Origin of the sequence: Marinobacter sp. 2_MG-2023 (genome assembly GCF_030546935.1) — a bacterium.
Lineage (GTDB): Bacteria > Pseudomonadota > Gammaproteobacteria > Pseudomonadales > Oleiphilaceae > Marinobacter.
Map to the genome: position 1 here is coordinate 285,885 of NZ_JAUOPH010000005.1, position 56,827 is coordinate 342,711.

Consider the following 56,827-nt stretch of genomic DNA (forward strand, 5'->3'; position numbering starts at 1 on the left):
TGTAGCGCCGGCTTTCCGCATGCCAGATATGCATCCCGGCGAGCATCGCGCGCCCATCAATTAATCTGTGTACGCCGTCGCCGCTTCCCTGACACAGTAAAGCCAGCTCCGCGCCGCTCTCTTTAACGGCCCACTCCAGAAGGGGGTCCTGGCTGCCCGCCAGGATTGGAGGGATTGGAGAGCTTACCGCGTCATCACTTTCCAGGTGGTTCATTAGCCAAAGATCAATACGCTGACGCGGAAATAACAGTTTTCCTGTCACCCGTACGCAGGGAATAACGCCTTGGCTGACCAGGTCGTAGACTTTGCGCTCTTTCAGGCGCAGATACTCTGCAGCTTCAGCCGTAGTGAGGTAGGCGGGTAGGGGCATCTGTATCTCCTGCTGTTCGAGCGCACAATGCTGTTCTTGGCTGCATATTTTTCAGCAGATTGTGCAAAGCGTAGTTATAAACGCCACGATGCTGAATATCAAGGAGACGCAGCCGTGGAAAATAATGCGTTCTATGTAGCGCTATCGCTACTGTTAAATTTTGATGCCGCGCTTTTTCAGATCGTGGCGCTTTCGCTACAAATTTCGCTTCTCGCGGTACTGGTCGCAGCGGTGCTGGGATTTCCCCTTGGAGCGGCTGTAGCGCTATGGCGATTCCCCGGGCGCGGCGGATTAATTGTCGTGCTCAATGCCCTGATGGGGCTGCCTCCGGTTGTCGCCGGGCTTATCGTATATTTGTCGCTCTCGCGCGCCGGGCCGTTGGGTGAGTGGGGCTTATTGTTTACACCGGGGGCCATGGTCATTGCGCAGGTGCTTCTGGTGCTGCCCATTCTGGCCGCGCTCTCGCGCCAAAAAGTAGAAGAGCTTCTGGGAGAATACCGTGAGCAGTTCGTCTCGCTGGGCATGTCACGCTCGCGCATGGTGCCCACTCTTCTTTGGGATGCCCGCTTTGCGCTATTGACCATTCTGCTTGCCGGGTTCGGTCGCGCCAGTGCCGAGGTGGGCGCAGTGATGATGGTTGGCGGCAACATTGAGGGCGTCACGCGAGTAATGACAACCTCCATCGTGCTGGAAACCGGGAAAGGCAACCTCCCCTTGGCGCTGGGACTGGGGGTTGTGCTGCTGTCGCTGATCATGTTGGTTAACGCATGCGCTTATTGGGTGGGTGAGATGACCCGGAGGCGGACAGGATGACTGCGTTTAACGCTTCGCTCCTTGCTTCCTCCGCCCTTTGCCCTCCGCCAGCATTGAGCTTTGATGACGTCGTTTTTAGCCACGAAGATAAGGTTCTTCTGGGGCCTTGTTCATTCACTCTGAAGAGCGCCGGCCCCTCTATGGTGATGGGGCCTAACGGGGCAGGCAAAAGTCTTCTGCTGCGATTGGCGCACGGTTTGCTCACTCCTACTCAGGGGCAGGTCAGCTGGTCCGGCGAGGGGCGTCCCCGCCAGGCAATGGTGTTCCAGCAGCCGGTGCTTTTACGCCGCTCGGCCGTAGCCAATCTCATTCACGCGTTGGCGGTGAACAAGGTGCCGCGCAAGTCCCGAGCAAAGCTTGCTTTTGATGCGCTTGACCGTTTTGGCCTTAGTGCGTGTAGCCATACGCCAGCGCGGGTGCTCTCGGGTGGTGAGCAGCAGCGACTGGCTCTGGCGCGCGCCTGGGTGCTTTCTCCCAATGTGTTGTTTCTTGATGAGCCCACCTCTGCGCTTGACCCGGCGGCGATCAAAGCTGTCGAGGCCGCGGTGCGCGAATTTCATCAGCGGGGTACGCGCATTGTGATGACTACTCATGATTTACATCAGGCGAGGCGCCTTGCCGGGGATGTGATTTTCTTGTCGGGCGGAAAAATCCGTGAACACACGCCTTCTGATACTTTTTTTGACAAGCCTGTCTCTCGAGAGGCGCAGGCATTTATAGCGGGAGAACTGGTCGAATAGTTCGGCTTTCACATTAAGTAAAGGAGAAAACAAGATGAAAAAGACGCTTAATCTGTTGTTGGCAGGTGTAACCAGTATCGGCCTGGCATTCAGCGCCTACGCCGAAGACCACATTACCCTGGCCTCCACCACATCGACTGAGAATTCGGGGTTGTTCAGCTCCATCTTGCCAAAGTTTGAAGACGCTACCGGAATCGACGTTCGGGTGGTAGCCGTGGGCACAGGGCAGGCGTTTGAAATCGCGCGTCGCGGCGATGCCGACAGCCTGCTGGTGCACGACACGGCGGGGGAGCAGCGGTTTGTCGAAGACGGCTACGCCAGCGAGCGAGCTGATGTCATGTATAACGACTTCGTATTGATTGGGCCCGCAGGGGACCCGGCTAATATCAGCAAGGCGAAAACTGCTGAAGAAGCTTTTGCGGCTATTGCCAAGGCGGAGGCACCCTTTGCTTCGCGCGGTGATGACAGTGGCACCAACCGTGCGGAGTTGCGCCTTTGGGCAAACGCAGGTGTCGAGCCCGATGGAGACTGGTATAGGGAACTCGGCAGTGGAATGGGACCAACGCTCAATACTGCTGCGGCCATGGATGCTTATGTAATGTCAGATCGCGCTACCTGGGTGGCATTCGGAAACCGTCAGAACCTGACGCTACTTTTCGAAGGCGACAAGGTGCTGTTCAACCAGTATGGCAGTTTGCTGCTTTCCGAGGATAAACACCCACATCTCAAGCACGACCTGGCTCTGAAGTGGCACAATTGGCTGATTTCCGAAGAGGGCCAGCAAGCGATTGCCGACTTTAAGGTTGACGGACAACAGCTGTTTTTTCCGAATGCCAAATAGGCTAGTCTTTGCGGACGCTCATTGAGATTCAAGGCGGTGGAGTTCTTGAAAGTGCTACAGGAAACATGACGACTATAACTCTTTTGCCGAACCCTGAAGACCCTCGACTATCCCGCATGGTTGAGGGTGTTGATGAAAATGGTCAACCGAAGTCGATCAGTGTGATCGAAGAGCGTCCGCTGACCATCTATCTGAATAGCCAGGAGATCGTCACAGCGATGACCATCGGCGATCATCCTGAGTACCTGGCACTCGGTTTTCTCCTGAATCAGGGTATGCTCAAAGAGACTGATCAGGTCACGAAGATCGATTTTGACGAGGAGCTGGAAGTCGCTGTGGTTCGCACCGAAAATGTGACGGATGTGGAGCACAAGCTGGAAAAGAAGACCCGAACTTCCGGCTGCGCCGTGGGCACTGTTTTTGGTGACATGATGGCTGGGCTGGATGGATTGCTTCTGCCGGATACCCCCGTACATACCAGCACCTTTTACGATCTCTCCTACCAGATTAACCACACGCCCAGCCTGTATATGGAAACCGGCGCCATTCATGGCACTGCTTTGTGTCAGGGTCGCGAAATCCTTGCCTACATGGAGGATGTCGGGCGCCACAATGCGGTCGACAAGATCGCAGGCTGGATGTACCTGAATGGCATCCCGGCGGCAGACAAGGTTCTCTACACAACGGGTCGATTGACCTCTGAAATGGTAATCAAAACAGCCCTGATGGGCATACCGACCCTGATCAGCCGGTCGGGCTTCACGGCCTGGGGTGTCGATATTGCCCGACAGGTCGGGTTGACGCTGATCGGGCGGATGCGGGGCAAGAAATTCACCTGCCTCAGTGGCCAGCATCGCCTGGTGTTCGATCAGGACCTGTCCCAGGTTCCCGATGAAGACAGAAAACAACGTCGAAAAGGGGCAGGGCATGACTGAGTGCGCGGTTATTCTGGCCGGTGGCCAGGCCAACCGAATGGGTGGTGGTGACAAAGGACGACTGATGCTGGGTGACCAGTCATTAATCGAACGCGTCATCGAGCGTATTACTCCGCAGGTTGATGCCGTTGTGCTGAATGCCAATGGGGACCTGAGCCGGTATGACGACCTGAGTTTGCCGGTGGTGGCAGATTCGATTGGTGATTTTCCCGGGCCTCTGGCCGGTGTTCTGGCTGGTATGGATTGGGCGGCCGAGCAGGGCCATGAGTGGCTGATCAGCGTCGCTGCGGATACTCCATCCTTCCCCCGGAACCTGGTAGAGCGGCTGGCCGGATACGATACTCCTGTCGTGTTGGCAGCCACCCCGGATCCGGAGCGCGGTCGACTGCCCCAGCCGACCTTTGGCCGCTGGCAGGTCGCGTTACGTCATGATTTGCGAGCAGCCCTGAACGCTGGAGTTCGTAAGATCCGTCAGTGGACACAATCCCAGGGTGAAACCCTGGTGGTTTTCAACGAGGGTGATTTTTTCAACATTAATACACCAGAAGACCTTGCCTGGGCGGAGAAACACCTCAAGTGAATGTAATCGGTATCGTGGGGTGGAAGAACTCCGGGAAAACAACGCTGGCCAGTGCATTGATTCGTGAGCTCTCCGACAGGGGGCTCACGGTAAACTCGATCAAGCATGCCCACCACATGGTGGACGTGGACCAGCCTGGCACTGACAGCTACAAACACCGAGATGCTGGTGCCCAGGAGGTCATCCTGGCCGGTGGGCAGCGTTTCGCCATCATGCACGAACTACGAGGCGCCGAAGAGCTAACACTGGAACAATTGCTGGCTCGCCTGGGCCCCTGCGATTGGGTCGTGGTAGAGGGGTTCAAAACCCACTCGCACCGAAAGATCGAAGTGCATCGGCAGGAAAGTTCGCGAACACCCTTGTACCCGGAAGACTCCAACATTGTAGCTTTGGCGGCGGACTACGCTGCGGAGTTCCCGGGTCCCGTTTTTGATTTGAACGATGTACCCGGAATTGCTGATTTTGTCCTGAACTCTGAAAAGCAATAATCAGGAGAGCCATGAACCCGCTTCGCAATGACTGTTTTGCTTTGCCCCCCGGAGTCAACTGGACGCCAGTAGAAGAGGCGCTGGAGCGTTTGCGCTCACGCCTGCATCCTGTGGTGGGCATAGAGCCTGCCGTTCCTCTGTCACAGGTGAGTGGCCGGATATTGGCGAGCGATGTCTATGCGCCTCGCGCACATCCTCCCAGCAGCAACTCTGCAGTTGATGGCTATGCGTTCGCAGGACCTTTAACCGATGTGCCCTGCGCCATGCCTTTGGTTGAGGGCCGAAGTGCCGCCGGGGAACCTTATATGGGGCATGTACCCGCAGGGCATGCTATCCGTATTCTTACCGGCGCGGTGATACCTGCTGGTACTGATACGGTGGTTCTGGAAGAGGACTGCGAGGTCATCGAAAACCAGCTGCATTTGCAGGGTACGTTGAAAGCGGGCGCTAACTTACGTAAGGCCGGAGAGGATATTCAGGTACAGGACCGGGTTCTCACGGCGGGTACCCGTCTGACGCCTACCCAGATTTCAGTCCTTGCCAGTGTGGGCATCGAGTCGGTTGATGTCTTCCAGCGGCTCCGTGTTGGCGTCTTGTCCACGGGGGATGAAGTGAAACCTGTTGGTTCAGCGGTTACTGATTGGCAAATCTACGACGCCAATCTCCCGATGCTGAGTGCACTGGTGGTCCAGCTTGGTTATGAGCTGGTGGACCTCGGTCATGTACTCGACCGGGCCGAAGACGTAAAGGCCGCTTTGGAGAGTGGCGCCAAGCGCTGCGACCTGATCCTGACGAGTGGCGGAATCTCTGCGGGAGACGAGGACCATGTATCAAAAACATTGAAAGCACATGGCGACATCAGTAACTGGCGCATCGCGATAAAGCCGGGCCGGCCCCTGGCGCTAGCCATGTTCCAGGGCACACCGGTGGTAGGTTTGCCGGGCAACCCGGTGGCGGCCTGGGTCTGTGCACTGCGTTTTGGTGCGCCAGCGATGGCGCTTCTTGCTGGCAGTGAGTGGTTCGAACCCCAGGCTTATGCGATACCTGCCAACTTTCATAAGAACAAAAAGCCGGGGCGAAGCGAGATGCTGCGCGCCCGGATACGCAATGGCCAGGTTGAGGTGTTCGGCTCGGAAGGTTCGGGCCGGGTGACCGGGCTTGCCTGGTCTGAGGGTTTGGTGGAGCTGGACGAAAGCGCTCAGCAGATAGAACCGGGAACTCCTGTGCAGTTTATTCCCTACGGCAGCTTCGGGTTGTAATTACTCGACGCTGCCGTGCACGGCAAAGGCTTCCAGTGACGCATCTTGTGGAGCCCTGGAGCGGTAAGTTTCCTCAACGCCCAACTCGGTCAGCGTGCGACTGACCATTAACAGGGTGTTCTCCTCGAAATCCTCACACATATCACACATCTGATCGATTTCTTCGCAGGCGACCGGGTAGGCCGCATCTATGTCCGGCGCGCCGTAACTTTCTACAAAAGTTTGCGCGAGGGCTTTTCGCATCAGTTCCAATTCGGCGTCGGTGATCTTGCACACGCCAACAAAACTGGCGCGGCCACCCGACTCTATGCTGTACCAACCGTTGGTGAAGGCTTGGCGGGCCTTGCCTTTGAGCTCTGTTTCAGTCCAGTTGGAAAACTCGAACCCGCCTGAGATTGCCCATTCCCCGCTGGGAGCAGGCACTTCAAAGACGTTTTCGTCAGATATATCCAGTCGCAGGGTTCGGGCGAGTTTCATACGTGCTCCGCGAATTCAATCAAACTCAATGTTTCGGTCATAACGTCCTGACGCAATAACATGCGACCTTTTTCATCCAGCCCGACAAAGGTACCTGGCTTTGGGTAGTCGATCATTTTACCCAGGGTGTCACAGCGAGGCCGCCACTCGTTGTGTACGCGTTCAAACCCGCTATCCATGAAGTAAGTCAGCCACAACAACGTATGCTTGGACCAGCTTTCCAGCAGCGCCATGGGGGTAATATCAACACAGCCCTCCTCTTGCAGGCAGGTTTGATTGGGGTTGTTGCCCGGTTCGTCGGTCAACCGGCTGAAAGGCACATCAATGCCAACAACCAGCCACTGGGGATGCGACTTTGGGTCGGAGCCATCCGCGGCAAAGCGAACTCCACCACACAGCGCGCCGTTGACCTTGATGCGGTCTGGCCATTGGAAGTACACGGGGACTTCAGGTGGCGCTAATGCGCCCAGACTCTCCGCCAGGCCAATCTGGGCCACATACACGGCTTGAATAGCCTCTTCCAGAGGCATCTCTGGTGCCAGCACCAAAGCCGCCCGTAAGGTTTCGCCTGCCTCGGAGTATAAGATGGTGCCGGAATCAACGCCTGCAATGGCCCGGCTGACAGCCTTGTTAAAGGGGTCTGTATGTTTGGGAACCACCTCTCCCGTGAGTAAGGGTGGAAACCGGGGGCGCTCGATCATAGGATGGCCCTGGCGTATGCCTCGGAAGCGATAACCTCGTCGGCTATGCGTTGAAAGGCTTTTGCTTGCGGACTTTCCGGCTTTGATACCACGATAGGCACGCCTCCGTCCGAACCGAGACGGATGTCCAGATCGAGGGGGATCTCGCCAAGAAAGGGGGCTCCAAGCTTTGCTGCCTCTGCCCGGGCGCCGCCGGATCCAAAGGGGTGGTGTTCTTTACCGCACCCGTCACACACGAAAGAAGCCATGTTTTCGATCAAGCCGAGCAACGGCACGTCCATCCGATTGAACATATCAATGCCTTTGCGGGCATCCATCAGTGCAATGTCTTGTGGTGTCGAGACCACAACGGCGCCAGCAACGAAAAATTTTTGGCTCAGCGTCATCTGAACGTCGCCCGTGCCCGGGGGAAGATCGACCAGCAAAACGTCCAGTCTGCCCCAGTCCACCTGATTCATCATCTGTTCCAGGGCGCCCATGAGCATGGGTCCGCGCCAGACGATCGCTTCGTCATCAGCGGTCATAAGCCCCAGGGACATCAATGTCACGCCATGATTGCGCAGGGGCAGAATGGTATGCCCGTCGGGACTGGACGGGCGGCCGGAAACCCCCAACATGCGGGGCTGGCTTGGGCCGTAAACGTCGGCATCCAGGAGGCCAACTTTCAGGCCCTTGGAGGCCAGCGCGACAGCCAGGTTGGACGCAACCGTTGACTTGCCCACGCCGCCTTTGCCCGATGCAATGGCGATGATGCGACCAATCCCTTTAGGGTTTTTGTCCCGTGGTTTTGGCGCATCGGTGCCGATCAGGTTGGGCTTTCCCACTTCAGTGTATTCGACCATGTTGTGTCCTGTTTTTTAGCTGTCCAGGTAATCGTCTCTGGTGCGCACCCTGGGCCGCTCCCCCTTCGCCATGGGCGCCTGATCCCCGTGGAACTGGGATTTGACCCGGCAGTCATCGCACATCTTGATAAGCTGGACGTTGTCAGAGTTCTTGTACATCCAGTGCTGGTTTTCAAGCTTCTCAACAATGCGGTTGATGGTACTGGCGACGCCAAACGGAACGCCACATTTGATGCACTCGAAAGGCTCCTCGCCATGGAGTGGGCGGGCAACCAGTGCAGCCTTGGATACGTCCAGCTGGGGCCGCATGGTGATAGCTGTTTCCGGGCAGGTACTGTCGCAGACTCCGCATTGGACACAAGCGTTTTCTGTGAACTGAATTTCGGGGCGGTCCGGGTGGTCACCAAGCGCGCCTGTCGGACATAGCGATACGCAGGCCAGGCAGAGTGTGCATTTATCAGAATCAACGTCGATGGCACCGTACGGTGCGCCTGCAGGAAGGGGGATGGGTGCTCCGACCGTGTCAGACATGGCGGCAACAGTCACTCTTGTGATGTCCCGGCGCCCGCCAACCAGCAAAACAGGATCACTCACTCTCCCGGCGTTGTCGCCAGCATCGCAAAGCTCAATCGCGTTGATAACCCGAACCCGACCCGGTGAGTTACCGCTTCCTTTGAGCATGGCTTGGGCCAATTCAACTTCGGCAGCCAAAGCCCGACGATCCAGTTCGTTGTCGGCAAGAATCAGGACTTCGGCATAGCCTGCCCCGAATGCTGCCATTATTTCGGCGTGACCAACTCTGTCTGTGTGTTCCAGCCCCATCGGAATCAGATCGTCTGCGAGCCCATCGTCGTATCTGGCCAGATAGGCCATGGCCTCGGCGCCGGTGCCGAGGGTGTGAAAAACCAGGCGTGGGGATTCGTCGGTTTGCTCGCGATAGACCTTGGCCATAACATCCACAGCTTTGGTCAGTGCTTCGAACGGGGTTTCGTTCATGGTCACCGCTGACGTCGGGCAAACCGCCGCACAAGATCCGCAGCCGGCGCAGATATCTGAATCGATCTGGATATGATCACCGGCAGAAAAAATTGCCTCGGTGGGGCACACATCCAGGCAGCGGGTACACCCGGGCTGGTTGGCTCGGGAGTGTGCACACAGGGATTCTTCCAGCCTGAAATACACCGTTTTTTCGAACTCGCCAACACGCTCCCGGGCAGTCAGGGCGATACGCTCCAGCTCTCCGGTCTTTTTCGGGTCAGCCCAGAAATAGCCGTTGCGCTTCTGGTGACTGGGAAATGCAGGGGCACTGCCGCGCAGATCGATAAATATGTCGCACTCGCTTCGGGCCGTGGCCTTCGATTCCCCATAGCCCAGTTCACCACGCCCGGCGGGATTGAGGGTTTGCAGGTGGGCAAACTCCAGTTTGAAGTTACCCAGTGCGCCATAAGCCCCCGTTAGCTGTCCCTTCGCCACGTCGTATGCAGCAGAAGGCAGCTGAATAGGGCCAGCATCATTAACGATGCAAGTGACTCCGAGTTCGTCCTGAACCAGCTCTGCCATTGTAATAGCCAGTTCGGTGGGGCCGACAATACAACATACACCGCTGGACAGTATGGTTTTCGCTGGTGCCATTGGGGACGGCAGCTGGGCTGCTGCAATCAGGGCCGCCTGCTTGGCGTGTAAGCGCCTGGGGTTGGCGTTTGGAGCGCTCCAGCCGGCACGGTCACGGATATCAATGGTGTGGAGCGGCGCGGCGTACTGAATCTCAGCGTATACGTCCTCGGCAAGGCGTTCGAACAAGGCTGCCTGCTGGCCACAGGCGATAAGTACATCGTTGCGGGCTCCCAGATGTTCAGCGGCAGTTTTCATGTCTTTGCCGCACAGTTGATTCACCGCGACAACATGTTCAGCGTTTGCAGCCGCCCGCAGAGCATCAGGATCGAAGGACTGTGTCTTGTCGCAGGAACATAGCAGTAGGGTTTTATGTGCTGTCATCAGGAACCTGGCTCTTTTCGTTGTTGTTATCCATAAACGAATTGGTTTTACTGTCCGAGCATGCCACAGCCATTTACGTTTGGACAATTGGATAAGTGTCCGGTTCCTGCTAGTTTCAGGCTATAACAAAAGAGAAATGTTATGAGCAGTCGAACAGATCAGTGGAGACGCGAGGTACAAGTCGGGGTCGTCGTTCGCCGGTCGCCAGGCGTTACCCGCTGGGCGCGTGATATCTGGAAGCCAGTCGCCATTATACCGGGTGCACCGGAGGCTTTTTGGAAAGAACTGGTTCACGAGGGCGAGGTGGTCGATTTCCATGCAGGCACAGTGACCATGGAGTTGTTTCGCGCCGATGTGGAGGGGTATCTGGTGTCCCTCAATATGAGCGTTCCTTCAGTCTGGGTCGTCATGGATAAAGATGTAACGGGCCGGTCTCCATCGGGGTGGGTTGTCAGCACCGTAACTGCTAGCGCCCATGAGGCACTGGATTCTCTTGATAGCGGCGAGAGTATTGTTGAAGCGGTGCCTGTTCCAGAGTCCATGGCGGCCTGGATCAAAGAGTTTGTCGACATGCATTATATAGAAGAGCCGTTCAAGAAACGCCGTCGCGACGAGATCCGTGTTGATGGTATCGAGGACGCAAAAGGCGATCCGCGTATCCGTCAGGACAGCGATGTCTATCGCGCTCCCGCCAACATCAAAAAGCCGAGGCTGCAGTGATGGCCGAGTCACGTTTACAGCGCTGGTCGCGCAGAAAAGCAGAGGCGGACAGAAAGACTGATCCCGCTTCTGCTCCCTCTGCAGAGCCTGTTCCCTCTCCTGAAGAGCAGGAGAGGGCGCTGAATGAGGCTTTGTCTGAACAGGAAATACTCGATAAATACGGTTTGCCTGATCCGGACAATATTGAGTTGGGGACAGACGTTACCGGGTTTATGCGAAAAGAGATTCCTGATCTGCTGCGCCGCAAAGCGCTGCGATCACTCTGGAAATCCAACCCCGTTCTGGCGGTATTGGATGGCCTTAACGATTATGATGAGGATTTCACTGACGCTGGTATGACAGTTAAAGGTGCAAAGACCCTATACAAAGTGGGTCAAGGTTTGATTGATAAAACCAGGAAAATCGATGCGCAACTCGAAAATCCGGTCGACGCACCAGTGGAAACACCAGATCCGGTTGAGGCTGTAAGAACTGCAGAAAAACCGGAGCCCAGGGTTGCTGTTGATCCACTGCCCGATGAGCGTAGCGTCGAATCCTCAGTTGGCGAAGCTGATGTAGATGTCGTGCCGCACTACCGCCCCAGAATGCGTTTTGAGTAATCGTATTCAGGTGCGAAGTTGCGCCTGCGTTGGATCGGCGCTATAAAGATAAACAGTACAAAAATTAATCAAAAGCTAAGGATTGAGACTTGCTCAACACTGCTGAAGTTCAATGCCCTCGCTCGATCAGTGACGAGGATCGAGCGAGGGCTCAGATTTATCAATTACTGGGGGTCCTGCTGGGAAACCCTCCCTCGGCAGAGCTGCTTGAAGGCTTGGCGTCGTTAGAGGGTGATGACACGCCTCTTGGCTCGGTTTCTAAAAATCTGGCCGCTCTGGCGCAGCGCACCTCGTCGCCAGATGTTGAAAGCGAGTACAACAACCTGTTCGTTGGACTCGGTCGAGGAGAGCTTCTGCCATACGCCAGCTATTACCTCACAGGTTTTTTGAACGAGAAGCCCCTTGCGGAATTGCGTACAGATCTCTTGGCCCGGGGCATCAAAGCCCGTAGCGATGTTAAGGAACCGGAAGATCACATAGGAACGCTTTGTGAAATTATGGCGGGCATCATTTCCGGTGAATTCCCCTGTGATAGCAGCCTGGCCTCGCAAAAGGCCTTTTTCGACGCACATCTGGCGAAGTGGGCGGCATTATTTTTTACAGATTTGGAAGAAGCGCAAAGTGCCATCTTCTACACACCTGTGGGCTCGCTTGGGCGGGTCTTCATTACGATAGAGGCGGATGCCTTTGCAATTCAGTAACCGGGGCCTGAATGGTCCCTTAACCCAGGGGGAGGTGTCCTATGGACAACCCTAAGCGTGACAACAGCCGTCGCCGTTTCCTGCAAATGGCCGCAGCCGCAGCTCCCGCTGCCGTTGCAATGACGGTTGCACCGAACGCCGCAGCGGAGGTCGTCAGACAAGACGCGCCGAAGAGTCGCGGACTACGTGATACGGAACACACACGTAAATATTTCGAATCGGCTCGCTTTTGAGGAAGCGTGATCCATTCAAGATTGCGTGATGCTCTTGGATGATCACACCTCCAGAAAAAACGAGAATAATAATGAGAGAGGTATGAGACATGTTAAGGAAGAAGACCAACGGGGTAGCGAAAGGCCCCCGTGCAGGCTCTTTACTTTCATCTCTCGCTGCCAAGACTCTGGATCGTCGTCAGTTCTTAACGACCTCTGGTGTCGCAGTGGGTGGTTTGGCGGCATTGTCGCTGACGTCGGGACGGGTTGAAGCTGCGACCCCATCGACCAGTGGTGGCGAAGTCGTCCGTAAAAAATCGGTGTGTACGCACTGCTCGGTAGGCTGCACGGTAGAAGCCGAAGTCCAGAACGGCGTATGGACCGGCCAGGAGCCAGGTTGGGACAGCCCTTTTAATTTGGGGTCCCACTGCGCCAAAGGTGCTTCGGTGCGCGAGCATGCGCATGGCGAGCGTCGACTGAAGTCGCCCATGAAAATGGTCAACGGTCAGTGGCAGAAGATTTCCTGGGATACGGCCATCAATGAGATCGGCGACAAGATGCTGCAGATCCGCGACGAGAGCGGGCCTGACTCGGTCTACTGGCTGGGCAGTGCCAAGTTCAACAACGAGCAGGCTTACCTGTATCGTAAATTTGCTGCCTACTGGGGCACAAATAACGTTGATCACCAGGCGCGAATCTGTCACTCCACCACCGTAGCCGGCGTAGCCAACACCTGGGGCTACGGTGCGATGACCAACTCCTACAACGACATTCACAATTCCAAAGCGATCTTCATCATCGGGGGCAACCCCGCAGAGGCACACCCTGTATCGCTTCTGCATGTTCTGAAGGCCAAAGAAGAAAACAACGCGCCGCTGATTGTGTGTGACCCGAGATTCACACGCACCGCAGCTCATGCTGATGAGTTTGTCCGTTTCCGGCCCGGCTCAGACGTTGCCTTGGTCTGGGGTATTCTGTGGCATATTTTCGAGAATAAGTGGGAAGATAAAGAGTTCATCCGCACCCGGGTCTGGGGAATGGATGAGATTCGTGAAGAGGTGAAACGCTGGAATCCGGAAGAAGTCGAGCGTGTAACCGGGGCGCCGGGCGCTCAGCTTGAGCGTGTCGCCCGCACCCTGGCCAATAACCGCCCGGGCACGGTGATCTGGTGTATGGGTGGTACCCAGCACTCCAACGGCAACAACAACACGCGAGCATACTGCATCCTGCAGCTGGCTCTGGGTAATATGGGTACTCCCGGCGGCGGCACTAATATCTTCCGTGGTCACGACAATGTGCAGGGCGCCACGGACCTTGGCGTTCTGGCTGACACCCTGCCGGGTTACTACGGCCTGAGCGCGGGCGCCTGGGCCCACTGGGCGCGCGTATGGGAGGAAGACACGGATTGGCTGAAAGGTCGGTTTGCCGTGTGGGACAAAAACGGCAAGTCCAAAAACATGATGAATGAGAAGGGTATTCCCGTCTCTCGCTGGATCGATGGTGTTCTGGAAGCCAAGGAAAATCTTGAACAGCCTGACAACACCCGCGCCATGGTTCTGTGGGGGCATGCGCCCAACTCCCAGACCCGAATGCTTGAAATGAAGGAAGCCATGGAGAAACTGGATCTTCTGGTGGTGGTCGATCCTTTCCCGACCGTTTCGGCGGTGCTGCATGATCGCAAAGATGGCGCTTACCTGTTGCCAACGACCACCCAGTTCGAGACCCGTGGTTCCGTAACCGCATCGAACCGGTCGCTCCAGTGGCGTGAAACCGTTATCGAGCCACTGTTTGACTCGAAGGTTGATCACGAAATCATGAAGCTGTTTGCGGATAAATTCGGCTTCACCGATCGTATGTTCCGCAACATCGCTATTGAAGGCGATGAGCCTGTGATCGAGGACCTCACTCGCGAATTCAACCGCGGAATGTGGACAATCGGCTACACGGGCCAGTCGCCTGAGCGCCTCAAGAAACACATGCAGTATCAGCACCACTTCGACAGGACTACCCTTCGTGCAAGTGGTGGGCCATGCGATGGAGATATCTACGGTTTGCCCTGGCCCAGTTGGGGTACGCCAGAGATGAACCATCCGGGAACACCGAACCTGTACGATATGTCGTTGCCGGTGTCTGAGGGGGGGCTAACCTTCCGTGCCCGGTTCGGTGTCGAGCGCAATGGCGAAAACCTATTGGCAGAAGGGGTCTACTCGAAAAACTCCGATATCAAGGACGGATATCCCGAGTTCACCATGCAAATGTTGATGGATCTGGGGTGGGATGGAGATCTTACGGCTGAAGAGCGTGCCACCATAGACGCGATTGCCGGCCCCGAGACTAACTGGAAGACCGACCTGTCCGGCGGTATACAACGTGTTGCGATCAAACACGAGTGTGCACCTTTTGGTAACGCCAAGGCGCGGACTGTGGTGTGGAACTTCCCGGATCCTGTGCCGATTCACCGAGAGCCGCTCTACACGACACGCCGAGACTTGGTCAAAGATTATCCGACCTATGCAGACAAGACGTTCTGGCGTGTTCCTACCTTGTACGAGTCCATTCAGAAGAAAGACTTCAGCAAGGACTTCCCCATCATCCTGACCTCCGGTCGTCTGGTCGAATATGAGGGTGGCGGTGACGAGACGCGCTCCAACCCCTGGCTGGCAGAATTGCAGCAGGACATGTTTATTGAGGTGAATCCTCGAGACGCGAATAACCTGAACATCCGCGATGGCAATGATGTTTGGGTTGCCGGTCCGGAAGGCGGGCGCATTAAAGTCAAGGCAATGGTGACCGAACGTGTCGGTGAGGGCGTAGCCTTCATGCCGTTCCACTTCGGCGGGCACCTGGAAGGTAAGTCTCTGAGGGATAAGTATCCCAAAGGCTCTGATCCTTATGTTCTGGGTGAATCTACAAACGTTGTTCAAACATATGGGTATGACTCGGTCACGCAGATGCAAGAGACCAAATCCACTCTGTGTTCGATCATGCCGGCATAACAAGAGGTGTAGACCATGGCACTTGAAGGACAAGCACGCGCAAAATTCCTTTGCGACGCCGAACGCTGCATCGAATGTAATGCCTGCGTGACGGCCTGTAAGAATGAGCATGAAGTCCCCTGGGGTATCAACCGTCGACGCGTGGTGACCATCGAAGATGGTAAGCCTGGCGAGCGCTCGATCTCGGTAGCTTGCATGCACTGTTCAGATGCGCCTTGTATGGCGGTTTGTCCGGTGGATTGCTTCTACCAGACTGAAGACGGCATCGTGTTGCACTCCAAGGATCTGTGTATTGGTTGTGGGTATTGCTTCTACGCCTGCCCCTTCGGCGCACCCCAGTTTCCCCAGGCGGGTAACTTTGGTAGCCGTGGCAAAATGGACAAATGTACATTCTGCGCAGGCGGTCCCGAAGAAGACAACTCCGAGGCTGAGTTCTCCAAATACGGGCGCAACCGTATCGCAGAGGGCAAGCTACCACTCTGTGCAGAAATGTGTTCGACCAAAGCTTTGTTGGCCGGTGATGGCAACGAGGTGGCGGACATCTATCGTCAGCGTGTCGTGAGTCGTGGTTTCGGTTCGGGCGCCTGGGGTTGGGGCACAGCCTACGAGAAGAAAGGTGCATAAGTTCGCCTGAGTGTTCCGGGGCCTGTTGGCCCCGGGCATGGTGAGGCAACGAATTCTTCTTGTTTGATTCTGTTGGAGTGCGCTCATGAACTTAAAGTTATTTGGTGCCGCCGTCTTTGTGCTGGCGACACTGTTATTCAATTCTGCCTGGGCGCAAGAAGCCCCTTCGGTTGACCGGGCAGCGACCGGGGGTGCGCAAACCCTGGAAGACATCATGGCTCGTCAGGAGAAGTTGAAAGTTGACGAGGCTTTCCGGTCTGAAAATCTGGGTGATCCCGCCTCAGCCGCACCGGCAACCGAGCAATTGGGTACGCGGGGTGGAGTGTCTGTCTCGGACACTTACCGTTCCATTCGCTATAACCGCTTTGACGCCTACACACCGGCCAGGGGGCCGGCGGCTGACGTTCTGATCCAGGACGCCGGGATGACATGGTACAAACTGCGTGAGGGGCCGATCATCACTTATGGTGGCGGTGCGCTTCTGGGCTTCATCGCCCTTCTGGTCGTGTTTTACCTCATTCGCGGAAAAATCATGATCGATGGCGGCCCGGCAGGCACCACGATTCAGCGATTCAAAGCCATCGAGCGGTTTGGTCATTGGCTGTTGGCCGGCTCGTTTATTGCGCTGGGAATAACTGGCCTCATTACCCTGATGGGGCGAAGTTTTCTGATCCCTGTCATGGGGGCCGACGCCTTTGCGACTCTGGCTGCCGGCTCCAAGTGGGTTCATAACAATATTTCCTGGTCCTTTATGCTCGGATTGGTAATGACGTTTGTTATGTGGGTGGCGCACAACATCCCTGGCAAGCTCGATTGGCAGTGGCTCAAGGCGGGTGGCGGTATTTTTACCAAATCCCATCCTTCAGCGAGAAAATTCAACGCCGGTCAGAAGATCGTTTTCTGGACTGTTATGGTGTTGGGTTTCTCGCTCTCTCTGTCTGGCTTGTCTCTGTTGTTTCCATTTCAAATGCCTATGTTTGCCGAGACCTTCAGTGTCATAAACGGGGTTTTGGGAACAGACTTCGCGACGGCTCTGACACCCCATGAAGAGATGCAGTACGCCAACATATGGCACTCGATTATGGCGTTTGTCATGATGCTCGCCATTATTGCTCATATTTATATCGGCACCGTCGGCATGGAAGGTGCGTTCGATGCTATGGGTAACGGTCAGGTTGATGTGGAATGGGCGCGCCAACATCACGATTTGTGGGTGGCCGAGGTTGAGTCCAGACAAGGTAAGGGGGGATTGTCGTGAAGGTTATGATTTCTGCGTTTGTCGTGTCTTTGTTGATTGCCTCCCTCGCGCCAGTGGTTCTGAATCAATTCGGGTGGTCGTCCGCCGAGCAGGGAAGTAGTGAAACGAGCGTGCGTCTTGACTGATCAATCAGCAACACATCAAATCGATGCTGTCGGTTTGGTGTGCCCTCTCCCTGTTTTGCGTTTTAAAAAACGTATCCAGGGTTTGCCCAGCGGGACGCAAGTGGAATTCCTGGCCGACGACCCCACTGGTCGTCGGGACTTACAGGCACTGTGTGAAATAGCTGGTCACAGGATTGAATGGATCCGGGAAGAGGAGGCGGGCGTCATCCGTTATTGTATCTGCCTGGCGTGACCCATATTTTGGGGCTACTTATCCCAGGCCTTCCCCCGGGCCACATCCGAAGCCTTCTGCTCCACCCAGTGTTCCCCGCTCTCAGACAGCTCCTTTTTCCAGAAGGGCGCAGACGTCTTCAACGCATCCATTATGAACTCGCAAGCTGCAAATGCATCACCTCGGTGGCTGCTGCAAACACCCACAAAGACAATCTGGTCCTGCAGTAACAGCCTGCCAACCCGATGAATTACCCGAACCTTACGAACATCCCAACGTCGCGAAGCCTCCTCAATGAGCCCGCTGATCACCTGTTCTGTCATTCCGGGGTAGTGCTCCAGAAACAGCCCCGATACACCCTGCGTATCGCCACTATCGCGAACCAGTCCCGTAAACGTTGCAATAGCTCCTGTTCCGGCACCGCTGGCACGCAGAGCCTTATGCTCCTCGCCGGAATCGAAATCTGCAGTTTGTATGCTAATCATTTCAACCCCCGGTTACCGGTGGGAAAAAAGCCACTTCGTCACCAGCTCTCACCGGCGCGCCAGGCTTTGCCATGGCTTGGTTGATTGCAATCATCACTGGCTGACTGCCTTGCAGTTGTGCCCAGGAACCGCCGCGGCTCGCCAGTGTTGCAAGCAGGTCGCTGACGCTCTGATCCCCCTCTGCCGGCAGCGTGAGTTGCTCCGTACCGAGTTCCTCCCGGAGGCGTGCAAAAAAACGGACAGTAATGGTCTGGTCAGTCATATCAGCTCAGTAGCTCGGTGAATGGGTAATAGGTCAACAGGTCGCCTGCTGCAACCGTGGAGTGCTCCGGAACGATTGCCAGGCCATCGGCCCAGCAGGCAGAACTAAGAACTCCAGAGCTCTGGTTCGGGTACGCGTTGACTTGGGTTTTTCCTTCAACAGATTCAAGGCGTGCACGGACAAATTCCCTGCGTATCGACGGCGAGGTAACGTTAAACGCGGCGGGCACTTGCTGGCCCACTGGGTAAGTCCGCAGGCGGCCCTGGCAGGTGCGTATGTACGGCATGCCTACAACCAGAAAGGTCACGAGTACGGTTGCCGGGTTGCCAGGCAGGCCCAGTACAGGCGTGCCTTTGATTGAGCCAAAGGCAAGGGGTTTGCCGGGTTTGATCGCCAGGCGCCAGAGCGACAGCTCGCCGGATTCTTCCAGCACGGCTCGCACATGATCTTCTTCGCCCACGGAAACGCCTCCGCTGGTGATGATCAGGTCGGCCTGCGCCGCTGCGCGCTCGAGTGTTTCCCGGGTGACGGTCCGGTTGTCTCGCAACGTCTCACACAGCACGACCTCACAACCCGCTTCAGCAGCCAGGGCAAGCAGGGTGAAACGGTTGGTGTTATAAATCTGACCCGCCTCCAGCGGGTTTCCCGGGTCGACCAGTTCATCGCCGGTGGACAGAATCGCGACGCGCAGCTTTCGCACCAGAGTTACCTCGGCCAGTCCCATAGACGCCAAAAGACCCATTTCCTGGGCCCGGACTTTCGTACCTTTGGCTAGTGCCAGACTGCCTTTTGCGAGATCCTGCCCACGTCGGCGGATGTTCTGGTCGGCTTTTATATCGGCATTGATCAGGATGCCGCTATCGGTAACCTCAACCCGCTCCTGCATGACAACCGTGTCTGCCCCGGCGGGAACTTCCGAGCCGGTAAAAATGCGGGCAGCGGTGCCGGGTTTCAATGGGCTTGGGGCTGAGCCTGCGGGGATCCGGTCAGACAGCGGCAGGGCCTGGCCAGGCACGTAATCCTCGGCACGCAGAGCATAGCCATCCACCGCACTGTTGTCGGCCGGGGGGACATCTGCCGGAGCCTGATAATCCCTCGCAAGTATTCGGCCATAGCTTTCGGTAAGCGGCAGAGCTTCGGTTGCTGTAATCACCGGAGCCTTGCCCAGAAGGTGGGCAATGGCTTCTTCGACCGGCGTCAGAGTGGCTGTCATGGTGAATGTCTCCGTGTTCAGAATTAACGCGTGGCGCGTTGCCCGATAACTTGTTGAAGGCGCTCGATCGCCCGTTCAGGCTTGCGGCCGACCAGGGCCGAAAAGTTGCAGGGGCCGTGGCGGCTGTCCAGCTGAGAGCTCAGAATGCCATTCCAGCCGGTGCGGCAAGCTCCGGTGGAACCAGGTAAACAAAAGATTGCCGTATAGTTGGCAAGGCCACCAAGGGCTCTGGACTGAATGGTAGAGCTGCCAATTTCCAAAGCGGACAGGCGCCGGAACTCTTCGCCAAAACCTTCAATGGTTTTGTCCAGCAGCGGTGCAACTGCCTCTGGCGTGCTGTCGCGTTCGCTAAAGCCGGTACCACCTGTGATGACGATTACATGAACATCCGCGTCTGCAATCCACGATGACAGAGCTGCGCGTATCAGGTAAACGTCGTCAGGCAGGATGCGGCGTGAAATAAGCTGGTGCCCGGCCTCTACTACGCTGTCTTCAAGAAACTGTCCGGAGGAGTCTTCAGCAAGGCCGCGGGTGTCGGAGACCGTAAGAATAGCGATATTGAGAGGTTTCAGGTCGTTCGTGGGTTCAGTGCTCATGGGAAGCTACTCCGAAAATCACAGGGGAAATTTTGGTTACCAGTATCCCTTTCAGTGGCAGCTAATGGAAGGGAGTAACCCATCAGGGGGAGGCGCCGGGGCCTGCATACAGGCGCTCAGGCCACAAGATTGACGTTTATTTGGTTCCTGCACTTGACATTGGCACGTAAGGTAGCAGATTATCGTCCTTGCCTTACGAACGGTTGTGTCCACTCTACTGGCTTCAGTACTTTATTCCGGATCTCTTCTATACCGGTTGCTCCATTTGGCCAGCACCTGTTTTAACAACTAATGCACTTATCTGTTCAGGGGCACCCCTGTCATCCCAACTTCCGTTTAATTCCATTCCTGAAAATCTAATAACCTATGAATCTTACTGAACTCAAGCAGAACTCCATGCCCGAATTGCTCGATATCGCGCAAGATATGGGCCTCGATAACCTGGCGCGCTCGCGTAAACAGGATGTTATCTTCACCATACTGAAGAAGCATGCCAAAGGCGGCGAAGACATTTATGGCGATGGCGTACTGGAGATTCTGCAGGACGGTTTCGGCTTTCTGCGGTCTGCCGATGCCTCCTACCTGGCCGGACCAGACGACATTTACGTCTCACCCAGCCAGATCCGTCGCTTCAACTTGCGCACGGGCGATACCGTTGCCGGCAAGATCCGTCCGCCGAAAGATGGCGAGCGTTACTTTGCTCTGTTGAAAGTTGCCGAGATCAATTTCGACAAGCCGGACAACGCCCGCAACAAGATCCTGTTTGAAAACCTGACACCGCTGTTTCCTGATGAGCGCATGCAACTGGAAGCTGGCAACGGCAGCACTGAAGACTTGTCTTCCCGTGTGCTGGATCTGGTTGCACCCATTGGCAAAGGCCAGCGTGGGTTGATTGTATCGCCACCCAAGGCTGGTAAAACGCTGCTGATGCAGAGTATTGCCCAGTCAATTACGCGCAATAATCCGGAATGCCACGTTATGGTGTTGCTGATTGATGAGCGTCCGGAAGAAGTTACTGAAATGCAGCGCACTGTGCGTGGCGAAGTCATTGCTTCCACCTTTGATGAGCCACCTGCGCGTCACGTTCAGGTTGCCGAAATGGTGATCGAAAAAGCCAAGCGTCTGGTTGAGCACAAAAAAGACGTAGTTATCCTGTTGGATTCCATCACCCGTCTGGCTCGAGCCTACAATACGGTCATTCCGTCCTCCGGTAAGGTATTGACCGGTGGTGTAGATGCCCATGCTCTGGAAAAGCCCAAGCGCTTCTTCGGTGCGGCACGTAATGTGGAAGAAGGCGGCAGTCTGACTATTCTTGCAACGGCTCTGGTGAACACGGGTTCCAAAATGGACGAAGTGATCTATGAGGAGTTCAAGGGCACAGGCAACATGGAAGTCCACCTTGATCGTAAGATTGCTGAGAAACGTGTATATCCCGCCATTAACATTCGCAGCTCCGGCACCCGCCGTGAAGATCTGCTGATGACCGAAGCGGATATTCAGCGTGTGTGGATTCTGCGTAAGCTTCTGCACTCCATGGACGACGACACTGCCGCCATCGAGTTTTTGTTGGACAAGCTGAAAGACACCAAGACCAACGACGAGTTCTTCCAATCGATGAAGCGTCGCTAAGAGCTGAAGCCCTGGCGCCCTTGGGATTGTGGGGCCGGCAGTACCGGGGCGACCTTCCCCGGACACGCCGTAAACCCATCCCTGGGGGCTTGGCATTGCCATCCCTGGCAATGCACAGTCCGGGGAAGGTCGCCCCGGTACTGCCGATCTAATTTTGGGCGCGCGCTTTTGTCGGTTGCAGTTGAGCTTTTGTGGTTTTTCCTTGAGTTAACTGCTGATCCGGTGAATGCGGTGAGGGCCTGCTTACCCAGACTGTGTCTTGCCATGGATGGCAAGACCAAGCCCCCAGGGATGGGTTCACGGCGTGTCTGGGTAAGCAGGCCCTCATTGCGTTCTGCGCATCGGGTTAGAAGTCCGGAAAGCGATAAACTCCGTAATTAATGGCCAACAGAGAACGGAGCCAACGATGAAATACAACGACCTGCGGGACTTCATTGACCAGTTGGAGAAACTGGGCGAACTGAAACGCATCTCAGTTGAAGTAGACCCCCACCTGGAAATGACCGAAATCTGCGACCGCACACTGCGGGCAGGTGGCCCTGCATTGTTGTTTGAAAATCCCAAAGGCTACGACATGCCAGTGCTTGCGAACCTCTTCGGCACAACCAGAAGAGTGGCTCTGGGCATGGGGCAGGAAAACGTGACTGCGCTCCGGGACATTGGCAAATTGCTGGCCTATCTCAAAGAGCCGGACCCCCCCAAAGGTTTTAAAGACGCTATCGAAAAATTACCGCTGATCCGGCAGGTAATGCGCATGAGCCCGAAAGTACTCAGGTCTGCGCCCTGCCAGGAAGTGGTGATCGAAAAAGATCAGATCGATCTTTACCAGATTCCTGTGCAGCACTGCTGGCCCGGAGATGCAGGGCCGCTTGTAACCTGGCCGCTGGTGATTACTCGCGGGCCTCATAAAGAACGCCAGAATCTTGGAATCTACCGTCAACAGTTGATTGGCCGTAACAGGCTGATCATGCGCTGGCTCAGCCATCGCGGCGGAGCGCTGGATTTTCAGGAGTTTCAGAAAGCGAATCCCGGTAAACCCTATCCGGTAGCCGTAGCTCTGGGTGCAGACCCTGCAACGATTCTGGGGGCGGTGACCCCGGTGCCTGATTCGTTGTCTGAGTATGCGTTTGCAGGGTTGCTCCGGGGCAGTCGCACCGAGTTGGTACAATGCGGTCTCAGTGATCTACAAGTGCCGGCCAGCGCCGAAATTGTGCTGGAAGGCTTTATTTATCCGGATGATATTGCGCCCGAAGGTCCGTTTGGGGATCACACCGGTTACTACAATGAAGTGGACCAGTTCCCGGTGTTCACCGTTGAGCGAATCACCCATCGCAAAAATCCCATTTATCACAGCACCTATACTGGCAGGCCGCCAGATGAGCCGGCGATCCTTGGTGTGGCGTTGAACGAAGTTTTTATCCCGATACTGCAGAAGCAGTTTCCTGAAATCGTGGATTTTTACCTCCCGCCAGAGGGCTGTTCGTATCGTCTTGCCGTGGTGACCATGAAAAAACAGTACCCGGGCCATGCCAAGCGGGTAATGATGGGCGTATGGTCTTTCCTGCGCCAGTTCATGTACACCAAGTTCGTGATTGTTACCGATGATGATGTGAATGCCCGCAACTGGGAAGATGTGATCTGGGCCATTACGACCCGAATGGATCCTGTACGCGACACCATGTTGGTAGAAAACACGCCAATCGATTACCTGGACTTTGCTTCGCCTGTATCCGGTCTGGGTTCCAAAATGGGAATGGACGCAACCAATAAATGGCCGGGTGAAACAAGCCGGGAGTGGGGCGAGCCGATTGCCATGACCGACGAAGTAAAGCAGCGGGTAGATGAGCTCTGGGGCAGCCTGGGGATTGAAAATCCGCCTGACCGCCCCGATTGATATGGGCAGTGAGCCGCGGTGGGTAGGTTTGAAACCTTCCGGAATCCGTTATTCAGCAGGCATTAACGTAGATTTATTGAGTGCTGCTGCCGATGCAGGTATTGCCGTTCCATTCGCTTGCAAAAATGGCGTGTGTGAGCTCTGCGAGGCGCGACTTCTTAGCGGCTCAGCTCTTAACACCCGAAACCAACAGATGATTCCGGTCGGTGCGCGGTTGATGATGTGCAGAACCGTTGCGTGCGACCATCTTGAACTGGAGATAAGTGCCGTTATGGCAGCAGGAAAGAACCAGCCCCGAAAGTTCCAGGCAAACGTCGTGGATGTGCGATCTATCAGCCACGATGTGTATCGGGTTGAGCTTCAGCTGCCCCGTCGGCGCGAGCTGTCCTTTCATGCGGGCCAGTATTTGTCGGTCATCCTGCCGGATGCTGAACCCTGTTACTTTTCTATCGCGAGCAGCCCCTCAGAGCAGAACATCGAATTACATATTCAGGCCTCTCCGGAATGGGTGTCAGCACAAAAAGTTATTGATGCGCTGACTTCCGGTGAAGCAGTCAGTCTGGAGTTGCCCCATGGCAAGGCATGCCTTGCCAGCGCGCCGGAAAAACCATTGTTGTTGATTGCGGCTGGTACCGGCTTTGCGCAGATGAAGAGTTTGGTGGAATATTTACGCGGTACGTCTTTTTCTCAGCCGGTCAAACTGTTCTGGGGCGTGCGGCGCCATGAAGATATGTATCTCAGGTCTATGGCTCGCCAGTGGGAGCAGGAATGGTCAGCATTTACGTTTCAGCCGGTAGTCGGCGATGACGAGGATAATGACTGGAGTGGGCACCACGACCAGCTTGTGCGGGCAGTACTGGCTACCGGAGCGGACTGGAAGAACGTGGAAGTACACGCCAGTGGCTCGCCAACCATGGTTTACACGCTGATGGATGCCTTGATAGAAGCCGGATTGCCTCCGGAAGGATTCTTCTCCGATGTGCTGGAATATGCACCCCGGAGCTAGAATGAAACAGGTGCCAGAACGCCCGTTCTGGCACCTGTATTGGCCTGCCTTATTCTTTCAACTGAGTCTCGTGGTATTGTCCTGATTTCAGGCTTTGGGCATCGGGAGCCTTGGAAGCCCGTTATCATTTGCAAGCCCTTGCATCATCAGTTTGATACTCACTTCTTCGTCGCCCATGTGCGCGCTCAGGCGGCTCAGTTCCGCAAGAGCTTCCCGGCTGCGACGTAACTTCAGGCTGGTCTCGAAATACTCCCTGGCTTTTCCCCAGAGTTCATTGCGCAGGCTCAGTCGACCGAGTGCCAGAAGCAGTTCTGCATTGTTAGGGCGGTCTTTTAGCCACTGCTCGGCTGCAAGCAGTTGCTCGTCCGGTTTCTGCCCTTCAATCCGGCCATAAAGGTTGACCAGATCATCGCTCCAGTGATTGTGTAGAACTTTGCGCAACAGAGTTTCGGCCTGTGCCTCATCACCGAGATCGGCCAGCAAGCGCGCATAATCCGCGATGGTCTTCTCGTCTCTGCGCAGAAACCCTGGCAGTTCATCCCAAAGGCGGGTGAGCGGTTCCAGTGACGCTTCCGGGCTCTCTTTTTGTTGGCGCCGGCAGTCTTCAGCCGCCCTTTCAAGAAGGTTGTGCCAAACCTGCCTCTCAAGCTCGCCAAGCTCGGATTCCGGAAGCACGCTGCGCTTACGCAGTTCAGGCAGCAGTTTCGAAAGCTCCCGCCAGTCTTCAAGGCGAAGATAGGTGTTTTTAAGCAGCTTGAGTACAAAAGGGTGATGTGGCGATTGCTTGCGCAGGCGCACCAGTGTTGCCAGTGCCTGTTCAAGGCGGTTGCCGGCAAGCTGCAGTTGGGCCTGGGTGATGCCAACGGCCATATCAGACCCTGGTGTGCTTTCAAATGCTTTGCGGAGCAGCTCGTCCACGGCTTCGTGATCACCACACTCAGAAGCCGCTTGAGCCGCGGCAAGGTAGTTAATCAGAGGTGTGTCTGCGTTACCGGCTGCTGACGTCAGCATCTTGCGGGCTCTTGGCCAGTTGCCTTCTGCCAGTGCTAACAGGCCCTGAGTGGTGCGCCGCCTTGCCCGGCGTTCCTTGCCGCGGGACACCCAGCCGGCGATCAGCCCGGTGCCTTGTCGCATGCGGCGTATCAGATTGATGGATAGTACGATCAATGCAACCACTGCAATGAGCAGGGCAAGGCCTACCCAGAAGTTGGTTTCGATCAGGTAGTTGCCCAGGCTGATGCGTATGTATCCCAGGTCGTACTGCAGCCCGAGTGAGAGCCCGGTGCCGATTAACAGCGCAAACAGAACGATCAGAAGCAGGCGAATCATGAATCATCGCCTCCATTGTCGTTGTTCAGGCGGCCTGCAAGTCGTTGTTTGAGCAGTTCCAGAGATTTGCTGATGTCTGGTAATTCCGGTGCGACATTGCGTGTTGCGAGCTCTGCAAGTGTGCTGCTTAGCGCGCTCACCCGTGGATTGCTTGCGTCATACCAGTCGTCAACAGCGGCCTGCGCCTTGACCAGAGCACGCTCATACAATGGCTGATTACCTCTGAGCACGGCCATTTCTGCTTCTTCCAGCATCAGTTGCAGGTTCAGTCGCGCGTAGGCGCTTTGATCCGGTGATAGCAGAGGCTTGACCGATTCATCCAGGCGACGAACCACAACCACCTGCATCAATGTGGATTTGAACTTTGTCCAGCCTCTGGCGAATATGCCGGGTTCTCCGCCTTCCCCGGGATCTGCATCAGACTGGCCGTTGCCGACAAATCCTGGAGCCTGCTCGCTGATAAGGGCCTGATCGGTCAGCTGGTGTACGCTGTCGATGGCGGCCTCAAGGGTGAGGTAAAGGCCGGTTCTGTCGACACCGGTTATGCCTCTGAGCGCCAGGATTTCCCGTGCCAGTTGCTGGCGCACCGGGTACACACCTATATCGTCTGATTCGGTTAATACCTCGTCAGTGGCTTCAAGCGCGGAAAGAGCACCGCGAATGTCTTTTTCAATCAGCAGTCGCTGGTTAGCAATGCGCAGCAGGTACTCGGCTTCGGCCAGCAGCCAGTCAGTACGGGTACGGTTGCCGGCTTCCAAAAGTTCGCGGGCGTTGTGATCAATCTGTCGCTGCTGGGTGGCGATCAATTCCCTTTGGGAGGTCAGTTTGTCTTCCAGGGACTGTAGACGCTGGCCTTGTTGGCTGCCACGGTCACCGTAGAGGTTTTCAAGCTGGGCAGTATCCTGCTTCAGACTCTCCAGCGATTGCATCGTAGTTTGGTGAACGTTCCATTGCTGCCAGTTCCAGAAGGCCAGCGCAGCAACACTGATGAGTGCAATGATAGCAATAACCCAGACCGGCCAGACTTTCTGCCGGGTGGGTTGTTCTTTCGCAATTGGGGCGGGTAGTTGTTTCGTTGTATCAGTCACGGGCGTCCTTACTTGGCTTTTCCGGAGCCACCGTCCTGGCCTGCCAGTTGTTCTGTGACAGCGGCCACGATGTCTTTGTCGGCAAGGCTTCCTGGTATGCACGGAGCGTTAAATCCCGCTGCGCGAGCCTGATCGGCGATACGCCGGGCGGGCACAATAACGGAACTATCGTATAGATTATGGCTGCAATTCGCACTTAGTGCGATGAGATTGTTCAGGGTCTCTCCAGAGAGCGCGATAATAGCCTCTGGCGCAAACTGATCCAGGGCCCTCTGGACCTGTGTTGCGGAGTAATCCGGACAGAATCGCCGATACAGGGGCATAGGGGTAACTCGGGCGCCTCGTGCTTCCAGCGTTTTACGGATTAACTCCCGCCCCTCCTCGCCCCGGGCCACCAACACCCGCTCTCCGTTCAACTCAGCGAGGGAGGGCAGCTTTAGCAGGGCTTCACTGGTCCAGCCCTCTTCAGGCTTGCGAGGTTTTAACCCATGTTCCGCAAGGACTTTTGCAGTGCCGGCTCCTACGCCGTACCAGTTCAACCCCATGGGAAGCTGGGGCCACCAGATGTCCAGCTCTTCCAGTAGAAGCCTTGCCGCGTAAGGGCTGACAGCAATAATATGAGTGAATTCATCCAGGCTGAGAATGGTGCTTCGGCGTTCCGGCGTCTCGGCCAGCGGCTCTCTTTCTAATAGAGGAAATACGAGCGCCTCTGCGCCGGCAACCTGGAATTGCCGGGCCAGCCGTGATGCTTCAGGCTCGGGCCGACAGATCAGAACCCGTCGGCCGGCCAGGCTGGTTGGGTCAGTGCGGGGTATGACCATAGATTTCGGCCAGTATTTTGTCTGCTCCCATGGCGAGAAGCTCTTCTGCCAGCTCACGTCCCAGGCGCTCACCTTCGGCTCTGGGAGCACGGCCTTCGACACGGAGAAGCTGTGTACCATCAACCGCACCTACCAGCCCACGCAGCCAAACGGTTTTGTCATCTTCCAGTAGTGCATAGGCTGCGATAGGTACCTGGCAGCCGCCTTCCAGGCGACGGTTAAGAGCCCGCTCTGATTTTACGCGATCGGCCGTGTCGGGATGATTCAGCGGTGCAAGCATGGCACGCAGCTCGTCATCATTGAGACGGCACTCAATGCCGAGAGCTCCCTGGCCAACGGCAGGCAGGGAAACAGTGTCTGGCATGGAGTAGCGGATACGGTCGTGAAAGCCCAGACGCTTCAGGCCGGAACTCGCCAGAACGATTGCGTCGTAGTCGCCGGCATCGAGCTTGGCCAGGCGAGTGTTCACGTTGCCGCGCAGGACCCGGATTTCCAGGTCCGGCCGGTAGGCGCGAAGCTGTGACTCCCGGCGCAGGCTCGCTGTGCCCACGATAGAGCCTTCGGGGAGGGCATCGACGTTATCGTAATGGTTGCTGACGAATGCATCTGTCGGATCTTCCCGTTCGCAGATAGCAACCAGGCCCAGACCCTCGGGAAACTCCATGGGCACGTCTTTCATGGAGTGAACCGCCAGGTCAGCACGACCATCGAGCATGGCTTCTTCCAGCTCTTTTACAAACAGGCCTTTGCCGCCGATTTTGGCCAGAGGCACATCGAGAATCTTGTCGCCCTGGGTTTTAATCTTGACCAACTCCACAATCACGTTGTCGTGGAGCCGTTCGAGTTCGGCTTTGATGAATTCTGCCTGCCATAACGCCAGGGCGCTGCTGCGGGTTGCGACACGAAGGGTTCGTTTGGACATGGTGCTCACTGTCAGTTCTGAAAAATGTTCGCCAAGGTTACCTCGTGGCGTCGAAAAAGTCCCGTAGGTGCTTGCTCTACATCGCCTGCAGCTGCAAGGTCTCGCCTTGCTTCGCGATACCTAGCCTGGCAGCTGACCCTGAAGCCATTGGCGCACGTTGCTTGCATGCCGGCGGCTTACTTGAAGCTCACCAAGATCGTCTCTCAGCGCCACCAGGTTGTGGCCTTCCGCTGTGCGTTTTAACGCTTGAATAAAACGAACACCGACCAGGGTGTTGCGGTGAATCCGGAGTAACTGGCGCGGATAGGCATTTTCCAGTTCTTTCAGGGTGTAGTCGGATACGGCTTCGCCACGGGAATGATGAATGGTTACGTATTTCTGATCCGCCTGGCAATAGCGGATCCCGGCTATATCGATTAGCTCGGTTCCCCTGTGGCTGCGCACCGCCAGCTGCTCGCTTTCTGCATCATCCCGGCTTGCGCTGTTATCAGGTAGTTCGTTGGACAGTGCTTGCAGTTGCACCCTGTTGACTCTCCCCGCTCTGGCAAGCGCCTCTTCAAGCGCCTGCTTGCGCACAGGCTTCAGCAAGTAGGCTAAAGCCTGCACATCGAAAGCCTGAATTGCGTAGCTGTCATACGCCGTGCAGAAAATGATAGCCGGCGGGGTGCTGAGCTTGTTGAGATGTGCGGCGACTTCCATGCCGTCAAGGCCGGGCATGCGGATGTCGAGTAGCAGTATATCCGGTTGCAGCTCTGCTACCCGGGCAAGCGCTGCATTGCCATCTTCGGCTTCACCGCAAACCTGGTAGTCCGGTAAATCCTCGGCCAGCCGACGTAGGCGGCCGCGGGCGAGAGGTTCGTCGTCAACAATCAGAATTTTTTGTTTTGTCATGGTTGCTGTGTGGTTTTGGGCAGCCTCAGGGTAACCGTGTAAACGTCTCCCTGGTGGCTATGTTTGAGAATGGCCGGCTCCCCGAAAATGGCTTGCAGTCGTGCCTGTATGTTGCTCAGAGCCATGCGGTTGCCGTTGTGCGGGTTTCCATTGCCATCCGGTTTCGGGTTTTGTACCAGCAGGTACACAAAGTTGCCCCGTGCTTCCGCCTCAATGCGCACCGTACCACCCTCCGGACGGGGTTGTATGCCATGATACACCGCGTTCTCTACCAGCGGCTGCAGGGTTAGTGGCGGAATGGCCTGGCGCCCGACCCCTTCTGCAATTTGCCATTCCAGCTTCAGGCGCGGTCCGAGTCGCAGGGCTTCGATGGCGAGGTAGCGCTGGCAAAGTTCAAGCTCCTTTTCCAGCGGGATGAGCTGGTCACCCGTGCGCAGGCTCGCACGAAAGAGTTCGGATAAGTCCAGCACAGCCTCTTCGGCCTGCTCCGGGTCTATGGCAATAAGGCTGGCGATGGTGTTCATGCTGTTAAAAAGGAAATGCGGCTGTATTCGGGCCTGCAACGCCGCCAGGTGCGCCTGCATTTCCGCTTCACGTTGCTGTTGCCATTGGTGTTGTATGTAAAAATAGCGGAGTATTATTAATACGATCAGCAGGGCCAGTAGCAGCTTTTTGGCAATCGCTTGCCAGTCGATGATCCCCGGCTGAGGGTTCAGAACATTGTCGGCAAACAGGCTGAAGGCGAGTACATCCAGCAGCACAATGGTTACGATTGCAAGGGTTGCGCGGGGCACGGATATGCGGGCCAGCCGTTGCCTTAGCAGGCAGATAAGCGCAGCGCTCGTGAGGGTAGTCCATTGCACAAACAGCGACAGGAGCGCGAAATAATTCCAGTCGATCCAGCCGTCGCTGGCCTGAACGATCGCCAGTACCAGTACCAGCAACTCGCTGGTGATCAACAGCATGAAAACGGATCGCACCCGGCACAGGTCCGGTACGAAGAATTCCTGAGTGATGACTGTTTTGTCCCCGCGCAGGGGAGTCTCTTTTGTACGGGTCAGAATGCTATACTCCCGCCACGTTCAATATACCCTTAATATACCAAGTTCCCGCCAGATAATGCCGGGCTGCCAGCAGGAAAGATAGACCATGACGGATCAGAAAAAACCTGACCAGGCCACAACCTCAGAAAAACCCTGGGGCGGACGCTTCAGCGAACCCACAGATGCATTCGTGGAGCGTTTCACCGCTTCCGTAGGGTTTGATCAGCGTTTGTATCACCACGACATCACTGGCTCCATTGCCCACGCGACCATGCTCGCCGAGGTTGGTGTTCTGACAGTGGAAGAACGAGATAGCATCATCGATGGCCTGAAGGGCGTAAAGGCAGACATCGAAGCGGGGCGCTTTGATTGGTCTGTCAGTCTTGAAGACGTTCACATGAACATAGAAGCCCAGCTGACCAACCGTATTGGCATTACCGGCAAGAAACTGCACACCGGCCGCAGCCGTAATGACCAGGTAGCAACCGATATCCGCTTGTACCTGCGCGACGAGATCGATGTGATCGCCGAAGAACTTCGGCGCCTGCAATCTGGTCTGCTGGAGCTTGCTGAGCGCGAAGCCGATACCATCATGCCCGGGTTTACTCATCTCCAGACCGCACAGCCGGTCACTTTTGGTCACCACCTTCTGGCCTGGTATGAGATGCTGGTTCGCGATGCCGAGCGTCTGCAGGACTGTCGTAAACGGGTGAACGTGATGCCGTTGGGTGCGGCAGCCCTGGCCGGCACTACCTATCCCATCGACCGGGCCATGACGGCCAGCCTGTTGGGTTTTGACAGGCCCTCTGAGAACTCACTGGATTCAGTCAGTGACCGGGATTTCGCTATTGAATTCTGCAGCTTTTCGGCGTTGCTGATGACGCATATGTCACGCTTCAGTGAGGAGTTGGTGTTGTGGGCTTCGGCACAGTTTGATTTTATTGACCTGCCGGATCGCTTTTGCACCGGTTCTTCGATTATGCCGCAGAAAAAGAACCCGGATGTGCCTGAGCTTGTTCGAGGCAAAACCGGGCGGGTGACCGGTCACCTGATGTCCTTGCTTATGCTGATGAAAAGCCAGCCACTGGCCTATAACAAGGATAACCAGGAGGACAAAGAGCCTCTTTTCGACACGGTCGACACCATCAAAGGCTGCCTGAAAGCATACGCCGACATGGTTCCGGCTATTCGAGCCAAGGCCGATAACATGCGCGTGGCGGCCAAGCGCGGTTTCTCGACAGCGACGGACCTGGCGGACTATCTGGTCAAGAAGGGCATGCCGTTCCGCGATGCCCATGAAGTTGTGGGTAAGGCCGTTGCTTTCGGTGTCGCCGAAGAGCGCGACCTTTCAGACATGACGATCGAAGAGCTGAAGCGCTTCTCTGATACAATCAATGACGATGTGTTTGACGTGCTGACCCTCGAGGGCTCGGTTCAGGCCCGCGACCATCTTGGTGGTACGGCTCCCGCCCAGGTACGGGCGGCCGTGGCCCGAGCGCGTAAGTTGTTGGGTTAGCCGCCAATGCGCCCGGTGGAAAGGTCGACGGCCACCGGCACCAGTTCAGTCAGGGGTTTGGGCGGACATAGCCTGAACCCCTGGCCGTAGTGGAGACCAAGTGTCCTCACCTTCCTGAGAATGTCGTCGTTCTCGATAAAGGTGGCAACCGTTATTTTCCCCGCCTCCTGTGCAATCCGGTGTAGTGCTTCCACCATGATCTGCTGAACCGGGTCATCTCCCAGCCTGAGCATCAGGCTCCGATCCAGCTTGATGATATCCACTGGTAGTTTCGCTGTCAGGCCGAAGCTTGCCACGGAAGCGCCGGCGCCATCCAGCGCCACGCGACAGCCAATCCGGTGAAGTGCATCACATAGCACGGTAACTTCATCTGGGTATTGGGTTGCGTGGGGTTCGCGTATTTCGAGGCAGAAGCACTCTGCGGGATAGTTTGAAACCCGCAGTACGGATTCCATGAAATCTGCAAAGGTATCGTCCAGAACGCTGGCAAGGGAGAGGTTGAAACCGCAGTATTTTAATCTCGGTTCAAGCAAGCGGTGATCGCCCAGCCAGGTGAGGGTTTGCAGTATAACCTGCCGGTCCAGTCGCTTGGCCAGATCAAAACGCTCGGCGACCGGGAGAAACTGGTCTGGCTGTAACCACTGTTCCTGTTCACCGTTTCCGGGGATGCGGCAGAGAATTTCGATATGGTCACCCCATGTTGCGCTAGCAACCGGCTTGAGTGACTGGAATTCGAGTATCAGCGCCTGTTGATCCAGCGCGCTGCGAATCTGGTCGACGTATTCATTGCCATCACTGGTCTCTGTTTTTGGGCGGGAGTAGTGAGCAGTATGAACCCGGTTGCGTCCGGATGTTTTCGCGTCGTGGCAGAGGTCTGCGGCTTGCCCCAGCAGTTGCTCCGGCTCCGCCGGCGTGGTTTTGTCGATGATTAACAGGCCGCCGCTGGCGGTGGTTTGCAACTGACTGCCCTGCCACTCAAAAACAAAGTGGCGGATCAGGTTCAGCGTGTCGTCTGCGATTTTTCGTGCAGCAGGCTCAGTGCAGTTCTCGATGAGCACCGCGAAAGTGTCTCCGGAAAGCCTGGCTAATGTATCCTGAGTCCTGCTGCGGACATCGAGGCTGCTGGCCAGCTCTCTGAGGTAACGATCGCAGGCACCATTACCCGCCACGCTACTGACGTGGCCGAATCCATCCAGGTTCAGGTATAAGAGGCTGTTACCGGCTGATTCGCCACCTTTTTGTTCCCTGCTGCGTTGAAGGCGGGCAGTGAACTCTCGCCGATTGGCAAGTCCGGTTACCGGGTCGTGTCGATACCGATATTCGCTATCATCGCTGTTGCTTGCGCGGCTACTGGTATCACTGGCGACAACGACCGCACCTATGGTTTCGCTTTTGGCGCTGTTCGGGTTGTCAGTGAGGCGCTGATAATGAAACTCATAAACCGGCCATTCACCACTCTGTTGGGTGATGGGCATATCAACAATAAAGTTGCCCTGCTCAAAGGCCCTTTGCCAGAGTTGCTCTAAGAGATGTCGCTCATTCGGGTGTTTCGCCAGCAGCTTGCTCAGGTTGTCGCCGACCCGGGGAGTTGCGCCGAAAATGCTGGCAAAAAGCCTGGCGTAGGGGGCGTTGCAATGCAGCAGGTTCAGGTTTTTGTCGACAGCGGCGATCAGCCCCGGGCTTGCAGCTGTTGTGGCGCAAAGAATCTGCTCGGCCCGTGTGCGAGCCTCGTCGCGCTGCATTTCACCTGTGAGGTCAACCAGAGTGCCGCCGAGTTTACCTATCCGCCCGCCGGCTTTGAGCGCGCGGCCGCTGAGGGTGGCGCGGATCCGTCTATGGCGCGCTGTGAGAATGTCCAGATCGATGGTAAAAGGTGTTCCGGTGCGCGCGCACCTGCGAAACAGCGCCCGGATGCGCTCCTGGCCGCTCTGGCAGTAAAACAGGGCCTGTTCGGGGGTCATGTCAGTGCATGGTTGTAGCTCAAGCAAGCGGTATAACCCTTCGGTCCAGATAATCTGGTTGCTCGCAATGTCCAGCTCCCATATTCCAAAGCCGGCAGCGCTTTCTGCGGAGCGGAGTAAACGCGGGTCTATGGCGGCACTGTCCTGCTGGATGATTCGGGCACTGGCGGCTTCGTCGGAATCGCGCATGCTGATGCGCAGTGAGATGCAGGCGGTATAGAAAAAGCCTTCTTTATGACGGAACGTGACCAGCGCATTCCGGCCACTCTCGATACGGTGCCGGTTTACCGGTGCAAATGGGTCGTCTTCCCGGGATGCCAGAATCTTGTGTACCACACCACCGACCAGCTCGCTGGCCTCGTACCCGAGCACGGCTTCGGCATTTTGGTCTGCAAACAACACCTTGCCTTCATCGTCGATACGCAACAGGGTGGGGCGACTGTTACCCTTGGATGTATCGGTCCGATAACGTTGTATGACAAATTCTTTCACTGGGCCCAGCCTCGGGTTTTCGGGAGCGCAATCCGCTTTTATTTTTCTGATGGTTTTGCCACGATGAGTTCATCATACTGATAAATAAATCGGAAAGAACCTTTCTAACCTCTCCCCCGGAGCTGCCTTGACCGCTCATGCCAAACCGATTGCCCTGGATTTTGATGAGGGCATTGACCGCAAAACCCTGCGTCGACTGCGGGACCGGTTTCTCATGGTTAATCACCAGCGTTGGGAGAGGACCCATTCGTCGCTCACCTATCGGCAACAGGTAGTGCTGGAGGTTTTACCCCTGGTGTTTCACACCAACCATCCGGCGCTGCCCGGCTATCTGGACGTCGACTGTCCCTACGGCCTTAGCCACTATCAGCCAAATCCCGCAGCTCTGGGGGCCGCGCGGCGCCTGGCCCGTACCTTCAGTATTCGGGATGAGGGTCGGCGACGGGCAGATCTGGAAGCTCTTTTCCTGATGGGCAGTCCTGGGACCCTGGGGCACTCTGTGGCCAGCGATCTGGATGTCTGGTTGTGTCATCGGGACGACCTGCAGGAGGCGGGAATCCGTTGCCTGGAGCGCAAGGCCGGAAAGCTGACCGAGTGGGCGCTGTCTTTTGGTATTGAGCTGCATGTATTTGTGTTCTCTGCAGCCGAATGGCGGGACGGCCGGCCACGAGCGGAGGTGAGCGGTGAAAACTGCGGCAGCGCCCAGCATTATCTGCTATTGGATGAGTTTTATCGTACCGGAATTCATCTGGGCGGATGTTATCCGCTCTGGTGGCTCATTCCTTCGGATCAGGAAGACCGCTACAGGGAATGTGTAAGCAGACTGGTGGACTACCGCTTTATCCGCGACGACGAGTACATCGATTTCGGTGCCGTGCCAGCCATTCCACCAAGCGAATTTCTTGGTGCGGGTGTGTGGCAACTCTATAAGGGCATTGATGCGCCCTGGAAGTCTATTCTGAAACTGTTGCTGACTGAGTGTTATGCACAGACTCAGGATCAGCCGGTTTTGTCGCGGGTGTTCAAGCAAACGGTTTTCAGTGGCGTTACCAATGTTGATGTGCTGGACCCGTATGTCATGTTGTACCAGCGTCTGGAGCAGTGGCTGACAGCAGCCGGGGCTGAAGCAAGGCTTGATCTGGTGCGTCGGAGTTTCTACATCAAAGCGGGGCTGCCACTGACTCGCATCGGCGCGTCGGGTGAGCAGGGTGCGGAGCCTTGGAGAACCCGGCTGTTGAGAGAGCTCGTGGACGGATGGGGTTGGCGGGAGAATCAGATTCAAGCGTTGGATAATCGTCAGCTCTGGCGGGCTGAAGATGTTTCCTCTCTGCGCCGTGCGGTCGTGTCGGAACTGACACATAGCTACCGTTTGCTCTCAAAAATGGCCCGTGATCATGGTGAGCAGTCGGCGATCAGCATCAGCGACATCAGCCTTCTCGGACGCAAGCTTTACGCGGCATTCCAGCGAAAGGCCGGCAAAATTGAGCAGATCAACCCGGGCCTGGCTCCGTCGCTGGCGGAGGAGAACCTGGCATTTCACCATCAGTCTGAACAGGGTGGCGCAGGAAGCGGCTGGTTACTCTACCGTGATCTGGAAGACCCTTCGGATGCCTTCTGGCAGCCGGTTATCCGGCGCTCTGGCAACCTTGCGGAATTGGTTGCCTGGTGTTACTGCAACGGCTTGCTGACCCGGTCTACGCGCCTCAATGTCCGTGCGGGGCAGGGTGTTGCATCCATCAGTGAGCTGCGGGAAATGCTGGATGCGCTTTCGGGGTTTGTGTCGTTTCCCCTGGTACCGGCAGGCCGAGACGCGCTTGCTCGCGGCGTTCGGCCCCTGCGCAACCTTCTCCTGATCAATGTGGGTATTGATCCCCAGTCTCATCTCACCGAGCGTGGATTGCACAAGCTGAGCGCCCGGCATGACTCGCTGGGCTTCAGCGGTGGGCGTGAAAACCTGGTTGTTACTATTGATCAGATTACGCTTAACAGTTGGCACGAAGTCAGCCTTCAGCACTATGCCTCCGGTGATACACTGGTTCAGTGCCTAAAAAATGTGCTCGCATCGGTTGCTCTTGATCCCCGTGCAGTTCCTGGCATCAAGGTACACAGCCACAAGCGGGGGCATGGTAGCGCTATTGCTCGGCGAGTTCAGGAGCTGTTTGCGGATGTGTTACGCCAGTTCTTTGCTGGTGGCACCGGGCCGCACCCCTTGCGTTACGTCATCGAAATGGATCGCCGGTATTTTCTGCTTGAATTCACCGGTCCGGAGCCAGGATTTATTGCCCTTGAAAGCCGGAATGCTCTCATGGAATGCCTGGCTCAGCCCCGTGACCTATACCTCCCAGTCATTTTCGATCGCCACGCACTGCTGGAAGAGCCTGCGTTGCGGGCTGCCTGCCAGGCCAGTGAGCCGGACAGTATTCAGGTCTTCTATTTTTTGCGAGGCGAGCGGGCGCAGATTTGGGTCATTGATGAGCGCGGCTCACTGTTCAGTTGGGAACAGTCTGCCACCAGCCGCCGCTATTTTCTGATACCTCTGCTGCGTTTTCTGGAGAACCTGATAGAACGTCGCACGTTGCGTAATAGCGAAATGCCTGTGGCCTTAGCCGGAGTGCGGTGCTACGAAATGCTGGTAATTGATGGGCTGTGGCGCCCGGAGTACCGGCCGCACGTTGATTCTGGCGCAGCAATACCGGGGCTTGAGGTGCAGGCCGTGGGCGTGCAGGAGGGTGACAGCCGCGTTCGCTTTGACCTTTACTGTGATGAGCAGGAATTTACGGTGCTGCAATACGGCGATCAACTGATTCCGGCTGTTGCTCACTATATCCGTTCGCTGCGCCACAGCCGGGAGCAGTACCCGGTTTATCTGACGGATGTGCACCTGCCCCATGACCTGGACCCAAGGGTCTATCAGCAGGATATACAGACCAGCCAGTACCTTTATTATCGTGCGGCTCTGGAGGAGTCGCTGAACCGTGAACTGGAGGCGTTTCGATAGCCCATCGCCCTCGCCGTGCGGGCCACGGGTCAGGTATACTTTGTCCATTATAAACTCAGGGGTGGCAAGTATGCGCACGTGGACACTGCCAATCATGATTCTGGTTGTGGCGACGGCACTTGGCGGCTGTGGCCAGAAGGGGCCTTTATACCGGGAGAACCCGGAGGCGTCAGTTTCGCCGCACCAGACTCCGCTACACGATCAGGAACCCAATGGATCATTTTAACTACCGTAACGGCGAGCTTTACGCCGAAGATGTGGCTGTTTCTTCTATTGCCGAGCGCTTTGGCACACCGGCTTATGTGTATTCCCGGGCCACTCTGGAGCGCCATTACAAGGCCTACGATGATGCTCTGAAAGAGCGGGAGCATCTTGTGTGTTACGCCGTCAAAGCGAATAGCAATCTTGCCGTGCTTAACGTGTTGGCTCGCCTGGGGGCTGGGTTTGACATTGTGTCGGCTGGAGAACTGGAACGTGTGCTACGTGCTGGCGGCGATGCAGGCAAGGTTGTGTTTTCCGGCGTGGGTAAGCAAGAGTGGGAAATGCGCAGGGCGCTGGAAGCGGGCGTCCGCTGTTTCAATGTTGAATCCGATACTGAGTTGGACCGGCTGGATGCGGTGGCTGCAGAGCTGGGCGTTAAAGCACCCGTTTCTTTGCGAGTGAACCCGGATGTTGATGCCGGAACTCACCCATACATATCCACTGGCCTGAAAGAAAACAAGTTCGGTATCGATATCACGGAAGCGCCGGCCGTTTACGCCCGGGCTGCAACACTGTCGAATCTTGATATCAAAGGTGTTGATTGTCACATCGGGTCGCAGCTGACATCTTCCTCTCCGTTTCTGGATGCGCTCGATCGGGTACTGGATCTGGTCGACTCTCTGGCTGAGAGTGGTATTCACATCCGGCACCTGGATATGGGTGGTGGCCTTGGTGTTACCTATAACGATGAGCAGCCTCCGCAGCCTTCTGAATATGTCAGGGCTCTGGATGAGCGAATCGGGAATCGCAAGCTTGAGCTGATTCTCGAGCCCGGCCGTTCAATTGCAGCCAATGCCGGCATACTGCTTACGCGGGTCGAATTCCTGAAGTGCACGGAACATCACAACTTTGCAATCATTGACGCTGCCATGAACGACCTGATCCGGCCAGCACTTTATAGTGCCTGGCAGGCCATAGTGCCAGCACAGCCGCATCAGGATGTTGAAGAAAAAACCTGGGATCTGGTTGGTCCGGTGTGTGAGACCGGGGATTTCCTGGGTAAAAACAGGCAGCTTCGGCTAAAAGCTGGTGACCTGCTGGCCGTTCGCTCTGCGGGTGCCTATGGTTTCGTTATGAGCTCTAATTACAACACCCGAAACCGCCCGCCAGAACTCATGGTGGATGGGGACCAGGTACATATTGTTCGCCGCCGCGAGACCCTTGAGGATCAGCTTGCTCCAGAAAGCTGCCTGCCGGAATGAGTGCAGGGCAGGAGATGACACAACAGCGCCGAAATCAGGGACCACTGCTCCGGTTCACTAAAATGCACGGGCTGGGCAATGACTTCATGGTGGTCGACGCCATCAGTCAGCCTTTTCGGCTGGGGTCGGAGATGATCCGGGAACTGGCCGACAGAAATTTTGGTATCGGCTTTGATCAGTTGCTGGTAGTTGAGCCTCCCGGGTTGCCGGATGTGGACTTCCGCTATCGCATTTTCAATGCCGATGGTTCCGAGGTCGAGCAGTGTGGCAATGGTGCCAGGTGTTTCGCAAAATTTGTCCGCGATCAGCGGTTGACCAACAAAAAGATCATTCGGGTCCAGACTGCCGCAGGGGTGATTGAGCTGAGGGTAGTCAAAGACGGCATGGTGATGGTCAACATGGGCGTGCCCGAATTGAACCCGCCGGCCATTCCTTTTGCTGCCGAAGAGCGTAAAAATGTCTATACGGTGGACACGAATGCCGGAGAAGTTGAGCTCAGCGCTGTTTCCATGGGCAACCCACACGCCGTTATCCTGGTTGACGATGTGGATACAGCGCCAGTTGCCGACCTTGGACCGCTTCTTGAAAGCCATCCAAGGTTCCCATCCAGAGCCAATATCGGTTTTCTGCAGATCGTCAGCCGCAGCCAGGCGCGCCTCAGGGTGTTTGAGCGTGGTTCGGGCGAGACGCTTGCTTGTGGGAGTGGTGCATGCGCGGCCGTGGTGGCCGGGTGCCTGCGGGGACTGCTCGACAATCGTGTCGAGGTGGATTTGCGCGGAGGGCGGTTGGTCATTGAATGGCAGGGTGAAGGGGCGCCTGTTATGATGCAAGGGCCCGCCACAAGTGTATTTGAGGGGCAGTTGAGACTGCCTGGTGAACCAGGTGGTAACCGGCGCAGAAAGCCTAGCCGCCCACACAAACAACGTACCTGAAAGCCAGGAGATCACGATGACAGACCAAACGGCCCGCCAGAAGGCCGGTGAGCTTACCCAGGAAGATGTGGCTGAGTACCTGAGAAGCAACCCTGATTTTTTTATTGAACAGGATGAGCTTCTGCGCAGCCTGACTCTGCCCCACGATAGCGGCAGGGCTATCTCTCTGGTTGAGCGCCAGGTTCACCTGTTTCGCGAACAGCGTGACACCCTGAAGCATGAACTGGTCGAGCTGGTTTCCATCGCGCGGCACAATGATCGACTGTTTGAAAAAAGCAAACGGTTGCTGATGCAGGTAATTGAAGCCCGCAACCTCATGGATATGGCATCGACTATTGATGACAGTATTCGCGGAGATTTCGGGTTGGACGCCGCTTCTGTAATTCTGTTTACCGATGTGGAAGTACCCGGCAGCTCTCAGGGGGCGCTCCATGTTGTGAGCCCGGCTGAGGCACGGAACCGTCTCGGGAATCTGCTGGATGGCAGTAGAGCGGTTTGCGGCCAGTTCCGGGAGAGTGAGCGGGAGTTTCTGTTTCCTGACCGCGATGAACCTATTGCGTCGGTTGCACTGGTGCCTTTGCGCAATGACGACCTTGTGGGTGTTTTTGCAGTTGGCAGTTGCCAGCCTGGCTATTTTGACCAGAGCATGGGGTCACTGTTTCTAAGCTACATCAGCGACACGCTCAGCCGGCTTCTGCCACCTATGGTTCAGCGCTACACAACGGCGGCTCCAGTTACGGACCTTGCGACCGAGGCTCGCTAAAGTGACCAAGGTGTCCGCGCCGGCTCAATTACCTGATGAGCTAAGCGGGTACTTGGCGGATTTTATTCAGCACCTCGCATCTGAAAAACGTCATTCTCCCCGGACCTGTGATAGTTACCAACACGACCTGTATCGGCTTGCAGCCTGGCTCGTTGAGCAGGGCAACGCCGAGTGGCAGGGTGTCAGCGGTCACGATCTACGTCGCTACGTGGCCCACCTCAGCCGCCAGGGCCTGAGTGGTCGCAGCATTGCCCGCCACCTTTCAGCCATAAGGCGTTTCTACCAGTATTTGTTGCGAGAGCGGCGGGCCACGGATAACCCTGCATTGGATATCCGGGCCCCGAAGAGCAGCAGGCGATTGCCTCGGGTCGCGGATGTAGATCAGCTCAGTTCGCTTCTTGATGCCCAGCCGGATGACCCCTTGGAAGTGCGCGACCGTTGCATGTTCGAGCTTATGTACTCTTCCGGCTTGCGCCTCTCGGAGTTGGCTAGCCTCGATATTGATGCCGTTGATTGCAGGAGTGGTGAAGCACGGGTTCTGGGTAAAGGCAGCAAGACCCGTTTGCTGCCTGTAGGCAGGAAGGCACTGGAGGCCATAGCACAGTGGTTGCCTGTCCGCACAGGGTTGGCGCCGGAATCCGAGCCTGCCCTGTTTGTGAGCCGCCGGGGCGATCGCCTGAGCCGGCGCAGTATTCAGGCTCGCCTGAGCCGGTGGGGTGTTGTTAAAGGTGCTGACCAGAAGCTCCATCCGCATATGTTGCGACACTCATTCGCCAGTCATATGCTTGAATCCAGCGGAGACTTACGGGCGGTACAAGAATTACTGGGGCATGCGGACATAGCCACCACACAGGTCTATACTCATCTTGACTTCCAGCATTTGGCACGGGTTTATGACCAGAGCCACCCCAGGGCGCGCCGAGGCAACTCGCGTGACCGTGACGATCAGAACCCCGGACAGGAAGGGAACGCTTAATGTCATCGGATCAATCCTGGAAAGAAAAGTATTTCCAGGAGCTTGAAGCTGCAGAACACAGGGCGGAACATTGGAAGGCCGAGCGTAATACGCTTGAACGTATGTTGGTGCGCACCTGTCTTGCTTCCGAAGGCCAGGCTCCAGAGCTTGATCGCCTGCTTGCCCGCGTCCGGTTGGACCTGCGCAAGAGCAAAGTTGATATAGATAGTTGGAAGGAGCTACAGGAGCAGATCGATCGTCAGGTCGCTCTGCTGGATGATGTTCCAGCTAGCCATGGCGGCGGCTCCGAACTGTCTGCAACGGTTGCTTCTAGCCCGAAGCCTTCGGCCATGACTGAAGATGAATCTGACTCTGACCCTTCTTGTAGTGTGGCCAATGCCGAGCATCAGAGCCAGCGCCTCCGTATTGCCCGGAGGGTCGGTCATTTGCTGGGCCAGCTACTTATCCAGGTTTCGCTGGAACCAGATGCCGAGACGAAAGCGAGGAACCTTCAAAGGGCATTGCTGACCAGCGAAAACTGGGATGAGCTTCGGGATGGGCTAAACCAGGTCGCAGACCTGATTGTCGCTGCCGTTACCCGCAGTCAGAGAGAGTTCGAGTCTTTTCTCAAGCGCCTTGATGAGCGCCTTGAAATGCTGCAGGAGCATTTTTCTGTGCAATCGTCTGCGCAGTCTGGCCGTCAGGCAGCAGCAGAAGCGCTTGATTGCAACATTCGTGAAGAGATTGAGTTGGTTAGCCGGCATATTGAGGCGAGTGACGACCTTCAGGGTCTCAAGACGTCAGTTAGTCGCCATCTGGAGTTTATCGGTCAGGCGGTTGACCGTTTCCGAGTTGAGGAGACGGAGCGGGAAAAAATGCTTTCCGAACAGTTGCAGGCCGTGCAGGAGAAAGTGGCGGTTATGGAGGCGCACTCCGAGCGGATGCAGGGTCAGGTCCGCCAGGAACGCGAACGGGCTTTGACAGACCTGCTTACGCAGTTACCGAACCGGGAGGCCTGGCAGGAGCGTTTGTCGTTCGAGTTTAACCGTTGGAGACGCTACCAATACCCACTGACAGTGGGTGTAATGGATATAGACCTCTTCAAGCGGGTGAACGATTCGTTTGGGCACAAAGCCGGTGACAGAGTGCTTCAACTCGTGGCCAGAGAAATCAAAAACCGGTTACGTAATACGGACTTTGCTGCGCGCTTTGGCGGTGAGGAATTTGTGTTGCTCTTTCCGGAGACTCGGGCAGACGATGCGTTGATGGTGATGGAAAAGCTTCGCGACCATATCAGCGCTCTTCCGTTTCATTTTGGCGGCAGCCCTGTAACGATTACCTTCTCTGCAGGCCTTACGGCTTTCAAGCCTGACGATACCGAGGAAACGGTTTTTGATCGTGCGGATCGTGCGCTCTATACCGCAAAGGACGCAGGTCGGAATTGCGTCAGAGTAGGTTAGACAGCGAATCCATGCAGACCTGCCGAATATAACGGCAATGGTGCATCAATGTCGCATCATAGCATCCAGTTCGTCGATCACCTCCGCCCAGTCACTGTCATCTTCCAGGCCTTCTTCAAGGAACTGGGACTGGCCTTCAGACCAGAAAGAGGCGTCCTGCAGAGCAATTTCTCGGGGCAGGGGGGAGTAGCGGGAGGTGAACGCTTCTATGCTCTTCTCGTCAGAGGCCAGTCCGAGCTGATCAAAAAGCGTACTCAAATTGTGTTTGCTGGTGTCCATAGAGAGGTTCTCCCGGTTAACGATTGCATGAATGAAATTTTGCCGATTTGCAGGTATGGTTCCCTGAAATGTAGCGTAAACCCCGAGGATATCCAGTGAAGGCCACTCTTCTGTTCATGTGTAGCTGGCTGTTGCTGGTTTTTTCACCAGTGGTTTCGGCGGATCCGCCCCAGGTATCACCGGCACCGGTTCTGGGCAGCAAGGAGTTGGCCTGGGTCGGTGAGCAGGAAAATCTACGGATTGGTGTGCGAGCAGACCAGGTACCCCTGGTGTTTGATACAGGGAACGGGATTCTTGCCGGAACCTATATCGACTATCTTGCGCGTCTTTCCGACAAGCTGGGTCTGGCAATCGAGCCGGTCGTTATCAACAATGGTGCTAATGCGGGGCCAGTGGCGGATCAGCCGGAAACCGATGCGCTTCTGACCACCAGAGTACCAGGCACTCCTTTGCCCGACGGAAAGCGCTATACCAGCTCCTTGATGTCGCTCACCTATGGCTTGTTTGTCAGCGCCGGCGATGCAGCCATTCGTTCATTGGCCGATCTGGAAGATGGCCGCATAGCCGTAGTTGAAGGTGATCCCAACCAGTACACCATGCTTGATTCTGTAAACAGCTTTACGCCAGTGCCCGTTCAGAGCCTGAGCGAGGCTGTAGGGCACGTGCTGTCTGGTCAGGCCGATGCCTTTCTTGGGCCGGTACCTGTAGTTTCCGACTACCTTCAGTCAGCTATGATTAATGGTATTGGCCTGTCGGTGTTGCTTGACCAGAAATCGGTGGACGTTGTATTCGAGGTAGATGATAGCAAAGGGCCCCTGTTCCATGTCCTGGACCAGACGGTAGCTGCGATTACTCATAAAGAGCACAGGGTTATCCGTCAATCATGGCTGCAGGTAGACCTGACCGCGCTGGAACAGAGCGGGGTGGAGCTCTCGGCATCCGATATTGACTGGCTCAAACGCCACCCCGATCTCAAGGTGGCCTATCGCTCTGACTGGCCGCCGTTTGAATACGCTCAAGACGGTCGCGCCACGGGGCTTGTGCCAGATCTTGTCGCCCGCCTGGAAAACCAGTTGGGAGCAAGGTTTGAGGAAAGGATTCTGGAGGACCGTGTCGCTGCCGAGCAGGCACTTGTCTCAGAAGATGTGGATATTCTGCCCGGCTTGTCACGCACACCGCGAACCGAGGAGTCGTTTCTTTTCACCCGGGCTTATGTGAATGTGCCCATTGCTCTGGCGATAAGGGATGATGGGCGTTTTATCGGAGATTTGCGGGAGCTGCGCAGTGAGCGAGTCGGGGTGGTTAACCGACACGCGGCCCATGACTACCTGCTTATCAACCATCCGAACCTGGATCTCTATCCGATGGCAACGGTAGAGGACGGGTTGTTGGCACTCTCCAATGGCGATCTTGATGTGATGGTGACCCATATTCCGGCCGTCAGCTATACAGTTGCCAGGTTGGGCCTTACCAATTTGAGGATCACCAGTATCACGCCCTACCAGTATGACCTTCGGCTCGCGGTTCGCAAAGACAGCCCTGAGCTTCACCGCATTCTGAACAAGGCGTTGGGTAGCCTGAAACCTGCCGATACCGAAGCCATATACAATCGCTGGATCCACCTGGATATCGAGCAGGAAACTGATTATACGGTAGTTCGTCGGGTTGTCCTGATCGCTATTGTGGTTGTGCTTATCTTTCTGTATTGGAATCGCAAGCTGTCAAGGGAGGTGGATGAGCGTATCCGCTCTGAAAACGCGCTGCGCCGTAGTGAAGATGAGCTTCGGGCTGCCAAGCTGGAGGCGGAGCGCCTGGCCAGGGAGGCCGAGGCTGCCAGCCGGACCAAGAGTGAGTTTCTGGCCAATATGTCCCATGAGATACGGACGCCCATGAATGCAGTGATCGGCTACTCGGATCTGTTAAGTAACAGCGTGACCGACCCCCAGCAGCGCAACTATCTGGATGCCATACGAGCGGGCAGTCGCAGCCTGCTGATGCTGATTAATGACATTCTTGACCTTTCGCGTATTGAAGCCGGGAAGATGCGGTTGGACTACTCACCGGTATCCGTGCGCCGGTTGCTTGATGATGTTCGCCACATATTTGATTTGCGCGCTCGTGAGCAGGGCATAACCCTGGAAGTAAGTGTCGGGTCAGACATGCCTGCCACCATGATGCTGGATGAAACCCGCTTCCGTCAGGTGTTATTCAACCTCGTCGGTAACGCTATAAAATTCACACATGAGGGCGGGGTGGCCGTGCGGGCAACCGTACGTGCAGCCAAGGCTGAAACCGGTGAGGTGCCGGAGCACCAGACTTACCGGCTCACGGTCAAGGTGACAGATTCGGGTATTGGAATCCCTTCCGATCAGCGCGACAGGATTTTTGACGCGTTTGAACAACAGGAAGGACAAAACACCCGTCGCTACGGAGGCACTGGTCTTGGGCTTGCCATTAGCCGGAAGCTGGCCCGGATGATGGGTGGTGAACTGGAAGTAGAAAGCGAGCCGGGCGGCGGCTCTGTGTTCACGCTCACTTTGCCCCAGGTTGAGGCTACCGGCGAACAGGCAGAAGACGACGGCGAGACCAAGGAATCTGAACGATTACTGGCACAAACCCTGAGTATGCAAGAACGGGGCTGGCTGCAAGAGCAGCTGACGGCTGACTTTGGTGACGAGTGGCAAGCTGTGCGGGAGAGTGGTGATCCTGAAGAAATGAGATATTTCGCCTCCCGGGTGCAGGAATGGGGGCAGCATTATCGTTCACGGTCTGTTACGAGCTTTGGTGAAAAATTGATGGCAGATGTGGAAGCCTTCAACCTGGATGCGGTCAATAGCGCCCTGGAAGCTTTTCCAAAACTGCTAGGGCGAGATGATTAAGCCGGCAACCCAGTTCTTTATAGGGCAATTTTACAGGCAGTCGAACTGAGAGCGGCGATCAAAGGCCACAGAGACCATGTCATAGCCGGAATCAGACAGGTTGCGGATCAATTCCCGATCTTTCAGCAAAGCCATGCAGACTTTGTGAACACTGGCCTGGAGGTGCTCTGATGCTGGCTGAGCAGCGGCGAGTCGGAAATCCACTATTAGATACTTGCGCTCGACTGCGGCGGACACCGGGATATCTTCACGCTCAACGCTTTCAAAGCCGATGTAGGTGGCGTGATCCTGGTGGAAGACCTGGCTCATTACAACGTCCAGATTCTCGGCCTGGACGGCGGGCGCAGAGAGCAGGAATACGGCGGCTGCGGCACGGATCAGGTTCTGGATGTTCATATTGTTAAGCTCCCCGGAAGGTGTCCCGGTTCGAGTGTAACAGAATGTAATGTTTGGTTACGATTGATTATTGCAAAGACTGTCGTTTTTTGCGCGGTATCTCTTGAACCTTTTTCAATTGTTTGCAGTCTGCATACATTTAGCTCGGTGTTACGGGTGCGCAGGGCTCCCCTGGCGTTGTTCTATCAACTATCATGAAACGAAAATCGACTGCAGGAGAGAGGCCCATGTTTCAGCTCGTATTCAAGGGTGAGTGTGTCCCCGACACGGATATGGCAACAGCGCGGAATAATGCACGCGCGCTGTTCAAGGCCAGTATTGATCAGATAGAGCGCATGTTCAGTGGGAGCCCGGTGGTTATCCGGAATAAGCTGGATGAGGAGCAGGCAGAAAAGTATCGCGCGGTGCTGAGAAAACACGGCATGGTTGCCTATGTTCAACCTATGCAAGGCGCTCAGGCTCGGGCAAAACCAGGCCCGTCAGCCCAGCCGGACAACGCGGCACCGGAGCCGGCGAAATCCGTTCCTCCCTCGGCAACCCCGCAGCCCTCCTCAGGTGCTCCAGATGTAGAACCGGGTGATCGTTTGCCGGTAGCCGGTGAAAAGGTAGATGACATTCTTGCAGGGTCAGCGCTTGGCCTCGACCCTGTCGGTGTCACATTGATGGAATCTGAGGAGACAGAGGCTCCCATGTTTCAGCACCTTGATGACTGGACGCTGGCACCGGCTGGCAGTGATATAGGTGTCAAGCGTGAGCTGCCGCCGCCGATCGTGCCAGACGTCTCGCACCTTTCGTTGGCGGATGATAAGCCGGACAATAAATGAATATCGAGCCCGAGGGGGCTGCCACGTTTTGAACCAATCAACGGGGATAACCCTCTTTTGCCTGGTTATGGCGCTTCTCACATCGCTTCCCGCGGCGGCCAGTAATCCCGAAACTGAACGTCCGCAGGTTGGTCTCGTGCTCAGCGGCGGCGGCGCCAAAGGCATGGCTCACGTCGGTGTTCTCCGGGTACTGGAAGAAATGAATATTCCGGTGGATATGGTGGTGGGAACCAGCGCAGGTTCTGCGGTGGGCGCACTCTATGCTTCGGGTATGTCGGTTGCGGAGATTGAACAGCGCTTTATAAATATGGACTGGTTGTCGAGTTTTCGGGATGACCCCGGCCGTGCGTACAAACCAGTCCGTCGGAAACAGGGCGAGTGGAGATTCCCAGTGACACCGGGTCTTGGCATTAGCCTGGACGGCCTGCACCTTGGGGCTGGCATTATCTCCGGTCAGAATCTTGGCTTTATTCTCAACGAACTGACCCACAACGTTGCTCTTGTCGAGAATTTCGATCGTTTACCCATTCCGTTCCGCGCTGTTGCTACGGACCTGGAAACCGGCGATATGGTGGTGCTCGGTAGTGGCAACATTGCTACCGCCGTGCGGGCAAGTATGAGTATTCCGGGAGTCTACGCCCCGGTCAATCTTGATGGCCGTTTGTTGGTCGACGGTGGCATAGCGAATAATCTGCCGGTGAGTGTTGCCCGTGAAATGAGGGCCGACATTATTATCGCTGTTGATATCACCGATGCTTTGATGGGGCCCGACGAATTGCGTGAAGCCTTCTCCGTATTCGGCCAACTGACGACCATCATGACCCGGCGCAATGCCGACCAGCAGCTTGAAATGTTGGGCGAACAGGATGTGCTTATCCGGCCGGACCTGGAAGGCCAAAGCTCTGCAGACTTCTACAACGCTCCTCTGCTGTTTGAGTTGGGGGCCAGCGGCGCCCGTGAACACGCAGTGGATCTGAACGCACTTGTCGTATCAAACGAGGCCTGGCACGCATACCGGTCACGACTGGCCTCCGCGGACTATAGCGCTGGGTCTGTTGCCCGTATTGAGGTTGAGCATGATCGTCGTCTGGGTCGGGACTTCCTTCGGGAGAGAATACGTCAGAAAACCGGCGAGCCGCTGGATGTTGAAGCCCTGGAAGAAGATCTCAAGCGCATCTACGGTTTGGGCTATTACGAGATAGTGTCCTACTCCCTGTCGTCGGCAGTGGATGGCACGGTGCTTAAAATTAAGGTCCAGGAGAAGAGCTGGGGCCCTAATTATCTGTCGTTTGGCCTCAACTACGAGGATAACTTTGATGGTGATACCCGTTTCAATCTTGCAACTTCCCTGCGTATGACAGAACTGAATGAGCTTGGGGCCGAGTGGCAGACCGGTTTACAGCTAGGTACGGAGCCGCGTATCCGCACCCAGTGGTATCAGCCTCTTGATTATGGATATGAGCGTTTTCTGGTGACGGGTGCTGAGTACTCCCGTGATACGTTCAGCGTGTATGACGCCGAGGGTGAACGTGTGGCCGAGCTGGATGTTGCGTTCCGTCAGGTCGATGTTGGCCTGGGAACGGAACTCGGTGGAAACGGGGAGGCCCGGTTTACCTACACCCGCGGATACGCCACCGTGGATAATCAGATTGGTGCGGCAGTGGCACCCGAAGGCGCAGTTCACCAGGGCAATGTAAGCCTTCAACTGGTTCACGACTCCCTCGATGATGCGTTTTTCCCACGCGAAGGCGCCTTTGCTGGAATTCGGGGTCGGCTGGAACGGGAAGACCTGGGTTCCGACCGGCATTTTGATGCGGTAACAGGGATGGTGCTCGGAACGGGTAGCTGGAGGGGCTTTACCTTAACGGGACTGCTCTATGCTCATACGGTCACCCGAGGTAATGCGGGTATCGAAAATGCAGTGCGTCTCGGTGGGTTTCGACGTCTATCCGCCTACGCCCCGGGCCAGATTACGGGTGACAGTGCGGCTATGGGATCAGTCTATGCCAGTCAGGCATTCGGCGGCCCGATAGTCCCCTGGTTTGCAGGTATGGGGCTGGAGACCGGAAACGCCTGGGATTCTCTGAGTGATGCCGGGTGGAATAGCTCCGTGAGATCCTGGAGCCTATTTGCAGGTGTGGACACCTTTCTCGGCCCTGTGCAGATAGCAACGGCTTACAGTAATAAAGATAACTGGGCTGCGTACATGAATATCGGGTTTTCGTTTACTCAGCTATTTTACTAGAGGCCCCGGCAAGGGCTCCTGCGGAAGGGGCTGCCTCGCATACCTGCTGGCACTGCTGAGCGGCATACCGATGAAGGACTGATGCCAGCCTGTCTTCATCCCTGTCTCTGATCGCGCTGATGGATTCCCGCATGTGCGCCAGGTTATCTTCCAGCACGCGCTTTCCACCTTGGTTGAACGCTACGAAGGCGCAGCGTCTGGCTGACGGCCACAGATCATCAATTGCCGCGAGAATGAAATAGTTATCGGCATAGGCCAGAGAAGCCTGGGTATATTCAACGCCCAGATCGAGGAACGCCGTCAAATCGTTCCTTTTGAAGCAGTCTTCCATTTTCTGATAAAGCTCCTCCAACCGCTTCAGATCCTCCGGCTGCCATTGTCTGGCAAGCTTTCGGCCGGTGTGGGTCAGATACAGTTCCAGTGTTTCATAAAGACTGTGTACAAAATAACGGTCCAGAGTAGTAACAAAAGCGCCTTTACGCGGCACGTTGGTTACCAGGTGGCGTTTTTCAAGGAGTAACAGGCCTTCGCGGATTGAACCGTTGCTGACTTCCATCTGCTTGGCCATGGAGGCCTCATAAATGCGCTCACCTGAGTCAAGCTGGCCGAAAACAATCAGGTTTTCGATGTGGCGGGCGACCTGCTCGGTCAGTGTAACTCGGGGTTTGAAAGCGTTCATGAAAGCTGTTCACTAAGCTGGGTTGGCGGAATGAGGGAGGAATAGTCGCATATTCGCATATTTCGGAGCCAGTATCCCTGAGCTACCTACAGTAATGGTGCGAGTAAGCGAACCGCCCGGCAGGTCAACCGGAACATAATGGAACGACCTTCGTAGTCCTGCTCGGTCATTTTGCGGCAATGAATAAGATCATCTGTGAGCATGGCATCCACCTCGGAAACAAAGGACCCGGAAGTGTTGATCGCCATGATCTCGAAGTTCAGGCGCATGGAGCGGTTGTCGAGATTTGCGGTGCCCACGGCAGCGTAGTCCGTGTCGACCAGAATCACCTTCTGATGCATGAAACCCGGTTGATACTGATAGATACCTATGCCCGCCTGACTCGCCTGAACCAGGTAAGAATATGCGGCAAGGCGAACAAGCTGGCTGTCTGATTTCTCCGGGATAATGATTCTTACATCCACACCCCGAAGAGCAGCGAGTTGCAAGGCATTCACAATCTGGAAGTCCGGAACAAAATAGGGCGAAGCTATCCAGATGCGAGTCTGTGCATTGTTTATACAGTTGAGGAAAAACAACGCACAGGTTTCCCATGTGTCTGCAGGCCCAGTGGGCAGTACAAGAACCCGTTCATCTCCCGGTAGCTTGTTTTCTGGCGCCCAGTCCAGGTCGGGGAATTCGTTACTGGCCCAGTTCCAGTCTTCCAGCCAGGCAAGTTGGAGGCCCTTGACAGCGGCGCCTTCGATTCGGCAATGGGTGTCTCGCCAGGGCTCCTGATCCATCGCGGTGCCCAGGTATTCATCACCCAGGTTGATGCCGCCGACAAACCCGATTTTACCGTCACAGACCAGGAGTTTCCGATGGTTTCGGAAGTTCATCTGGAACCGTCGGCGACGCATATTGCCATCACCAAAGGACGCAACGCGGGCACCCGCTTTTGTAAGTTCTTTGAGGTAAGTTCGGGGCAGCCCGACGCTACCGATTTCATCGTACAGAAACCAGACCTGCACGCCTTCTGCCAGCTTGTGTTCGAGGATGGTTTTGATGCGCTGGCCAACCTTGTCTGAACGGACAATGTAGAACTCGAGAAGAATATAGGATGTTGCATTCTCCATGGCCGAGATCAGAGCCTCGAAAGTCGCCTCGCCATCACGCAGCAAGGCGCACCGGTTGCCTTCAGTGAAGGGCTGTCGCCCAAGCTTGCAGAGAACCTGTAACTGTTTATCAAGCTGCTCCTGTTCGGGGGTGGAGAGAGAGGTTTTTTGCTCTTCAAACCGGTCAAGCAGCTCAGAGAGGGATTGGTCGCCCATTCGTCGGGCTTTGATATATCCACCGAAGCGCGAGCGACCAAAAACCAGAAACAGTGGCACCGCAACATAGGGCAGCCCGAGGAGGCTGATAATCCAGGCGATAGCGCCCTGGGTGGTACGGTAGGTGAGCAAAATACGATAGATACAGGCAGCGGAGCCCAGATAAAACAGGCTGACCAGTATGGCGAGTAAGGAGGTGTCAGGCATCATTGCTCGTTTTCTCGGGAGAGGTGCTGGGCCCGATACTGAGCCGGTGCGATACCCGTCCAGCGTTTGAAGGCCCGACTGAAAGCACTCAGCTCTGAGAACCCGAGAAGGAAAGCGATTTCCCCCAGGGCGTAGTGGTCAGAAGCAACGTAGCGCAGGGCTTTGTCTTTTCGCACTTGTTCGACCAGCTCATGAAAACCCAGCCCTTCTTTTTTCAGTCTCCGGTAGAGAGTCTGGCGGCTCATATGGCATTGCTGGGCAAGAGTATCCGCATCGATTTTATCCGTCGACATCTGGCGCGATATTAATCGGCGTATTTTGCGGCCAAATGAGCGTCGGGTTTGCAACCTTGCCAGTAGCCCATTGACCTGGCGAAGGACCGCTGAATACACGTAAGGATTGCGGTGTGGAATTGGGTGGCTTAGGTGGCGGGTATTGAATGCCAGCCGGGTTGCTGCCGCCCCGAAAGTTACCGGGCCTTTTAGCAGTTTTTCGTACAGGTCTGCGTATTCCGGTCGCGGATGAGCAATTTCCGCCCATTCGGCCTTTATTCCCGAGTAAATGAAATGTCGGGTCCGACACAAGGCGGCCGCCAGGGTGCGGTCCATATCCTGACGGCAGTAATTTTCGGGGGAATCTGCTTGCCAGGTCAGGATGGCCTGGTTTTCAGTCTGCTCGAAGCTCAGGGACACCGATTCGTTGATCAGCCTGTGCAGGCGAACATACTGGGTTACCGCCTCACCCAGAGTGTCGCAATTGAAGAAAACGTGGCCAACCAGACCCATGCGTTCAGGGTCGATAACCTGGCCGGCGTTCAGTCCCACCGCCGGGTCTCCGGTGACTTGTTCTGCGTGATCCCACAGTCTGTAGTGCGCCTGCGCTGGTACCCGCCGGTCTGGGTCTTTAAGCGCGGGCATATCCATGCCGAGAATCTGTTCTACACGAGGGCTGTCCAGAACACCCTGGCGGCTAAGGTAGTGCACGAGTGCCAGTGTACTGGAAGCAGCCACGAAGAGTGTCGTTGTGGTGTCCTTTGGCGCAGTGGTCACATTAACCGTCTCATTAACGGGGTGTCATGGATGCTGATACAAAATGTCAAACGAAAGGGACAGTCTGTCAACGGGTTTTACCTCCTCCAACGATAGCATCTATTCATCAGGTTGAAGTAATCGAAGGTCGAGCCAGGAGGCTTTTATGGAACACAGGATTTTTGTACCCAGCACCGAGCGTGAGCGTGAAAACGTTGTAGCACTTGCTGAATATCTGCGCGATATGTATTGCTGCTAAGTATTCAGATGCAACGTCTATGACCTTCAGACCGGGCTTTGCCCGGTCTTTTTTTACCCCAAGAAAAGCCCCTCGCCCCCACTTTATTTGCTCGTGTTACTGGCAGTGGTACTGTATCGGCACTCAAACAATACAATTCCTGACGGAGACTGCCTGCCCATGAGCGTAAAACTGAACCACAGAATTACCGGAGAAGGCTCTCCCGTGATCCTTTTGCACGGGGTGTTCGGGTCCCTCGAGAATCTCGGTGGTATTGCCCGGAAACTGCACGGTGAGTGGCAGGTTCACGCTCTGGACGAGCGCAACCATGGGAGTTCCCCTCATACTGACACCATGGATTATCCGTCTATGGCAGAAGATGTAATTGCCTATATGGATGAGCAGGGTATCGACAAGGCATGCCTGTTGGGACATTCGATGGGCGGAAAGGTTGCCATGCAGGTCGCGTTACAGGCCCCGGAGCGCGTTGAAAAGCTGATTGTCGCCGACATTTCACCTGTGTCGTACAAGCCGGGTCATGATGCCATCCTCGATGGACTCAAACAGGTTGATCTTACGAAAGTGCGTTCACGCAGAGATGCTGATACTCAGCTGGCGAAGTTTGTAGATGTGGCCGCTATACGGCAGTTTCTGCTTATGAACCTTGTACGCATCCCGAACGATGAACAAGTCAATGGTGGGCCCGTTTATAGGTGGCGTTTGAATCTGCAAGCGATTGAGACCTGCTACCCCAACCTGGCCAAGGCGCCGGATGGCGACGGCCCATATAACGGCCCTGTTCTGTTCCTGAAAGGTGCCGATTCGGCCTATATTCAGGAGAAGCACCGGAGTGAAATCTATCGGCTGTTTCCACGGGCTCAGATAAGCACTATTGAGGGGGCCGGGCACTGGCTGCACGCTGAGAAGACCGACGAGTTTATAGCGCTGTGCCGGCGCTTTCTGGAAGGGAATAATTCAGACTGACCCTGAAAATAAAACGGATAACGGGCAGGTTAAGCGTATGAAGTGGTTGATGGCCGGGCTGCTGGTCGTGTTTGTTTTGTTGGGTGGTTTGCTGCTTGCAAAGTCGCCGGTCGATGCTCTGGCATGGCTGCCGCCGGCTCCTGAGCCTATGACCGACTTGCTGGCGCCGAATGAACGTTTGGGTGAGGCAGAGTTGCTGGCGCTGGGTCAGGTCTATGGGCCTGAAGATACAGCCGTTAGCGCCGAGGGTGTCGTCTTCACAGGCACTCAGGACGGTTACATTGTGCGTGTGTTTCCGGACGGCCGGGTTGAAAACTGGCTGTCGACAGGAGGCCGTCCCCTTGGGTTGGTATTTGACCTCAGTGGCAACCTGATTGTCGCTGATGCCTGGAAGGGTCTGCTTTCCATCACGCCCGATGGCGACATCAGCGTGCTTGCCGCTGAGGCTGAGGGCATACCGTTCCGGTTTACCGACGACGTTGATATCGCAGGGGACGGCCGGATCTATTTCACCGATGCCAGCTCTCGTTTTCAGCAACCGGATTACCAACTGGACCTGCTTGAGATGAGGCCCCACGGTCGGCTGCTGCGATACACCCCGGAAACCGGTGAAACCGAAGTTTTGCTGAACAAGTTGCATTTTGCCAATGGCGTTGCCGTGGCGCCAGACGACGACTATGTGCTGGTGAATGAAACCTGGAAGTACCGAATCCATCGATACTGGATTAAAGGTCCGAAAGCCGGACAGGCTGAGGTATTTGTGGATAATCTGCCGGGCTTCCCCGACAACCTGGCGGTGGATGAAAATGGCAGGTTCTGGGTCGCGTTTCCGACACTCCGGAATGCCAGTATTGATAGCTTGCATCCGCTTCCCTGGCTCAAGGAGCTGGTGGCGAAATTACCGCAAGCCCTGCAACCGAAACCCCAGGAATACGGATTGGTTGTTGCGTTTGATCGCAATGGCAAAGTTATCACCAGCCTTCATGACACCCGGGGCCAGCACCTCCAGGAGATTACGTCGGTGAACCCCCACGGTGGCCATCTGTATTTTGGTTCACTTCACAACGACCGTATAGGGCGGTTAACGTTGCAGGCCATTCCAGGCCTTGGAGGGCAGTGATGACAGAGCAACCAGTGCAGTGGGATCTACCAGACCCTTTCATTCTCGAGATTCAGGTGGTTGCGGACGACACCGACCGGCTAGGACATGCCAACAATGTTGTTTATGTGCGTTGGCTGGAAGACATCAGTTGGGCGCATGTCGAGAGCCTGGGGATGACATGGGAGCTGCATGAGACAACTGGCAAGGCCATGGCCATCACCCGAACTGAAATCGACTACCTGGCATCTGCCAATGCGGGTGATCGGCTGATCATGGGAACCTGGCTCACCGGCTTTGATGGCCGCTTCCGCTCTGCGAGGCAGTTCCAGCTGGTACGCCCCGAAGATGGCAGAACCCTGGTGCGGGCAGTATCGACCCACGCCTGTGTGGACCTGAAAACCCAGCGGCCTTCCCGTGCACCGAAAGAGTTTGCAGATATTCTGACTGCAGCCTGTGTTGCCGGAGGTCGAGGTCTGTAGCCTAGCCGGGTCACTATTGCCGGCAACTTCTGGTAACCTGAAAGAATACAAAGCACCCCGTCGCAACCCTTTACTATCGGCGCCCTTTTCCGGAGATACCCATGGATACACCTATTGATCAGCAGACTGAATCTGCCATGAAAAAGGTGGTTTACCACCAATTTGGCGACCGTGATGTTCTGCAGGTAGTAAGCTCGGATATTCCTTCCCCGGAGGAGGAGCAGGTATTGATTCGTGTTCACGGTGCCGGGCTTAACCCCATCGACTGGAAAACCCGCAAAGGTTTTGGGTTTGTGGCACAGCAGATTGAAGGCTCGCTGCCTTGGGTCCCCGGATACGACGTGGCCGGGGAGGTAGTTACCGTTGGGGATGGCGTGACCACTTTAGCACCCGGAGACCGGGTTATGGGGATGATTGGCTTTCCGTTGAATGGCGGGGGCTATTCTGAGTATGCCATTGCCTCTGCTGATGAGTTGGCTATCGTGCCCGAAGAACTGGACCTGGTAACAGCCGGAGCTCTGCCGCTTGCAGCGCTTACAGCGTGGCAGGCACTGTTTGAAGTGGCGAAGCTTGAGCCTGGGCAAAAAGTTCTGGTGCACGCCGGTGCCGGTGGGGTAGGGCATCTTGCCGTGCAGTTCGCGTTGGCGAGAGGGGCACATGTTGTTGCCACTGCTTCAGCGGGCAACCGGGACTTTCTTTCAGAACTTGGTGTTCACGAAGTTATTGACTATCACACCACCGATATCGCTGATGAGTGTTTCGGACTGGACCTGGTGCTGGATCTGGTGGGCGGCGAAACCGGCAAGCGGTCTCTGCGTACCCTTGGTGAAAATGGCATGCTGGTCACTATCCCTACGATTACGGCAGATGAAATCGTGAGCGCTGCCGAAGAGCTGGGGTTAAGAGCACATGGCATGACCGTGCGTCCGGATGTGTTTCACCTGGATGAAATTGCCGAGCTTATTGAAGAC

At 55.9% G+C, this 56,827-nt stretch carries 54 protein-coding genes (2 of these 54 only partly in view); 33 read left to right on the forward strand and 21 right to left on the reverse strand.

Annotation, left to right across the window (positions count from 1 at the left end; genetic code table 11):
- Positions 1-370: the beginning of a helix-turn-helix transcriptional regulator gene (locus Q4501_RS15100; RefSeq protein WP_303597091.1), read on the reverse strand. Its footprint begins 515 nt before the window's first position; 370 of the gene's 885 nt are visible here — the first part of the coding sequence; it begins with the start codon at positions 368-370; its stop codon lies off the left edge, out of view.
- Between the two features lie 114 nt (positions 371-484).
- Between Q4501_RS15100 and Q4501_RS15105 the strand changes: the two genes are divergently transcribed.
- From Q4501_RS15105 to Q4501_RS15135, 7 genes are all read left to right on the forward strand, one after another.
- On the forward strand, positions 485-1,183 hold the full coding sequence (locus tag Q4501_RS15105) for an ABC transporter permease (RefSeq protein ID WP_303597092.1): 699 nt from the start codon (positions 485-487) through the stop codon (positions 1,181-1,183).
- Entirely contained in the window at positions 1,180-1,923 is a 744-nt protein-coding gene (locus Q4501_RS15110; protein ID WP_303597093.1) for an ATP-binding cassette domain-containing protein, read from the forward strand. Before Q4501_RS15105 ends, Q4501_RS15110 begins: the two co-directional genes overlap by 4 nt.
- 34 nt (positions 1,924-1,957) lie before the next feature.
- Positions 1,958-2,764 (forward strand): substrate-binding domain-containing protein, encoded by an 807-nt coding sequence (locus Q4501_RS15115; protein WP_303597094.1) that lies wholly within the window; start codon positions 1,958-1,960, stop codon positions 2,762-2,764.
- 65 nt (positions 2,765-2,829) lie between these two features.
- Positions 2,830-3,699 (forward strand): formate dehydrogenase accessory sulfurtransferase FdhD, encoded by an 870-nt coding sequence (gene fdhD, locus Q4501_RS15120; protein ID WP_303597095.1) that lies wholly within the window; start codon positions 2,830-2,832, stop codon positions 3,697-3,699.
- Positions 3,692-4,279 carry a molybdenum cofactor guanylyltransferase MobA gene (mobA, locus tag Q4501_RS15125; protein WP_303597096.1) on the forward strand — a complete coding sequence of 196 codons (588 nt, stop codon included), beginning with the start codon at positions 3,692-3,694 and terminating at the stop codon, positions 4,277-4,279. The genes fdhD and mobA overlap by 8 nt, the downstream gene beginning before the upstream one ends.
- Entirely contained in the window at positions 4,276-4,767 is a 492-nt protein-coding gene (gene mobB / locus Q4501_RS15130; protein ID WP_303597097.1) for a molybdopterin-guanine dinucleotide biosynthesis protein B, read from the forward strand. Before mobA ends, mobB begins: the two co-directional genes overlap by 4 nt.
- An 11-nt stretch (positions 4,768-4,778) precedes the next feature.
- Positions 4,779-6,026 (forward strand): molybdopterin-binding protein, encoded by a 1,248-nt coding sequence (locus tag Q4501_RS15135; protein ID WP_303597098.1) that lies wholly within the window; start codon positions 4,779-4,781, stop codon positions 6,024-6,026.
- Here Q4501_RS15135 and Q4501_RS15140 read toward each other — a convergent pair whose 3' ends face one another.
- Genes Q4501_RS15140 through Q4501_RS15155 form a run of 4 tightly spaced genes read right to left on the reverse strand, consistent with a single transcriptional unit; the run spans position 6,027 to position 10,041 of the window.
- Entirely contained in the window at positions 6,027-6,503 is a 477-nt protein-coding gene (locus tag Q4501_RS15140) for a DUF6505 family protein (RefSeq protein WP_303597099.1), read from the reverse strand.
- The gene (locus Q4501_RS15145) at positions 6,500-7,204 is read right to left on the reverse strand and encodes a biotin/lipoate--protein ligase family protein (protein ID WP_303597100.1); all 705 of its coding nucleotides are present in this window, start codon (positions 7,202-7,204) and stop codon (positions 6,500-6,502) included. The genes Q4501_RS15140 and Q4501_RS15145 overlap by 4 nt, the downstream gene beginning before the upstream one ends.
- Positions 7,201-8,046 carry an Mrp/NBP35 family ATP-binding protein gene (locus Q4501_RS15150; protein ID WP_303597101.1) on the reverse strand — a complete coding sequence of 282 codons (846 nt, stop codon included), beginning with the start codon at positions 8,044-8,046 and terminating at the stop codon, positions 7,201-7,203. The genes Q4501_RS15145 and Q4501_RS15150 overlap by 4 nt, the downstream gene beginning before the upstream one ends.
- A gap of 15 nt (positions 8,047-8,061) precedes the next feature.
- Positions 8,062-10,041 carry a 4Fe-4S binding protein gene (locus Q4501_RS15155; RefSeq protein WP_303597102.1) on the reverse strand — a complete coding sequence of 660 codons (1,980 nt, stop codon included), beginning with the start codon at positions 10,039-10,041 and terminating at the stop codon, positions 8,062-8,064.
- 141 nt (positions 10,042-10,182) lie between these two features.
- On the opposite strand from Q4501_RS15155, the gene Q4501_RS15160 reads away from it, so the two are divergent.
- The 8 genes from Q4501_RS15160 to Q4501_RS15195 all read left to right on the forward strand — a co-directional run bounded on the left by Q4501_RS15160 (position 10,183) and on the right by Q4501_RS15195 (position 17,508).
- Positions 10,183-10,761: a DUF3305 domain-containing protein gene (locus Q4501_RS15160; RefSeq protein ID WP_303597103.1), complete on the forward strand. Its 579-nt coding sequence runs from the start codon at positions 10,183-10,185 to the stop codon at positions 10,759-10,761.
- On the forward strand, positions 10,761-11,360 hold the full coding sequence (locus Q4501_RS15165) for a DUF3306 domain-containing protein (RefSeq protein ID WP_303597104.1): 600 nt from the start codon (positions 10,761-10,763) through the stop codon (positions 11,358-11,360). The genes Q4501_RS15160 and Q4501_RS15165 overlap by 1 nt, the downstream gene beginning before the upstream one ends.
- 89 nt (positions 11,361-11,449) lie before the next feature.
- A complete protein-coding gene (locus Q4501_RS15170) occupies positions 11,450-12,061 on the forward strand; it encodes a molecular chaperone (protein ID WP_303597105.1) in 612 nt (203 codons plus the stop codon).
- 41 nt (positions 12,062-12,102) lie between these two features.
- Positions 12,103-12,294, forward strand: a complete 192-nt coding sequence (locus Q4501_RS15175; RefSeq protein WP_303597106.1) for a twin-arginine translocation signal domain-containing protein — start codon at positions 12,103-12,105, stop codon at positions 12,292-12,294.
- Between the two features lie 89 nt (positions 12,295-12,383).
- Positions 12,384-15,269 carry a formate dehydrogenase subunit alpha gene (locus Q4501_RS15180; RefSeq protein ID WP_303597107.1) on the forward strand — a complete coding sequence of 962 codons (2,886 nt, stop codon included), beginning with the start codon at positions 12,384-12,386 and terminating at the stop codon, positions 15,267-15,269.
- Positions 15,270-15,284: 15 nt separating this feature from the next.
- Positions 15,285-15,893: a formate dehydrogenase FDH3 subunit beta gene (gene fdh3B, locus Q4501_RS15185; RefSeq protein WP_303597108.1), complete on the forward strand. Its 609-nt coding sequence runs from the start codon at positions 15,285-15,287 to the stop codon at positions 15,891-15,893.
- Positions 15,894-15,978: 85 nt separating this feature from the next.
- Positions 15,979-17,151: a formate dehydrogenase subunit gamma gene (locus Q4501_RS15190; RefSeq protein WP_303597109.1), complete on the forward strand. Its 1,173-nt coding sequence runs from the start codon at positions 15,979-15,981 to the stop codon at positions 17,149-17,151.
- Between the two features lie 99 nt (positions 17,152-17,250).
- Positions 17,251-17,508, forward strand: coding sequence for a sulfurtransferase TusA family protein (locus tag Q4501_RS15195; protein ID WP_303597110.1), 258 nt, complete (start codon positions 17,251-17,253; stop codon positions 17,506-17,508).
- Between the two features lie 14 nt (positions 17,509-17,522).
- On the opposite strand, the gene Q4501_RS15200 is transcribed toward Q4501_RS15195, so the two are convergent.
- Genes Q4501_RS15200 through moaB form a run of 4 tightly spaced genes read right to left on the reverse strand, consistent with a single transcriptional unit; the run spans position 17,523 to position 20,043 of the window.
- The gene (locus Q4501_RS15200) at positions 17,523-17,972 is read right to left on the reverse strand and encodes a molybdenum cofactor biosynthesis protein MoaE (protein WP_303597111.1); all 450 of its coding nucleotides are present in this window, start codon (positions 17,970-17,972) and stop codon (positions 17,523-17,525) included.
- Position 17,973: 1 nt separating this feature from the next.
- A complete protein-coding gene (gene moaD, locus Q4501_RS15205; protein WP_303597112.1) occupies positions 17,974-18,234 on the reverse strand; it encodes a molybdopterin converting factor subunit 1 in 261 nt (86 codons plus the stop codon).
- A 1-nt stretch (position 18,235) separates the two neighbouring features.
- Complete coding sequence (gene glp, locus Q4501_RS15210) at positions 18,236-19,447, reverse strand: gephyrin-like molybdotransferase Glp (RefSeq protein ID WP_303597113.1); 1,212 nt, start codon at positions 19,445-19,447, stop codon at positions 18,236-18,238.
- Positions 19,448-19,470: 23 nt separating this feature from the next.
- Positions 19,471-20,043, reverse strand: coding sequence for a molybdenum cofactor biosynthesis protein B (gene moaB, locus Q4501_RS15215; protein WP_303597114.1), 573 nt, complete (start codon positions 20,041-20,043; stop codon positions 19,471-19,473).
- Between the two features lie 366 nt (positions 20,044-20,409).
- On the opposite strand from moaB, the gene rho reads away from it, so the two are divergent.
- From rho to Q4501_RS15230, 3 genes are all read left to right on the forward strand, one after another.
- Positions 20,410-21,672 carry a transcription termination factor Rho gene (gene rho, locus Q4501_RS15220; RefSeq protein ID WP_303597115.1) on the forward strand — a complete coding sequence of 421 codons (1,263 nt, stop codon included), beginning with the start codon at positions 20,410-20,412 and terminating at the stop codon, positions 21,670-21,672.
- Positions 21,673-22,078: 406 nt separating this feature from the next.
- Positions 22,079-23,566 (forward strand): 4-hydroxy-3-polyprenylbenzoate decarboxylase, encoded by a 1,488-nt coding sequence (gene ubiD / locus Q4501_RS15225; RefSeq protein ID WP_303597116.1) that lies wholly within the window; start codon positions 22,079-22,081, stop codon positions 23,564-23,566.
- A gap of 1 nt (position 23,567) precedes the next feature.
- Positions 23,568-24,572 carry a 2Fe-2S iron-sulfur cluster-binding protein gene (locus Q4501_RS15230; protein ID WP_303597173.1) on the forward strand — a complete coding sequence of 335 codons (1,005 nt, stop codon included), beginning with the start codon at positions 23,568-23,570 and terminating at the stop codon, positions 24,570-24,572.
- Between the two features lie 87 nt (positions 24,573-24,659).
- Here the strand turns inward: Q4501_RS15230 and Q4501_RS15235 are convergent, their stop codons facing one another.
- The 6 genes from Q4501_RS15235 to Q4501_RS15260 all read right to left on the reverse strand — a co-directional run bounded on the left by Q4501_RS15235 (position 24,660) and on the right by Q4501_RS15260 (position 30,588).
- The gene (locus Q4501_RS15235; protein ID WP_303597117.1) at positions 24,660-25,901 is read right to left on the reverse strand and encodes a heme biosynthesis HemY N-terminal domain-containing protein; all 1,242 of its coding nucleotides are present in this window, start codon (positions 25,899-25,901) and stop codon (positions 24,660-24,662) included.
- Positions 25,898-26,989, reverse strand: a complete 1,092-nt coding sequence (locus Q4501_RS15240) for a uroporphyrinogen-III C-methyltransferase (RefSeq protein WP_303597118.1) — start codon at positions 26,987-26,989, stop codon at positions 25,898-25,900. The genes Q4501_RS15235 and Q4501_RS15240 overlap by 4 nt, the downstream gene beginning before the upstream one ends.
- An 8-nt stretch (positions 26,990-26,997) precedes the next feature.
- The gene (locus Q4501_RS15245; RefSeq protein WP_303597119.1) at positions 26,998-27,810 is read right to left on the reverse strand and encodes a uroporphyrinogen-III synthase; all 813 of its coding nucleotides are present in this window, start codon (positions 27,808-27,810) and stop codon (positions 26,998-27,000) included.
- Positions 27,791-28,732, reverse strand: coding sequence for a hydroxymethylbilane synthase (hemC, locus tag Q4501_RS15250; protein WP_303597120.1), 942 nt, complete (start codon positions 28,730-28,732; stop codon positions 27,791-27,793). The genes Q4501_RS15245 and hemC overlap by 20 nt, the downstream gene beginning before the upstream one ends.
- Before the next feature lie 120 nt (positions 28,733-28,852).
- Entirely contained in the window at positions 28,853-29,623 is a 771-nt protein-coding gene (locus Q4501_RS15255) for a LytTR family DNA-binding domain-containing protein (protein ID WP_303597121.1), read from the reverse strand.
- Positions 29,620-30,588, reverse strand: coding sequence for a sensor histidine kinase (locus Q4501_RS15260; RefSeq protein WP_368497847.1), 969 nt, complete (start codon positions 30,586-30,588; stop codon positions 29,620-29,622). Before Q4501_RS15260 ends, Q4501_RS15255 begins: the two co-directional genes overlap by 4 nt.
- Before the next feature lie 184 nt (positions 30,589-30,772).
- On the opposite strand from Q4501_RS15260, the gene argH reads away from it, so the two are divergent.
- On the forward strand, positions 30,773-32,182 hold the full coding sequence (gene argH, locus Q4501_RS15265) for an argininosuccinate lyase (RefSeq protein ID WP_303597123.1): 1,410 nt from the start codon (positions 30,773-30,775) through the stop codon (positions 32,180-32,182).
- Here the strand turns inward: argH and Q4501_RS15270 are convergent.
- The gene (locus Q4501_RS15270) at positions 32,179-34,635 is read right to left on the reverse strand and encodes an EAL domain-containing protein (protein WP_303597124.1); all 2,457 of its coding nucleotides are present in this window, start codon (positions 34,633-34,635) and stop codon (positions 32,179-32,181) included. The genes argH and Q4501_RS15270 overlap by 4 nt on opposite strands.
- A gap of 127 nt (positions 34,636-34,762) precedes the next feature.
- Between Q4501_RS15270 and Q4501_RS15275 the strand changes: the two genes are divergently transcribed.
- The 7 genes from Q4501_RS15275 to Q4501_RS15305 all read left to right on the forward strand — a co-directional run bounded on the left by Q4501_RS15275 (position 34,763) and on the right by Q4501_RS15305 (position 43,206).
- Positions 34,763-37,633: a class I adenylate cyclase gene (locus Q4501_RS15275; protein ID WP_303597125.1), complete on the forward strand. Its 2,871-nt coding sequence runs from the start codon at positions 34,763-34,765 to the stop codon at positions 37,631-37,633.
- Positions 37,634-37,703: 70 nt separating this feature from the next.
- Entirely contained in the window at positions 37,704-37,859 is a 156-nt protein-coding gene (locus Q4501_RS15280; RefSeq protein ID WP_303597126.1) for a lipoprotein, read from the forward strand.
- Positions 37,846-39,096 (forward strand): diaminopimelate decarboxylase, encoded by a 1,251-nt coding sequence (gene lysA / locus Q4501_RS15285; RefSeq protein ID WP_303597127.1) that lies wholly within the window; start codon positions 37,846-37,848, stop codon positions 39,094-39,096. The genes Q4501_RS15280 and lysA overlap by 14 nt, the downstream gene beginning before the upstream one ends.
- A gap of 14 nt (positions 39,097-39,110) precedes the next feature.
- Positions 39,111-40,028, forward strand: a complete 918-nt coding sequence (gene dapF, locus Q4501_RS15290) for a diaminopimelate epimerase (protein ID WP_303597128.1) — start codon at positions 39,111-39,113, stop codon at positions 40,026-40,028.
- A 16-nt stretch (positions 40,029-40,044) separates the two neighbouring features.
- Positions 40,045-40,791: a DUF484 family protein gene (locus Q4501_RS15295; protein ID WP_303597129.1), complete on the forward strand. Its 747-nt coding sequence runs from the start codon at positions 40,045-40,047 to the stop codon at positions 40,789-40,791.
- A 1-nt stretch (position 40,792) separates the two neighbouring features.
- The gene (xerC, locus tag Q4501_RS15300) at positions 40,793-41,767 is read left to right on the forward strand and encodes a tyrosine recombinase XerC (RefSeq protein WP_303597130.1); all 975 of its coding nucleotides are present in this window, start codon (positions 40,793-40,795) and stop codon (positions 41,765-41,767) included.
- The gene (locus tag Q4501_RS15305) at positions 41,767-43,206 is read left to right on the forward strand and encodes a GGDEF domain-containing protein (protein ID WP_303597131.1); all 1,440 of its coding nucleotides are present in this window, start codon (positions 41,767-41,769) and stop codon (positions 43,204-43,206) included. Before xerC ends, Q4501_RS15305 begins: the two co-directional genes overlap by 1 nt.
- A 45-nt stretch (positions 43,207-43,251) precedes the next feature.
- Here Q4501_RS15305 and Q4501_RS15310 read toward each other — a convergent pair whose 3' ends face one another.
- Entirely contained in the window at positions 43,252-43,485 is a 234-nt protein-coding gene (locus Q4501_RS15310; RefSeq protein ID WP_303597132.1) for a DUF2789 domain-containing protein, read from the reverse strand.
- 116 nt (positions 43,486-43,601) lie between these two features.
- Between Q4501_RS15310 and Q4501_RS15315 the strand changes: the two genes are divergently transcribed.
- Positions 43,602-46,364, forward strand: coding sequence for a transporter substrate-binding domain-containing protein (locus Q4501_RS15315; RefSeq protein ID WP_303597174.1), 2,763 nt, complete (start codon positions 43,602-43,604; stop codon positions 46,362-46,364).
- 30 nt (positions 46,365-46,394) lie between these two features.
- Here Q4501_RS15315 and Q4501_RS15320 read toward each other — a convergent pair whose 3' ends face one another.
- On the reverse strand, positions 46,395-46,760 hold the full coding sequence (locus Q4501_RS15320) for a hypothetical protein (protein WP_303597133.1): 366 nt from the start codon (positions 46,758-46,760) through the stop codon (positions 46,395-46,397).
- Positions 46,761-46,987: 227 nt separating this feature from the next.
- On the opposite strand from Q4501_RS15320, the gene Q4501_RS15325 reads away from it, so the two are divergent.
- Together Q4501_RS15325 and Q4501_RS15330 are read left to right on the forward strand one after the other, a co-directional pair.
- Positions 46,988-47,584, forward strand: a complete 597-nt coding sequence (locus Q4501_RS15325) for a hypothetical protein (protein ID WP_303597134.1) — start codon at positions 46,988-46,990, stop codon at positions 47,582-47,584.
- Between the two features lie 67 nt (positions 47,585-47,651).
- Positions 47,652-49,829 carry a patatin-like phospholipase family protein gene (locus Q4501_RS15330; protein WP_303597175.1) on the forward strand — a complete coding sequence of 726 codons (2,178 nt, stop codon included), beginning with the start codon at positions 47,652-47,654 and terminating at the stop codon, positions 49,827-49,829.
- Here Q4501_RS15330 and Q4501_RS15335 read toward each other — a convergent pair.
- The 3 genes from Q4501_RS15335 to Q4501_RS15345 form a co-directional block, all read right to left on the reverse strand.
- Positions 49,810-50,508: a GntR family transcriptional regulator gene (locus Q4501_RS15335; RefSeq protein WP_303597135.1), complete on the reverse strand. Its 699-nt coding sequence runs from the start codon at positions 50,506-50,508 to the stop codon at positions 49,810-49,812. The two genes, Q4501_RS15330 and Q4501_RS15335, sit on opposite strands and share 20 nt — an antisense overlap.
- An 86-nt stretch (positions 50,509-50,594) precedes the next feature.
- Positions 50,595-52,025, reverse strand: coding sequence for a cardiolipin synthase (gene cls, locus Q4501_RS15340; RefSeq protein ID WP_303597136.1), 1,431 nt, complete (start codon positions 52,023-52,025; stop codon positions 50,595-50,597).
- Positions 52,025-53,074, reverse strand: coding sequence for an AraC family transcriptional regulator (locus Q4501_RS15345; protein ID WP_303597137.1), 1,050 nt, complete (start codon positions 53,072-53,074; stop codon positions 52,025-52,027). The genes cls and Q4501_RS15345 overlap by 1 nt, the downstream gene beginning before the upstream one ends.
- A gap of 397 nt (positions 53,075-53,471) precedes the next feature.
- Between Q4501_RS15345 and Q4501_RS15350 the strand changes: the two genes are divergently transcribed.
- The 4 genes from Q4501_RS15350 to Q4501_RS15365 form a co-directional block, all read left to right on the forward strand.
- Positions 53,472-54,275, forward strand: a complete 804-nt coding sequence (locus Q4501_RS15350; protein ID WP_303597138.1) for an alpha/beta fold hydrolase — start codon at positions 53,472-53,474, stop codon at positions 54,273-54,275.
- 37 nt (positions 54,276-54,312) lie between these two features.
- Positions 54,313-55,395: an SMP-30/gluconolactonase/LRE family protein gene (locus Q4501_RS15355; RefSeq protein ID WP_303597139.1), complete on the forward strand. Its 1,083-nt coding sequence runs from the start codon at positions 54,313-54,315 to the stop codon at positions 55,393-55,395.
- Positions 55,395-55,856, forward strand: coding sequence for a thioesterase family protein (locus tag Q4501_RS15360; protein ID WP_303597140.1), 462 nt, complete (start codon positions 55,395-55,397; stop codon positions 55,854-55,856). Before Q4501_RS15355 ends, Q4501_RS15360 begins: the two co-directional genes overlap by 1 nt.
- A 101-nt stretch (positions 55,857-55,957) precedes the next feature.
- Positions 55,958-56,827 carry the 5' portion of an NADP-dependent oxidoreductase gene (locus tag Q4501_RS15365; RefSeq protein WP_303597141.1) on the forward strand. 114 nt of this gene lie beyond the right edge of the window, so 870 of the gene's 984 nt are visible here — the first part of the coding sequence; the start codon lies at positions 55,958-55,960; the stop codon falls past the right edge of the window.

What these genes read in the sequence shown, in the direction of transcription:
- dapF (WP_303597128.1), top strand. Translation starts at nt 39,111, where the DNA reads ATGACACAACAGCGCCGAAATCAGGGACCACTGCTCCGGTTCACTAAA.
- Q4501_RS15110 (WP_303597093.1), top strand. Translation starts at nt 1,180, where the DNA reads ATGACTGCGTTTAACGCTTCGCTCCTTGCTTCCTCCGCCCTTTGCCCT.
- Q4501_RS15335 (WP_303597135.1), bottom strand. Translation starts at nt 50,508, where the DNA reads ATGAACGCTTTCAAACCCCGAGTTACACTGACCGAGCAGGTCGCCCGC.
- Q4501_RS15160 (WP_303597103.1), top strand. Translation starts at nt 10,183, where the DNA reads ATGAGCAGTCGAACAGATCAGTGGAGACGCGAGGTACAAGTCGGGGTC.
- hemC (WP_303597120.1), bottom strand. Translation starts at nt 28,732, where the DNA reads ATGTCCAAACGAACCCTTCGTGTCGCAACCCGCAGCAGCGCCCTGGCG.
- Q4501_RS15315 (WP_303597174.1), top strand. Translation starts at nt 43,602, where the DNA reads ATGTGTAGCTGGCTGTTGCTGGTTTTTTCACCAGTGGTTTCGGCGGAT.
- Q4501_RS15235 (WP_303597117.1), bottom strand. Translation starts at nt 25,901, where the DNA reads ATGATTCGCCTGCTTCTGATCGTTCTGTTTGCGCTGTTAATCGGCACC.
- Q4501_RS15115 (WP_303597094.1), top strand. Translation starts at nt 1,958, where the DNA reads ATGAAAAAGACGCTTAATCTGTTGTTGGCAGGTGTAACCAGTATCGGC.
- moaB (WP_303597114.1), bottom strand. Translation starts at nt 20,043, where the DNA reads ATGAGCACTGAACCCACGAACGACCTGAAACCTCTCAATATCGCTATT.
- Q4501_RS15180 (WP_303597107.1), top strand. Translation starts at nt 12,384, where the DNA reads ATGTTAAGGAAGAAGACCAACGGGGTAGCGAAAGGCCCCCGTGCAGGC.
- Q4501_RS15140 (WP_303597099.1), bottom strand. Translation starts at nt 6,503, where the DNA reads ATGAAACTCGCCCGAACCCTGCGACTGGATATATCTGACGAAAACGTC.
- fdh3B (WP_303597108.1), top strand. Translation starts at nt 15,285, where the DNA reads ATGGCACTTGAAGGACAAGCACGCGCAAAATTCCTTTGCGACGCCGAA.
- argH (WP_303597123.1), top strand. Translation starts at nt 30,773, where the DNA reads ATGACGGATCAGAAAAAACCTGACCAGGCCACAACCTCAGAAAAACCC.
- rho (WP_303597115.1), top strand. Translation starts at nt 20,410, where the DNA reads ATGAATCTTACTGAACTCAAGCAGAACTCCATGCCCGAATTGCTCGAT.
- ubiD (WP_303597116.1), top strand. Translation starts at nt 22,079, where the DNA reads ATGAAATACAACGACCTGCGGGACTTCATTGACCAGTTGGAGAAACTG.
- Q4501_RS15325 (WP_303597134.1), top strand. Translation starts at nt 46,988, where the DNA reads ATGTTTCAGCTCGTATTCAAGGGTGAGTGTGTCCCCGACACGGATATG.
- Q4501_RS15190 (WP_303597109.1), top strand. Translation starts at nt 15,979, where the DNA reads ATGAACTTAAAGTTATTTGGTGCCGCCGTCTTTGTGCTGGCGACACTG.
- glp (WP_303597113.1), bottom strand. Translation starts at nt 19,447, where the DNA reads ATGACAGCCACTCTGACGCCGGTCGAAGAAGCCATTGCCCACCTTCTG.
- Q4501_RS15260 (WP_368497847.1), bottom strand. Translation starts at nt 30,588, where the DNA reads ATGCTGTTGATCACCAGCGAGTTGCTGGTACTGGTACTGGCGATCGTT.
- cls (WP_303597136.1), bottom strand. Translation starts at nt 52,025, where the DNA reads ATGCCTGACACCTCCTTACTCGCCATACTGGTCAGCCTGTTTTATCTG.
- Q4501_RS15165 (WP_303597104.1), top strand. Translation starts at nt 10,761, where the DNA reads ATGGCCGAGTCACGTTTACAGCGCTGGTCGCGCAGAAAAGCAGAGGCG.
- Q4501_RS15135 (WP_303597098.1), top strand. Translation starts at nt 4,779, where the DNA reads ATGAACCCGCTTCGCAATGACTGTTTTGCTTTGCCCCCCGGAGTCAAC.
- Q4501_RS15310 (WP_303597132.1), bottom strand. Translation starts at nt 43,485, where the DNA reads ATGGACACCAGCAAACACAATTTGAGTACGCTTTTTGATCAGCTCGGA.
- Q4501_RS15305 (WP_303597131.1), top strand. Translation starts at nt 41,767, where the DNA reads ATGTCATCGGATCAATCCTGGAAAGAAAAGTATTTCCAGGAGCTTGAA.
- mobA (WP_303597096.1), top strand. Translation starts at nt 3,692, where the DNA reads ATGACTGAGTGCGCGGTTATTCTGGCCGGTGGCCAGGCCAACCGAATG.
- Q4501_RS15145 (WP_303597100.1), bottom strand. Translation starts at nt 7,204, where the DNA reads ATGATCGAGCGCCCCCGGTTTCCACCCTTACTCACGGGAGAGGTGGTT.
- Q4501_RS15155 (WP_303597102.1), bottom strand. Translation starts at nt 10,041, where the DNA reads ATGACAGCACATAAAACCCTACTGCTATGTTCCTGCGACAAGACACAG.
- Q4501_RS15295 (WP_303597129.1), top strand. Translation starts at nt 40,045, where the DNA reads ATGACAGACCAAACGGCCCGCCAGAAGGCCGGTGAGCTTACCCAGGAA.
- fdhD (WP_303597095.1), top strand. Translation starts at nt 2,830, where the DNA reads ATGACGACTATAACTCTTTTGCCGAACCCTGAAGACCCTCGACTATCC.
- Q4501_RS15360 (WP_303597140.1), top strand. Translation starts at nt 55,395, where the DNA reads ATGACAGAGCAACCAGTGCAGTGGGATCTACCAGACCCTTTCATTCTC.
- Q4501_RS15350 (WP_303597138.1), top strand. Translation starts at nt 53,472, where the DNA reads ATGAGCGTAAAACTGAACCACAGAATTACCGGAGAAGGCTCTCCCGTG.
- Q4501_RS15245 (WP_303597119.1), bottom strand. Translation starts at nt 27,810, where the DNA reads ATGGTCATACCCCGCACTGACCCAACCAGCCTGGCCGGCCGACGGGTT.
- Q4501_RS15255 (WP_303597121.1), bottom strand. Translation starts at nt 29,623, where the DNA reads ATGACAAAACAAAAAATTCTGATTGTTGACGACGAACCTCTCGCCCGC.
- Q4501_RS15150 (WP_303597101.1), bottom strand. Translation starts at nt 8,046, where the DNA reads ATGGTCGAATACACTGAAGTGGGAAAGCCCAACCTGATCGGCACCGAT.
- Q4501_RS15320 (WP_303597133.1), bottom strand. Translation starts at nt 46,760, where the DNA reads ATGAACATCCAGAACCTGATCCGTGCCGCAGCCGCCGTATTCCTGCTC.
- Q4501_RS15280 (WP_303597126.1), top strand. Translation starts at nt 37,704, where the DNA reads ATGCGCACGTGGACACTGCCAATCATGATTCTGGTTGTGGCGACGGCA.
- Q4501_RS15200 (WP_303597111.1), bottom strand. Translation starts at nt 17,972, where the DNA reads ATGATTAGCATACAAACTGCAGATTTCGATTCCGGCGAGGAGCATAAG.
- moaD (WP_303597112.1), bottom strand. Translation starts at nt 18,234, where the DNA reads ATGACTGACCAGACCATTACTGTCCGTTTTTTTGCACGCCTCCGGGAG.
- lysA (WP_303597127.1), top strand. Translation starts at nt 37,846, where the DNA reads ATGGATCATTTTAACTACCGTAACGGCGAGCTTTACGCCGAAGATGTG.
- Q4501_RS15175 (WP_303597106.1), top strand. Translation starts at nt 12,103, where the DNA reads ATGGACAACCCTAAGCGTGACAACAGCCGTCGCCGTTTCCTGCAAATG.
- Q4501_RS15230 (WP_303597173.1), top strand. Translation starts at nt 23,568, where the DNA reads ATGGGCAGTGAGCCGCGGTGGGTAGGTTTGAAACCTTCCGGAATCCGT.
- Q4501_RS15355 (WP_303597139.1), top strand. Translation starts at nt 54,313, where the DNA reads ATGAAGTGGTTGATGGCCGGGCTGCTGGTCGTGTTTGTTTTGTTGGGT.
- Q4501_RS15330 (WP_303597175.1), top strand. Translation starts at nt 47,652, where the DNA reads ATGGCGCTTCTCACATCGCTTCCCGCGGCGGCCAGTAATCCCGAAACT.